Source organism: Parapedobacter sp. 2B3 (assembly GCF_041925275.1).
In the GTDB taxonomy this organism is placed as follows: domain Bacteria; phylum Bacteroidota; class Bacteroidia; order Sphingobacteriales; family Sphingobacteriaceae; genus Parapedobacter; species Parapedobacter pyrenivorans_A.
Map to the genome: position 1 here is coordinate 57,672 of NZ_JBHEUZ010000002.1, position 57,671 is coordinate 115,342.

Sequence of the window (57,671 nt, forward strand, 5' to 3'; positions counted from 1 at the left end):
GCGGCAAGGTAACCCTATGGTATAAAGGGGAAGAGGTGCTGCGGGTTACGGCAAGGAAAGACACTTATGGCGAAGCCGAAGAATTTATCTGCAATACCTGCCGGTTTGACAAGAAGGCCACTTCAGATTGGGTGATCGATGGGCCTCGCGGAGTGAAACGGACATCCGTCATTTCCGCAAACCACTACGAGCAGTTAAACCCGCCGCCGGTGGTCAAAAAGAATCTGGCCTTGCAGGAGGCCAATAAGGAGCAGTTTGACCGCGTGGAACGATTGCTACCGTAGGTTGAGTTGATGTGAGCGGTTTGAAAATTGGAAGTACGATATATGGAATTGGCGTTTGTCATTGAGAAAGTAATATTAGTGAGCCTCATTTTTGTGATCACGTTGGTGATTGCGATGTATTCGACGTTGGCCGAACGTAAGGTGGCTGGTTTCATGCAAGACCGCTTCGGGCCGGATCGCGCGGGGCCTTTCGGTATCCTGCAACCGCTGTGTGATGGCGGCAAATTCTTCTTCAAGGAGGAAATCATCCCGGCCGGTGCACATAAATCGTTGTTTATCCTTGGGCCCACCATTGCCATCATTACCGCCTGCATTGGCAGTGCGGTCATTCCATGGGGGCAGGCGCTAACCATTGGCGAGCGGGTAATCGAACTGCAGGTAACCGACATCAACATCGGTGTGCTGTATATGTTTGGCGTCGTTGCACTTAGCGTGTACGGTATCATGCTGGGCGGCTGGGCCTCCAACAATAAGTTTTCATTGATGGGCGCGGTGCGCGCTGCGTCACAAAGCATCAGCTACGAGCTGGCCATGGGCCTTTCGCTGATTGCGCTGCTTATGGTTACCCAATCGCTTTCGCTGAAGGAGATTGTCGAGCAGCAATCGGGCTTTGTTAACTGGTACATTTGGGTGCAGCCATTGGGGTTCCTGATTTTCCTGATCTGTGCGTTTGCGGAGTGCAACCGTGTGCCGTTTGATCTGCCCGAATGCGAAACCGAGCTGATCGGTGGTTACAATGTGGAATATTCGTCGATGAAACTCGGGCTTTATATGTTTGCCGAGTATATCCACATGTTTGTCTCGTCGGCACTGATGGCTACGCTTTATTTCGGTGGGTACAATTTCCCCTTCATGTACGAGCTGGGCCTCTCCCAAAATTGGATTACGATTATTGGCGTAGTCGTGTTTTTTGCCAAGATATTCGCATTCATCTTTTTCTTTATGTGGATCCGGTGGACACTTCCCCGCTTCCGCTATGATCAGTTGATGAACTTGGGCTGGAAGGTGTTGATACCATTGGCCATAGCCAATATCGTGTTGACCGGGGTGATTACCATTATCAAAGACACATTTTTTTAACGAGATTTGGTTGGGGGAAACGATATGCAATCTTTAAGCAATAGAAAGAAAGTACTGGAGCAGAAGCCGATGAGTTTCTGGGAGCGTATTTACCTTCCGGCAATCTTCAAGGGCCTCGCCATTACGATCAAACATTTTTTCAAGCCGATTCCTACCGTACGGTATCCCGAGGAAGAACGGCCCTATTCGAAAAATTTCCGTGGGCAGCATTCGCTGAAGCGTGATGAGGAGGGCCGCGAGCGGTGTACCGCCTGTGGGCTGTGTGCGCTATCGTGCCCGGCCGAGGCCATCTCCATGATTTCCGCGGAGCGGCAAAAAGGGGAAGAACACCTCTATCGGGAAGAAAAGTATGCTGCCGTGTATGAGATCAATATGCTCCGTTGCATCTTCTGCGGCCTCTGCGAGGAAGCGTGTCCGAAGGAAGCCATTTACCTAGATGGTCCACACGTAGCGGCCGACTATCTCCGCAAGGATTTTATTTATGGCAAAGACAAATTGGTAGAGCCCCGGTTTGACTATAAAGAAAAACATGAACCCACAGCCTAGTTCGCTGATAACCTTTACGAAAGTAGCATGAGCGTTTTTTATTTTGTAGCCTTTTTGTCTATCTTTTTTGCGCTGATGACCATCTTCACCAAGAATCCGGTGCACAGCGTACTCTATCTTGTTATCACGTTTTTCACCTTTACAGTGCATTATATCCTCCTGAACGCACAGTTTCTCGCCGTAGTCAATTTCATTGTCTATATGGGCGCAATCATGGTCCTGTTCCTTTTCGTACTGATGCTGCTTAACCTCAATAAGGATACCGAGCCGCTTAAGTCCAACCTGGTGAAATTCATGGGTGTTATTGCGGGCATGTGTTTGTTGGTAACCTTGGCGGGAACATTCCGGTTATTGGAAGTGTCAGACCCGGTGGAGTTGAAAAACCCCGATATCGGATTGGTATCCAATTTGGGAAAAGTATTGTTCAGCGATTTCTTGCTGCCCTTTGAGATATCCTCGATTTTATTGTTGACCGCCATGGTGGGTGCGGTATTGTTGGCCAAGAACGATCCAAAAAAAGTGTAAATGGAAACCATCGTACAAAACATACAGGGTGTACCGCTCAATCATTATATCCTGTTTTGTAGTATTATTTTCGCTATCGGCGTTATGGGAGTGCTCATACGGCGCAACGTCATCATCATCATGATGTCTATCGAATTGATGCTTAATTCCGTAAACCTGCTGTTGGCGGCTTTTTCGGTGCACAGCGGTGATCCGGCGGGACAGGTATTCGTCTTTTTCATCATGGCATTGGCGGCGGCCGAAGTGGCGGTAGGTTTGGCCATCATCGTGATGGTATATCGAAATACACGCTCGGTAGATATCAATGCGCTGAATCGCCTTCGGGGTTGATTTGCCATCTGGTGATTTGAAGATTGAAGATTTGAACGATTAACAAACATGATAGATTTAATTTGGTTGATTCCACTGTTGCCACTGGTTGGCTTTCTGCTTAACGGAATTGGCAGGAATGTGTTGCCAAAACCGTTGGTTGGGCTACTGGGTAGCGGCGTGGTGCTGGCTTCGTTTCTGTTGAGTTGCGGCGTGTTCGCAGAAGTATACTCGGCCCGGCAAGCCGGTGAATCCGCAACGTTTGTCCAATCCGTTTTTGAATGGATTAACGCCGGTAGCCTAAACGTTTCACTGTCCTTCCTGGTAGACCCGCTAAGCGCTATCATGCTGCTCATCGTCACCGGCATTGGTTTTCTCATCCACGTCTATTCCATCGGTTACATGAAACACGATGCAGGGTTTGCCAAGTTTTTCGCATTCCTCAACCTATTTGTCTTCTTCATGTTGCTGTTGGTATTGGGGTCAAACTACGTGGTCATGTTCATCGGCTGGGAAGGCGTTGGCTTGTGTTCGTACCTGCTGATCGGCTTCTGGTTTAAGAACAAGGAATTTGCCAGTGCCGGCAAGAAGGCATTCGTGATGAACCGTATCGGCGACCTGAGTTTCCTCATTGCCGTATTCATGATATTCAACACTTTCGGTACGCTGGAGTTTGCAGGTGTATTTCCCCAAGCGGCCGGAATGGCCATGGGCGATACGACGTTGCTGTTGATTACGTTGCTGCTGTTTATAGCGGCTACCGGTAAATCCGCCCAGATACCGCTGTTTACCTGGTTGCCCGATGCGATGGCCGGTCCCACGCCCGTGTCGGCCTTGATCCATGCCGCCACGATGGTTACCGCCGGTATTTACATGATTGCACGGTCAAACATCCTGTTTACGCTCTCGCCGATCACCTTGCAGGTGGTCGCGGCTATCGGCATCTGCACGGCGTTGCTGGCAGCAGCCATCGCCATTACGCAGAATGACATCAAGAAAGTGTTGGCCTATTCCACCGTATCCCAATTGGGCTATATGTTTTTGGGGTTGGGCGTCGGTGCTTTCACGGGGGCCTTTTTCCACGTCATCACCCACGCTTTTTTCAAAGCGTTGTTGTTTTTGGGAGCTGGGTCTGTGATCCACGCCATGAGTGATGAACAGGACATGCGCAGCATGGGTGGTTTGAAAAAGCACTTACCCGTTACGTACGTGACCATGCTCGTTGCCACGATCGCCATCGCGGGTATACCGCCACTATCCGGCTTCTTCTCCAAAGACGAAATTCTTGCCCATGCATTTGCCGAAAATAAAGTGCTGTGGGTACTTGGGTTCATTGGGGCGTTGTTTACGGCATTTTACATGTTCCGGATGCTGTCCCTTACATTTTTCGGTAAATTCAGGGGTACGGCCGAGCAGGCCAGCCATTTGCACGAATCGCCCGCCACGATGACGGTACCGTTGATTATCCTGGCCGTGTTGTCGGCCATTGGTGGTTTGCTTAATGTGCCGTCGGCATTGGGTGGCGGGCATGCATTGGCCGACTTCCTTTCTCCGGTATTTGCAGATTCCACGGCTGTTACCGGAGCGTTCCATCTAGACCACAGTACCGAGTACGTCCTCATGGCCGTGTCGGCGGTGGCAGCAATCGTCATGGCGGTATTGGCCTACCGGCAATACGCGGTGAAGGGTGTCGTGCCCGGCGCGGACGATGCACCACGCGGATTGTTGGCCAGACTCTCCTACCATAAGTTTTATGTGGATGAGCTTTACGACGCCATCATTGTACGCCCTTTCAATGCGCTGTCGGTATTCTTCTACCGTATTGTTGACCGGGCAGGAATTGATGGGCTGGTGAATGGCTTGGGCAAGCGTGTTGGTGAGTCGAGTGGTGGAATCCGGCTTCTGCAGACCGGCAACGTGGGTTCGTATATCTTTATGATGGTCATCGCCGTCGTGGTGCTCTTGGCCTATGGTTTTTTTAACGGTTAATCGAGACGAAGTTATATCGCGTACATGGACAATCTATTTATACTACTGTTAATTCCGGTCCTTGGTGCTTTGGTGCTTGCGTTCGTACGGCAGGCGCGCACGGCCAAGCAATTGGCGCTGTTGGTATCGCTGCTTTCCTTGGCGCTCACAATCCCGTTCCTGGTCAATTTCGTGCCGGATGCCAGTATGCAATTCGAGCAGCGGTTTGCCTGGATACCCGCATTGGGCATCCATTTCTATATCGGTATCGATGGGATTAGCTTACCGCTTGTGCTGCTCACCAACGGACTCATTCCCTTGATTATCCTTTCGGCATTCAGCCACGACTACAAAGGCGGTTTCTACGCATTGGTGTTGTTTATGCAGGCTGGGCTCTTGCTGGTATTCACCGCCCTAGACGCCTTCGCATTTTACGTCGGATGGGAGGTTGCGCTGATTCCGATTTACTTTATCTGCGCCCTATGGGGCGGAGAGAACCGCATCCGTGTAAACCTCAAATTCTTTATCTATACGTTTTTCGGAAGCCTACTGATGCTCATCGCGATCATCTACCTGCACGTGCAGGTACCGTCGGGCGATTACGAACTCAGCTCGTTTTACCAGCTGGCACTCGATAGCGGTACGCAACGGTGGATTTTCTGGGCATTCTTCATTGCCTTCGCGATCAAGATGCCGATTTTCCCCTTCCACACCTGGCAGCCCGATACCTATACCGAGGCACCCACGGCGGGCACGATGTTGTTGGCGGCAATCATGCTCAAAATGGGTGTGTATGGCCTTATCCGGTGGCTCATCCCGATTGCACCGTTGGGTGTGGCAGCTTACGGGCAGCTGGCTTTGGTACTGTGTATCATCGGTGTCGTGTATGCATCCATCATCGCGTTTAAGCAAGGCGATGCGAAGCGGCTGATTGCTTACTCGTCCATTGCCCACGTAGGGCTCATCGGCGCGGGAGTTTTTGTTTGGAACGTACAGGGATTGCAGGGTGCCATCATCCAGATGATTAACCACGGTATCAGTGTATTGGGCTTGTTCTTTGTTGTAGATATCCTTGTACGCCGGCTAGGTACACGTGATTTGGCCGCCATGGGCGGTATTGCCAAATCGGCACCCGTACTGGCGATAATGTTCTTGACCATCGTGATGGGGGCAATCGGCCTACCGCTCACCAACGGGTTTATCGGCGAATTCCTGTTGTTGATGGGCATTTATCAGTATGGTGTCTGGTATGCCGTATTCGGTGGGCTCACCATCATCCTTGCTGCCGTATACTTGCTACGGATGTACCAAAAGGTGATGTTGGGTGAGGTGAATGCCCAAACAAGTAATTTTGCCGACTTAAAAGGCACCGAGTGGGTGGTGTTGGCTGTCGTGGTGGTGTTGGTGGTCGGTATCGGCGTGTATCCGAAGCCGTTACTGGATATCTCGGAGGCCGCCGTTACGGAGTTGATCGATAAGGTCAGTTTGGTTAAGTAAAACGAAGGAATGCATATCCCGGAAGTGAAGGGATTAAGATAATAAACGAAACATGAGTGCAATCATTACGCTGTCTTTGTTAGCCATATTGGTGCTGTATTTGGGATTGTTCAAAGCCCGGCAAGCATTGTTGCCGGTATCCCTGCTGGGCCTTGTTGCGGCCGTGGTGCTGTATGGCGTGCAATGGGGTACAACTGCTGAGCCGCTGTATAGCGGTATGGTATTGTTCGATCATTTTGCGGTAGCATTTTCAGTAATATGCGTGGTGCTGACCGCATTGGTATTGCTGCTATCCAACGATTATTTTGACAAATCGAGCCCGCATGTGGCCGAGTATTATGCGCTTATCCTGTTCTCGCTCACTGGTGCGGTTTTGGTGGCTTCCTTCCATAACCTGGCCATGCTGTTTATCGGCATCGAAATCATGTCGGTCGCGCTGTACATCCTTGCGGGTATCCGCAAGAAAGATTTCGCTTCCAACGAGGCCGCATTGAAATACTTCCTGATGGGGGCGTTCTCTACGGGGTTTCTACTCTTTGGCATTGCGCTGCTTTACGGTGCCAGCGGCTCGTTCGATTTGGCAGCCATTAAGGATTACGTGGTATCCAACCCCCAAGGGATATCGCCATTGTTTTATGCCGGCATCTTGTTGCTGATTGTGGGTTTGGCATTCAAGGTAGGTGCTGCGCCATTCCATTTCTGGACACCGGACGTGTATGATGGTGCACCGATACTGGTTACCATATTCATGGCAACGGTGGTCAAGACTGCTGCCTTTGCCGGGTTCTTGCGCTTGTTTTATTTCTGCTTTGTGCCGTTGCAGGATTTCTGGATGCCGGTATTGTTGGTGATGACTATTATTACGCTGTTTGTGGGCAATATTACGGCCATCGAGCAGCAGAGCGTAAAGCGGATGCTGGCTTATTCCAGTATTTCGCACGCCGGTTACCTCCTTTTCGCCATTGTGGCCATCGGCGCTACATCGGCCGACTCGGTGCTGTTTTATGCCACGGCCTATTCGCTATCGACCATCATTGCCTTCGGGGCACTCATCCTGGTTAAAAAGGCAACTGGAAGTGAGCATTTCGAAGCATTCAATGGCTTGGCCAAAAGGAACCCTTATTTGTCGCTGGTCATCGCCATCGCCATGCTGTCGTTGGCGGGGATACCACTTACCGCAGGCTTCGTGGGTAAGTTCATGATGTTCTCGGGCGTATTGGCTGATTACCAGGTACTGTTGGTCGTACTCGCGGTTATCAATGCGGCCATGGGGATTTTCTATTATTTCCGGGTTATCGTAGCCATGTATTTCAAACCGATAGACCGCGACGCGGTAACGGTCAGCGGGCCGTACCGGGCCGTATTTTTCCTGGCGGCGCTCATTACCCTATTGCTGGGTGTTTACCCGGCATGGCTCACCGGCCTGATATAACGTGTTCACGCAAAGTTCACGAAGGCGCTTCGCTTTAGCGCAAAAAGCGCAAAGATGCAACTTTGGCACGCTTTGCGTAAACTGACTTTGCGTTCTTTGCGTGAAAAAGGAAAAGTTGCCGTACACCCGCGAGCAAAACCACCGATGACGATTTCTATTACTTTGATTTATCTGGGAATCCGGGTATCGGTGGTACGCCTGTAGCGCCGCCTTCAGCCAACTTCTCCAGCAATACACTGATGCCGCGTGACAGCTGCGTATCGTTGCCTTGATACTCTTGGTAGGGGTCATTGACCACCTCGATATCTGGGTGTACACCCTCCCCTTCGATAATGAACGACGAGCCGTCGGCTGCGAAATGTGCAAACTCGGGTTTACGCATATCGCCGCCATCGATAAACGGTAGAGAGCCACTGATGCCCACTACGCCACCCCAGGTGCGTTGGCCAATGAGCGGCCCGATGCCATAGTGCTTGAACTGCCAGGGGAACAGGTCGCCATCGGATGCCGAATATTGGTCGATAAGGCATACCTTCGGGCCCACATGCGCATCGGGCTTGATGGAAGCCGTTTTGCTGTTGCGGCGCATGGTGCCCAGGCCCGGCTTGCGGAGCAGCCGCTCGATGATCATGGGCGATACGTTGCCACCGCCATTGCCCCGGTCGTCGATGATGAGTGCTTCCTTATCCAATTGCGGGTAGAAGTAGCGGGCAAACTGGTTGAGGCCCTCTGGCCCCATATCGGGGATATGGACGTACCCGATACGGCCATCGCTCGCCGCGGTGACTTTCGCAATATTCTGCTGCACCCATTCGTGGTAGTACAGTGCGGATTCATCGCTGATGGGCTTCACCAATACCTTACGCGCCCCATTGTCAGATGCGGTCCCATTGATCTCGACCTCCACCAGCCGGCCTGCCTTGGCGACGAGCGTTTGGTAGATGTTATCCACGTCTTTCATCGACGTGCCGTCGATCGCGATGATGTACTCACCCGCTTTGGCATTTACGCCCGACGCGCGCAGCGGCGAGACCAGCTCCTTGTTCCAGCTTTGGCCCGATAGGATGCTGTCGATGCGGTAGTAACCACTTTCATCGCGGCTTAAGGCGGCACCCAATAACCCCATTGGGATTCGGTCCACATCGGGCCGGTCGCCGCTATTCACGTAGGCGTGGCCGATATTCAGTTCGGCGATCAGCTCGCCGACGAGGTAAGTGAGGTCATCGCGGTGGTTTACGTAGGGTAGCAACGGCGCATATTTGTCGTGCATCGCCTTCCAGTCTACACCGTGCATATTGGGGTCGTAGAAGTAATCCCGCATTTGGCGCCAGCTTTCGTCATAGATTTGCTTCCATTCCGCTTTCAGGTCTACCGTCACTTTCAGTCCGCCCAGATCCACCTTGTTGGAAGGCGTTATTTTCGATTTGCCCAGGTTTTCGATGAAAAACCCATCGCCATTGCGGATCAGGATTTTTTTCCGGTCGGTGGTTACGCTGTAATTTCCGAAACTGCCGATATCGGTTTCCTTTTTTTCTTCGAGATTGAAAAACTTGAATCCACTGCTGCCGCTGGCCCGACTGGAATAGTACAGCCCGTCTTCGGTGGCAACGAGTCCGAAATAGGAGCCCGGTGCTACCGGAAGGCTTTCGATGCGGTCGGCCAGTCCCTCTTCATCCACCGTTACGGTAACATCATCGGATGCTGCCTTATCTTTCTTGTTGTCACCTTCCTTATCGCCATTCTCGCCATCGCCTTTTACCGTCACTTCGTCACTTTGTTCAGCAAACGGTGATTTGGCGGTGGCATTCAACCGCACGAAATACGGCCTGCTCATGTCGTTGTATACGTGGTTCCATTCGGTACTGCCATATGTAGGACTGAAATCGCGCTGCGATACGAAGTACAGCAATTTCCCATCGGGGCTAAACTCAGGTTGGCCGCTGTTATACCACGTGTCTGTTACCGGTATGGTCTTTTTGCTGTCGAGGTTGAAGAGGTTGATGACCGTAAATTCACGGGCCCTTCCCGGAAGCGTGTAAGCAATCCATTTGCTATCGGGCGCGAACGTATAGGAACCTACGGTGCCTTCGTCGGCCTGCGTAATCAAGGTGCTATTGCCCGACTGGACATCTACCGCGTACAAGTGCTGGCTGCGATCGCCGTACAGCAGGTACTTGCTATCCGGGCTCCATACAGGGTTGAATTTATACGCCCCGCCGCCCTTGGTGAGTTGCTTGGCGGGCGCGGTTCCGTCCTGTTGCTGGATGTATAATTCGTCCTCCCCTGTGCGGTCGGAGACGAAACTGACCCACCGCCCATCGGGGCTCCACCCCACGTTGCGGTCGTGCGCCCCGCTGCTTTGTGTCAGGTTGCGGGTTACCCCGGTTTTGGCTGGCACAGTGAAGACATCACCCCGCGCACCGAATACCACCCGCTTGCCGTCGGGCGAAAGGTCGGCACTGTACACAAATTTGGACGCATCGACCTGCTTGGAGCGGCCCGATGCAAAATCCTCTGCAATGGTGATGTGCAGCTGTTCCGTTTGACCCGTCAACAGGTTGTGGAGGTAGATGTAACCCCCATTTTCGAAGACGATGGCGTCGCCGCCCAATGCCGGGAATTTCACATCGTACTCGGTAAAGCTCGTCACCTTTTCGGTCTGTTTGGTTTGGGTGTCGTAGACAAATAGGTTGGCAATACGGTCGCGGTCGCTCACGAAATAGATTTTGTCGTTATAGTACATGGGGAAGACATCCTGCGCCGGGTTATTGGTCAGGTTTTCCGTGGCGCCGGTGGAGGGGTCGGTCAGCCAGATGTCATCGGCCATTCCTCCACGGTAATATTTCCACGTCCGAAATTCGCGGAATACGCGGTTCATTGCCAGCTTGGTGCCGTCCGCATTGTAGGACGCCCAAGAAGCAACCGAAAAGGGGAGCTCCCGGCTCAGGTCACCGCTCAGGGGGGCAAGATAGAGTTTGCCCTTGAATGCATTGAACGAGGTGCCGCGGCCCCGATAGATCACATGTTGGTCGTCGGGAGTCCATCCCATAACGATGTTGTTTGGCCCCATCCGGTCGGCCACGTCGTCCCGGCCGAGTGTGGCGGTGTAGGTGATGCGTTTGGGCTCGCCACCCGTTGCGGGGATAACAAAGACCTCCGTATTGCCGTCGTATTGACCGGTAAAGGCGATGTGTTTTCCGTCATGGCTGAAACGGGCGAATAACTCATATCCCGGGTGGCTGGTGATGCGACGGGCCATACCCCCCTCGGTTGGGGCCACGTAAAGGTCGCCGGCATACGTAAACACCACCCGGTTGCCATGTACGGCCGGAAAGCGCAGCAAGCGTGCTTTTTCTTGCGCGGTGGTGACCAAAATACTACACAGTACAGCGATGAGTGAACAGATTTTCTTCATGAGATGCAATTAACGTTTTAAATGACTAAAAGGTACAGGCACCTAAGTTAAGGAAATCATTTCCAAATCAGGGCGTGGAGCATGGGCTGGGCATAAAAAAACCGTCCCGACAAAGTCGGGACGGCCGCCCCAATGGGGTTAGGGGCTATCAACCTAAACCTATCCGAGTAATAGCGAAAACGGTGCCAAAAATTCTTGGAGTCCGTAATCTTTTGCGTTTTTCTGAAATTTCTTGCCGATTATTGCAATATCCTGCTCCACCTTGCTATGGACTATAGTTGGTTACGGGTGATCTTGCCCTTAATAATATACAGTTGGGTAATAGAGGCCCTATCGATAACGGTATCTCCGCTATAAGCCGGATTACTTGCACGGAGGACAATCTTGCCTGCATCTTTATGTTGATAAAGCAGCTTTACGGTAATCATATTGTTGGCCAGTTCGTCGGTTACCACAAGATAAGCCTCGCCCCATAAGATGATGTCGCGGTTGGTAATCGCTTTGACAGCGATGATTTCGCCGTTGACAAAGCGGGGGTACATACTGTCGCCATAGACAGGCAGATAAGCCGTACAATCATTGAATGGTTGGTAGTCTACATAATATTCGGGGGTACTTTCACTGAAAATATCAGGTAGCCCCGCTTGCAACTGGGTAAGTTTGACATCAAAAAAGGGCACGCGCTCCTCATCTTCTACAGGTCGCGGTTGGAAAGTCGCTTTATGATATGGCCGCACCTTCAGGACTTTTTCACCCTTGCCGGTACGGAGAAACGCCGGATTGATGTTGTAGTATTCGATAATGTCTTTTGCTAGCCGTTTGCCTAAGTTGCGTTTGTTGTTTTCGATGGAAGACCCGTTGTTGAAAGCTTTCATCAATGGGGTGTAAAACTCCTCTACCGTCATTCCCAATGCGTTTCGGATCTCCTTGAGACGGGGGCCAATTTTTTCCGACTGTAAATCAATGGATTCTATGGTATTTTTCATTTAATTTCAATTTGATAATTAAAAATTATCTAAAGATAGTATCTTTGTGATGTAAGCACACCAAGCTACAAACTTAAGGAACTTGATAAGGTATGCAAATTAAAAAATGAAGGGGGCTGCCCCTTCGGCAATCAAATGACAATGATGGAAACAGACGAACCATTTGAAACCTCAACGCCCACTTACGCGGGTAAAGAAATCGATTACCATGGATATTGACCTCAATGACCTCACTGTTGCGCAGCAGGATACGCTGCGCCAATTGGCCAAGGAACTCACCGCTCGCTTGGCCACCAAGTTTATTTTTTGTTTTGCGCTACAGCAATACGATGCCCAGCGCACACACTGTTTCGCCTCGAAAGCCAGGAAGCAATGGTTTAGTGCCAATATCTTACTGGTTTATAACGACAGCGAGCAACGGTGTCTACACCATATTCAACACCTGGCGAATAGTGTAGCGATGGATGGTCAATATGCGGCGGCAGTCATGGCTTACAGTGACGCGATGGAGCGCCTAGCCAATAGGGATGCGTTTGTCTGTAAGGTGTTTCAGCATGGTGCGCTGCTCCATAGCCAAGCGAATATGCTACCACAGCGCAACGTGTTCATATGCCACGAAACCCTGCTACTGCAGACCAGGGAGGGGTGGCGGCGTTGGTTCAACAATAGTTGCCAGTTTATGGACTGTGCTAGTTATTGTCTGATGGAGCACAACTTCAATATGGGGGTATTCATGCTACACCAAACCGTGGAGCAAGCGTGTAAGGCGATGCTCAAGGTGATGTTATACATGCGGCCCAACACTCACAACCTGGCGTGGATGCTCAAGCTGTGCAGTACGTTGGCGCCCGAAATAGCCACGGTATTTCCGCGGGATAATCCCGAAAATAAGACTCTTTTCAATTTGCTCAAAAGCAGCTACATGGATAGCCGGTATGCTATGGGGTTTGCCATAAAGGAGGAAGAGGCATGGACTCTTTATTACCGCGTTTCCACTTTGTTGCGGATTGCCGGCGAGTTGTGCAATAAGCGGATAGCGGAACTGGAGGGGTTAGTGAGATAGAAGAAGCGGGTTACTATCCTGACGCACTTGCGTTAATTGAGCACACAGAACTTAGCCATTTCGAAATCCGATGTTACGTTGATCGGATCAGAAGATCGCCATATATAGGGAATACAATGACGTGGCGATAATCAGAATACCGACTGCCAAGAAAAGCGCTTTTTTTGTTACCTTTTTTGTGATGAGGGCACCCAAGGGCGCTGCCAATGCACCCCCCAAGATAAGGCCGAGAATAATCTGCCAGCTATGGATACCGGTAAAGTAAATCAACACACCGGCGGTGAAATACGTAACAAAAAACTCTGCGGTATTTACGGTGCCAATGATTGTACTTGGAGTGTTGCCCTTCCGGATAAGGTTGGAAGTAACAATGGGCCCCCACCCGCCACCGCCAATAGCATCCAGAAACCCCCCAAAAGCGGCCAGCAAAGACGCCCCTTTCGTGTTTTCTGTCGTCTTGAAATTTTTCTTGAATGCCTTAAGCAGGATGAGAACTCCCAAAATGAGCAGGTAGGCATTGATATAAGGCTTGATGCTATCGCCATCGATGACCGACCCGAGCAGGAATGCTCCCAACGACGCAAAAATGACTCCCGGTATGACCAGCTTGAAAAACAAGGACTTATTGAAGTTGCCAAACCGGATATGTGAGAGTCCGGAAACACCGGTGGTAAATATTTCGGCCGTGTGCACGGCCGCAGATGCCAGCCGTGGCGACAATCCGTAGCTAAGCAGTACGGCGCTTGAAGTGGCGCCATAGGCCATACCTAACGCACCGTCTACCATCTGGGCTACAAACCCCGCCAGCATAAACCAAAAAAACGTTTCATCGAAAAGAAGGTCCCGCGTACTTGCATAGGGAAGATACTTAATTACGACGATGGCTACCAATGCCAATTTCATCAACACGATCCCAATGGAGATATGCCGGGTTGTGATTCGCTTCATTCGCTGAATCGAGTAGGCCTGAACCCTGGCTAATGGACTCATATACTTGTGTTTATAGATATATTCATACGATGCTTTAATGACTATCCATGTAGCTTCCTGCCCACGGGCCATCCCAATACCCCGGCAAATATAAAAATACAGCACAAATTCTACCTAATAAGTAGATTATTATTTTTGAAAATTTTATCGTGGAATAGCTCCCCGCAATCCAAAATACATACGCTCCGGCCACTACATAGAATGCATCGGAGTTTCGAAACGCTGCGTTTGGGAATATGCCATTAAATTCCTTTCCTTTGTGCGGAACGTGACGGGTGGTGGCACGTTAGCAATAAATCCGAAATTAAAATAGAATCCTACATATAGATTCTGAAACCGCCATGGTTTTCGAAAACCATACATGGAAATGATCAAACCATGATAGCTTCATCGCCATTGAAGAAAAATTTAAACAGATGAAAAAACGCTTCTCGGTACATTTACAATTTTATTTGCTAGTCTAGTAATGAGCGTAACCTTGGCGGAAGAGGGTGATGACAAAATGGTGATTAAGCCAGCGCACACCAAGGTTTGGATTGCATTTCCGCTCAATGAGGTCAGGCTTTTGCCTGGAAGCCCTTTTTACCAGGCCGTGCAGATCCCTGAGGTTTTCCCGGTTATCGCTTCTACTGAAGAATGAATTACGGGTTAAAATTCGTTTCTTTGCCACTTATACCATGTAATTATCCGTCTTAAATCATAAACCATGGAAATAATTAAAACAGCATTTTTATACGTCCTCATTTTGCTCACCGTTGCGGGCTGTACCGGTAACAATACCACAAACGAGCAGGTCGAAACGATTGCCATCGTTAACCCAGTATTGCCGGGCGACCATCCGGATCCGACAGTTATCAAGATTGGCGATACCTATTGGGCATCGGCCACTTCCAATGAATGGGCACCATTGTTTCCCATCTACAAATCGACAGACCTCGTCAACTGGAAGCAGGTGTCATATGCATTTGCCGACCTACCCCAATGGGCACGCAACAATTTCTGGGCGCCTGAATTGGCCTATGACGAGGAGCAAAACAAGGTATACTTGTATTATACGGCCCGCGATAAGTCGACTGGGCGTCTCGCCGTCGCCGTCGCCAGTGCGCCATCGCCCGAAGGTCCCTACACCGACCACGGTCCGCTGGTGAGCCAGGAGCTGGGCTCTATTGACGCATATGAGGTGAGAGATGGCGACAAGATATACTTGCTTTGGAAAGAGGATGGCAACAGCAAAGGCCAGCCTACCCCTATGTGGGCACAGGAAATCAATCCTGAGCGTACTGCAATGGTGGGCGAGATGCACGAGCTCTTTACGAACGATGCTGAATGGGAAGGCCGTTTGGTGGAAGGCATCAGCGTATTCAAGCACAACGACTATTACTACGCCACGTACTCGGCGGGCGCTTGCTGCGAGGTAACCTGCAACTACAAAACGGGAGTAGCCCGGGCCAAGCAGTTGCTGGGGCCGTGGGAAAAATACGACCAAAACCCCGTGCTGGTAGACAATGATGATTGGAAGTGTGCCGGCCATGGCACGGTGGTGCAGCACGGCAGTGATTTCTACTACCTATACCATGCTTATAACCAAGCGGGCAGCGTATATGTAGGACGCGAAGGGGTGCTGGAAAAAATCAACTGGACGGCCGACGGTTGGCCTTCCTTCGCTAACGATGCGGCCTATGACCGCGATGCGAGCGCTTCTGACTATAGTGACGATTTTGCGTCTGTGGCACCCGTGTGGCGGTGGCGTGTGAACCAACCCGTTGGTTATACCGTGGGCGAGAAGGGACTGTTGCTCACCACATCCCAAGCCAACGACGGCATCGGGTCACTGCTGGTACAGCCCATCACGTCTATCAACTATGAGGTGACTGCCCGCGTAACTATGGGTTCTACCAATAGCCAGTCGGGTGCCTCCATTACCATGGTGGGTGGCGCCAACAACCATTTTGGTGCGCCCATTGCCGCTATCGGCATCGGGGTTTTCGGAAACCAGGTGAAGGTTTGGCGGATTGCGAAAGATGATGTGCAGGAACTTCAAATACTTGATGTTCCAGCGATTCAAGATGAAGTAACCTTGAAAATGGCCGTGTCTGATGGCCACATCGTCGACTTTTCATGGCAAGATGGTGGTGCATGGAAAACCGTACTGGAAGGATATGACGCCGCATCGTTAGTGCCATGGGGTATGGGCTTCCGCGTAGGACTAGCCGGTCGAGGTGAGGGTGCTCAGGTCCGGATCAGCCAACTCGATATCAAAAACAATTAAGGTAGCCTGTCTTTTCAAAAGTTAGCACGGACAGTGCGAAACGACCCTGCAGAGATGTACCAACCTGCGACAGCCCGTTGGGGAGCCTAGGCATGTGTCGATACGGCACAAAGTATGGTCTAAGCTGCAAAGTGGCAGTTCGGAACGGGCTAGAAACGCAATAAACAGTGTTATTATGCGGTTTTGTAAAAAAAACATGCATAAACATGCGTTATTTTAAAATCTATTCCATATTATTGTAAGCAAATTCATAGCATCCGTGTAAAAACGTGCGATGAAAACCAATTGAACCCCCAATTTAATTGAGACGGAACTTAATTATTATTGTGTAACTTAACTTACGTTATTGTGAAAAAGCAACGACTAATGTGTACACTGGAAGGTTTTTTGATGTGTTTGTGTTGCGTTTCAACGCTCTTTGCACAGACCCGGACAATTACCGGCACAGTGTATGACCAAGCGAACGAGCGCCTGTCTGGCGTGACGGTGCGGGTGGCTGAGACAACTGCCCAAACCTCTACCGACGGCAACGGCAACTTTACCATCAGCGCACCGGAAGCGGGTTCTCTCGTTTTTACGGCCGTGGGATTTGAAGCGCAAACGGTGCCGATAGGCACACGGACTACGGTGACCATCACCATGGTAAGCAGTGTACGCAATCTGGGGGAAGTAGAGGTAACCGCCGAATTTGGTATGAAGCGTACGGGCCGGGCCATCGGCTCTTCGGTGCAGCACATCGATGGCAGCACGATCAGCGAATCGGGGCGCGATGCCTTTATCACCGCCCTGGCGGGCCGCGTGCCGGGATTGAATGTAACTTCTACAAGTGGGGCACCGGGCGCTTCCACCACCGTGGTACTGCGCAACATCACCTCCATCTCAGGCAACAACCAGCCTCTTTATGTGGTAGACGGTGTGCCGATGAACAACAGTACGTTTGACCCAATCAATATGGCGGGTGCAGGCGGCGATTCGTATTCAGTACGTAACCTCGATTTCTCGTCACGCGGCAATGACTTCAACCCCGAAGACATCGAGTCGATCACGGTGCTGAAAGGCGCAGCGGCCGCAGCGCTGTACGGTTCAGACGCATCTAACGGAGCTATCATTATCACTACAAAAAAGGGTACGGCGGGTAAAGGAAGGATAACTTACAGCAATTCCTTCAAATTCGACAAGGCCTACGGCTATCCGGAGATGCAGGATAAATATGCCAACGGCTACTATGGCACCACCAATTATTACTACCAAGGTAAGTATGGTGGGCTTTATCCCGAAGGCGTGCCCATCTACGACAACATCGCCGCTGTGCTACAAACGGGCTATACCAATAAACACAACGTGTCTGTGGATGCGGGCAACGACCGGGCAACCATGCGGGCCGGCTTCTCCTACCTGGGGCAGGAGGGGGTGATTAAGACTACAGATTATGATCGGACCAACCTGAGCTTGGCCGGACAGGCCGCCATAACCGACTGGCTGAAATTCGAAGGCAGTATGCAGTATACGCGTACAGGCAACAAAAAAGTGCTACGCGGCACGGATGGCCCTCTGCACCGAGCCATGCTGTGGCCTATGGTGGATAACATGCTCAACTACCTCGATGCCGACGGCAGCCATATGCGCGTAGCCGATTATTACCTTGATACCGACCTGCTGAATCCGCTCTTTATGCTGAATAAGAACAAGTACTTCGACAAGTCGGATCGCTTCCTCACCAACGTGGCGCTCAATTTGACACCCGTGAAGAACACCTTTGTTAGAGGGCAGATTGGCTGGGACGTAGGAATGCAGACATTCGAAACCTCGGCACATCCCTACTACGCTGCCAACAACGATGGTGTAGGCCAGTATAATTTGATACAAGCCAACTTCTCTGACCCCACTATCAATATCTTGGCCGGCTATAACAACAACTTTTTCGAAGACAAGTTCTCCTTTTCCGGCCAGGTAGGCTACCACCAGTTGGAAAATGCCGTAACCCGGCAAGCGACCTACGGTACCCGTTTCGTCGTGCCCGACTTCCAATCGATCAACAATACGGACCCGGCCACGCAGACTTCCACCCAGCGCAATACAAAACGGCGTATACAGGCGTTTTCGGGACAGTTTGAATTCGGCTACAACAACCTGGCATTCATTACGCTGCGGGCTCGGAACGACTGGTCGTCTACGTTGCCGAAGGACAACAACCGATATTTCTACCCCTCCATCGAGGGATCGCTCATCGTGTCCGACTTACCCTTCATGAAATCCATCCAGGCCATTAATTACTTGAAACTACGGGGCTCGCTGGCGCAGGTGGGTAAGGATGCCGGTCCGCTGGAAATCGACCCCCAGTTGGAGGCTACCGAATTGACGGGCGGGGGGTTCAAATATGGTTTTACCGGACCAAACCCCAACCTGCGGCCCGAGATGACCACGGCACATGAAGCCGGTATCGACCTGCAACTATTCAACAGCCGGCTGAATGCTAGCTTCACCTATTTCGGCACCCGAAACGAAGACCAGATCGTGAAGGGCTTCCGCCTCAGCTATGCCACGGGCTTTGTGCTGAACACGATGAACGTCGGGTCGTTCAAGACCTGGGGCTGGGAGGCCCATATCGACGGCGACCTCGTACGCAACCCCAATGGGTTGACTTGGAACGTAGGCTTCAATGCCTCGCATGGCGATTCGGAGGTGCTATACCTGCCGGAAAACGTAACGGAATACTATAACCCCTACACTTGGAACTCGGGCAATATCCGGAATGGCATCATGGTGGGCCAACCGATCACCACACTTACGGGCCGCGCTTATGAACGGAACGATGCTGGCGACATCCTGATCAGCCCATCCACCGGTTTGCCGCTGGTGAGCCCCGTATGGTCAGTGGTGGGTGACCGGGAACCGGACCTCCGCTTCGGCATCACTACCAGCTTACGATACAAAGATCTCCGCCTATCGGCCCTGTTTGCCGGCCGCGTGGGGGCAACCGTAGTAAACGGCACCAAGCGCGCCATGATGAATAGCGGCACCAGTTGGGAGTCGGTAACACTGCGTGAGAGTGGGCCGCACATCTTTGAAGGGGTACTGCGCGACGGTAACGAAAACTCAGCAAACCCCACGCGAAATAATATCGTAACCGACTACCGCGTATATGGTACCACCGTGTATATAGGAAACGATGAAGACTGGCTCGAATCGGGCGTGAACTACCTGCGGCTGCAGGAGTTGCGCCTCTCCTACCGCATACCGGCATCGCTGTTGAGCCGTGCTCGCATTGTAAATGGGCTAGACGTTTTTGTAGTAGGGAACGACCTGCTAACCTGGACCAACTACTCGGGCATCGACGCGGTGGGCAACACGGTGTCTGCCGCTGCGGGCGGCACGGGCGGCGAAGGGTACGACGTGTGGTCGATGCCCAACCCGCGCGGGATTACATTTGGGGTCAGTTTGGTGTTGAATTAAAAAAATGATGACAATGAAAAAGCTATTCATATATGTGTTTCCGCTATTTCTCCTGTTGGGCAGTTGCGAGAAATACCTGGACGTGAACCATAATGTTGATGCCCCCGCAGAAGTGGATGGATTCCTTTACTTGGCCAACATCACCCAGCAGTACCAAGGCATCTATTGGGATATCCGAGCCTTGGGCCCGATGACCCAGATGATGGGGACAACTAGCTATACCTCTTTCGCCAACCATTATTACAGCCTGGGCAGCGACGCCGGCGGTGAGATCTGGCGGGTGGTGTACTGGAACCAGGGGATGAACCTCGAAAACCTCATCAACCAATCGATGGAAGAGGAGCATTGGACCCTGGCTGGCGTCGGCCTGGCCATGAAAGCGTTTAGCTGGGACATGCTCACCAAAGTGCATGGCGAAGTGCCGATGACCGACGCGTTCGTACCGGGGCTGCTCTCGCACGATTACGACTACCAGGATGCGGTTTACGAGCAAGTGCGGGCATGGGCCTACGAGGCCATCGAACTGTTGGAGCGCCAAGACGATAACAACTACGGCTCCAACATTAGCGACAACGACTTCATCTATCAGGGAGACAAATCGAAATGGATTAAATTCGCTTATGCGGTGATCGTGCGTAACCTGGCGTCGCTCACCAACAAAACAAATTTTACGTCGGACTATGCGCAGGAGCTAATCGATGCGGCCGGCAAATCTTTCCAAAATGCGGCCGATGATGCCACCGTTTCCATCGTGGGCGGCTCGCAATCGGCCCCATACAGCGGATATAACAACTTCTGGGGCACCTCGCGCAACAACTTTAACTGGGACTATTTCCAGCATGAGTATGCCGTGCAAGTGATGACCGGTACGGTGCCGGAATATGACCAGGCCACGGGCGACAAAATCCGCCTGCCGGACAACGACTACCATCCCTACCGGTTGGCCGACAAACAGATCATCACTGATACGCTGATGGACCAACCGGGGCATTTCGACCCAAGGGTAACGGTGAAGTTATCAACGACAAGCAATCCAACATACCTCAACCTGGATGATGCTGATAGTATAAAAGCATACGAATACTACGGTGGTAGCTTTACCGGACGCTCGGGGCCCATCGGTACCGCACCAAACTTCTACGGACGGGAAGCCACCTCGACATGGCAGGGCAACGAACACGATGGAATCGGCCGCTGGCTGTACCGCGATGACGCTCCGTACATCCTCACCACCTATGCCGAAATCCAGTTCTGCCTGGCGGAAGCTTACTGGAAACTGGGGCAGCAGGCACAAGCCTTCGAAGCCTTCAAAAATGGGGTGCGTGGCGATATGGAAACGGCCGCTCGCTATATCGACACCGGCCGGGAAGGCAGCCCCACAGGCGGCGACAAAATCGAGAAAGGCATCTTTACCGCTCTGGGCGAAGAATACCTCAACGGCCCCTATGTTGGTGGTTTGAATATGGCCGACTTCTCCCTTTCGCATATCATGATGCAGAAATGGGTGGCCCTGTACCCTTGGGGGGCGCCCGAAGCGTGGGTGGATATGCGCAAATACCATTACGATGTCGAATATACGGGCGACTACCCGAGCAATGGCAATGGCTGGATACAGGCGTTGCTGGAACAGAAATGGGATAGCGACCCCACGAAGGTATACAAGGGCTTGTTTATGGCGCCGGCACAGGTGCAGGGTCGTAAAAGTGCCTACGCCATCCAGAACGAGGGCTCGCCAAGCTACCGACTCCGACCACGCTACAACTCGGAGTATATGTGGAACCTCGAATCACTCGAATCATTGAAGCCGATATCGGGCACCGCTGATAACTACCAGACCTCGATACCGTGGTTTGCGTATCCGGGCGACATACCCACGAACTAAGTTTTGAAATAGTAACTAGTAAAGCTATGAACCGATTGAATAAAATAATAGTAGCCATCGTTGCCACGATCTTGTTCGCGGGTTGCGATAAAAACGTAGTGGAATACGACACCACCCCGATCGACGATGCGACCACGGCACAGTTCCAGTTGCACTATATGGTGCCTACCACAACCGGAACGGCAAACGATATCAACAAAGTCGAATTGAATGGACAGTTGCTGACCAATGAAACCACCCCCCTTTCAACGTACAACGCCGTACCTAGCGGCGCGGTGGGCCGGTTTTTCGCCGCCGAGGCGGGAACGGTGAACCTGAAACTGTACCGCGGCGCAGTGAATGACCTGACACTCGTGTACGACCGCGACTTTGAGCTGCCCGGTGGTAAGCACAACGTGATTGTGCATGACTTTGATGAGCCGCCTATCATCATCGACAACGATGCTCCTTACCCCACCATTACCACCGAGCATTCGGGTACCACAGCATGGGTGAAGTTCTATAATCTGCTGTACGAAAAGCCTGGAGAGCCCACCCCGCTGAGATTACAGTACCAGTTCCAATATGTTACCGACAATAACACGGGCACAAAGAGCGAATGGCAGAACTTGGGGAGCCCGGTTGCCTTTGGCGAAGCTACAGGTTGGGAACCGATTGTAGTAAACAAAACGGTAGAGATTTCGTCGGGCTACGCCAGAGTAGATTACCGCATCCGCCTCATCGGGGCCGATGGCAGCGATGAGGGTAGCCTGCAATTGTTCAATACGGCAAGCGGCGAGATGCGCGACTTCTCGGATTGGTGGACAGGCTATGTAGGTCGTGTGTACCACCACTTCCTCGCAGGAAACCGCACCGAAGCACCCGTGGCTAGCATCAGGCAGTTTACGGCAAAATAAACTCGTTCAACTCCGTTCGCATAGCGGGAAGCCGCACGGTATAAACCGGTACACCAAAAAATAAGTGTACCGGTTTTTGTATGGCAAAATTTCATAAGTTTGCAATAAACCATTTGATAGTCCGGTGATGAAGCACTATTCGTTGTTGATTGTATTGCTTGCCATGACAGCTTGCCGCCCTCCGAAAGGAGAAGAAACCAATCCATTACCCAATATCGTCATTATCTATATGGACGATCTGGGCTATGGCGACGTCGGTGCGTACGGCGCTACGGCGCTGAAAACACCCAATATGGATAGGCTGGCCGCCTCGGGGTTGCGTTTCACAAACGGCTATGCCTCGTCGGCCACCTGCACACCCAGCCGTTTTGCCTTGCTCACAGGGATGTATCCCTGGCGTAATAAGTCGGCGAAAATTCTCCCCGGAACGGCTCCACTAGTGATCGATACGGAGCAGCAGACCATACCCAAGATGCTTAAGCAGGCGGGCTACCATACGGGTGCAGTTGGCAAATGGCACTTGGGGCTGGGAACGGGCGTGATAGACTGGAACCAGCACATCGCCCCTGGGCCCAATGAGGTAGGCTTCGATTATGCCTTCATCATGGCGGCTACGCAAGACCGCGTGCCCACGGTATTCATCGAGAATGGCCTCGTGGTGGGTGCGGACCCCGTCGACCCCATTGAAGTGGACTATGCCCACAACTTTGCGGGAGAACCCACCGGACTGGACAACCCCGAGCTACTGCGGATGCGGTGGCACCATGGCCACAACAACAGCATTGTAAACGGCATCCCGCGCATCGGGTTTATGAAGGGTGGTGAGAAAGCCAAATGGATAGACGAAAACATGGCCGACACCTTCCTTACGCAGGCCCAGCGGTACATCCGTGAGCATAGGGACGAGCCTTTCTTCCTTTACTATGCGATGCACCAACCGCACGTGCCGCGAACACCGCATCCGCGCTTCGTGGGTGCTTCTGGTTTGGGGCCGCGAGGCGATGTGATCGTGGAAGCAGACTGGTGCATTGGGGAGTTGATGAATACCTTGCAAGAACAGGAACTGCTGGAAAATACGCTGGTGATTTTCACGAGCGACAACGGCCCGGTAGTAAACGACGGCTACTACGATGAGGCGGTGGAACTACTGGGTGGTCACAAGCCAGGGGGACCGCTGCGGGGTGGCAAGTACAGCCTCTTCGAGGCGGGGCCGAGGGTACCCTTTATCGTACAGTGGAAAGGACACGTGGAGCCGGGTGTGTCAGACGCGCTGGTGTGCCAGCTAGACCTATTGGCTTCGCTGGCTAACTTAACCAAGCAAGAAATAGATAGCAGCGATAGCCAAGAGCTGCTCGCTACCCTGCTGGGCGACGATACTGCTGGGCGTGACGAATTGATCATCGAGGCCAGCTCGCGTACGGCTTTGCGCACGGGCGATTGGGTAATGATACCACCTTACAGCGGCCCGAAACGCAATGAGCAGGTGAACATCGAACTGGGCAACGACACCACCTACCAGCTGTACAACCTGAAAGATGATATTGGCCAGCAGCAGAACCTTGCCTCGACCGAGCCGGAGAAATTACAAGAAATGATAAACCGGTACCACGAACTGCAGGGCGAAATCGCCGAGCCTGAACCGTTGGAACTGAAGTAGCGTTACGGGAGGAGTTACTGTTCAAACAATACAAGCCCTTCACTGGAGGGTTGGTTGCTGAGCGTGAAGTTCACTTGGCGGTGGATGAGGCTTTCGACCTTGGGGGCCAGCTGTTCGAGGTAAGCGGCATTGAGCCGTGGTCCTACGATGGTGACCTCAATGGTGCCCGTATCACGCCCCTCGGCGTAGTCGCCCGTAAGAATTACCTGGTCCACTTCGCCCATACGCTGTAACACCGTCTCCACAATGCGGTCTAACCCCAAGTACTTATGCACGATATCTTGCAAAGAACCAAACAACGGGTGCTGGGTGTTCGCCCGGTACGATACGCGGTTGCGCTGGGCCTCCTTTTGGAGGTATCCGGCATCTGACAGGTTATTGAGTTCCCGCCGGATGGCGTTGGTAGATTCGTTGAACTCATCGGCCAGTCCACGCATGTGACCCCGATTGGCGGCATTGATGAAGAACTTCACCAGTAGTCGCAGGCGGGTTTTTGAAGTAATGAGCGAATCGAGCATGCTGTTTTTTACCGAGCAACAAAAGTACTCTTTTTTTTGTAAAGTTGCTTTGCAGGCTTTTCAGTAGCAACAAGGCAGGTTGTTATATTTGTCTGGATTGGATGGCGTTTTACAATCTGGACAGAATCCATCTCAACCGATCAACAGATGGAGTTTATGCTTTTGCCCCGAATAACAGCATTGGTAGAATCGGCCTGGACCAGTCCAGAACAGAAAAACTACCAAAACTTTCAGCAACGGCTAAAACGACGGCCTGAAAGTGAACTTTTTGCGGGAAGACCGTGATGGTGGAATGTCGAAGAAAAAGATCGCTTCTTTCCTTGCCAACCGGTTCTTGTTGAACGACAGCAACCCCGATGCAATGGGGTGCACCATACCGGCCAGGTGTACATTGAACGTCCCCGTTCGTTCTCATTTTTCAAGATGATTTGGCGGAGTATCCGGGAAGGTGCCAAGGAATGTATCGGATTGGGCAGTGGGTAGACACCTTAGCAACGAAAAGATAAGATCAAAAGTGTAAATTTGCAAACATGATTCGTACTTATGTTTTACTGTTTGCCGTGTTGGCGGTCCAAGCAGCCGTTGCACAGCAAGCTCCGGCAGTTTCGAAAACCGCATTTACGGCTGAAGCCCTACAACAACCGCTATTTGCACTGGACGGCAAACAAACTACTGCCGGCGACGTGTTGGAAGCCTACAAAGGCAAGACCGTGCTGCTCTATATCTGGGCAATGTGGTGCCCCGACTGTCTCAAAGGGTTTCCAGAATTGAAGGCCTTTCAGGCAGCTAATCCTGATGTGCCCGTGGTTTACTTCTCGTTGGATCGGGAAGAGCAGCGGTGGAAAGACGGCATCGAAAAATTCGGCCTGAAAGGTGCGCACTACTGGTTTAAAACCGAGTGGAAGAATGATTTTACGAATGCGATAGATCTCAATTGGATACCGCGATACCTCATCATCAATCCAGCGGGTGGTATAGCTCACTATTATGCAGTGAAGGCCGACGACCCGGCACTGCAGCAAGCAGTAGATAAGCTGGCGCAGTAATTTATTTTAGTTTCTCAACGGCAGCGAAGAGATCCGATAAATTCGCATTTTTCTGCGAATTTATCTAAGTTTGCAACCGTAAAACATTAAACGCCGTTTGCAGCGGTATCAATGATATGAGAAAATACCAGACGTTGCTGTACTATTGTTACAGCCACATTGACCATGCGGAACAATTTGCCGCGGATCACCTCCAGTTTTGCAAATCACTGGGCCTCGTAGGCCGCATCATCGTAGCCGACGAAGGGCTCAACGGCACCGTGTCGGGTACACCCGAAGCGTGCCAAGCGTACATGGATGCCGTGCATGCCGACCCCCGCTTTGCGAAGACGGATTTCAAGATCGATGAAGTAAACGAGCTTTCCTTCATCAAGATGCACTGCCGCTATAAGCCCGAGATTGTACACTCCGGCCTGCGCGACCCCAAAATCATTGACCCGACGAAGGAAACGGGCAAGCACCTCGAGCCGCGCGAGTTTATGGAAATGAAAGACCGAGACGACGTCGTAGTGCTGGATGTACGTTCCAACTATGAACATAATGTCGGCCGTTTTAAAAATGCGCTCACGCTGGATATCGAGAACTTCCGGGAGTTTCCGGAGAAGATTAACGAACTATCGGCCTATAAAGACAAGAAAATACTCACGTACTGTACGGGCGGTATCAAATGCGAAAAGGCATCGGCCCTGCTGCTGAAAAACGGATTTAAAGACGTATACCAATTGCATGGAGGTATCATCAAATATGGCAAGGAAGCAGGAGGAAAAGATTTTGAAGGAAAATGCTACGTATTCGATAACCGGGTGACTGTAGATGTGAACCATGTGAATCCTACCGAAGTATCAGCCTGCCGCACGTGTGGCACCAATAGTAGTCGGATGATCAACTGTGCCAACCCCGAGTGCAACGAGCATTTCGCCCAATGCGAAGCATGTGGTTGGAAGATGGAAGGCTGCTGCTCGGATACTTGCATGGCCCATCCACGCAAGCGTCCGTACGATGGCACGGGCTACTACGTGAAGGTACCGCAACCGGTGAACCTTGAAAAGATAAGCCGCCGTGAGGTGAAACGACTCACTGCCAACCCCACCTTACATAATTGATATTTTTGGATACTTCGAGGTATTTTCGCTCATAGTAGGTTTTGATACTGAGCACGTCATCCACCAGATCAGAATGATATAGGTCCGCCGTACGGGCGTGGATAGGCAGTTCCTGCCCAGCCAATTGCTCCAGCGTATAGGCATATAGCCCGTCGTTGTCCGTTTTAAGGTGCATATGCCCCGTGGGCGCCATAATTTTTCGGTACATCGCTAGAAACGCCGGGTGGGTAAGCCGTTTCTTCTCGCGGCTTTTCTGCGGTTGGGGATCAGGGAAAGTGATCCAGATTTCGGCCGCTTCACCAGTGCCGAAATACTCGAGGATGTGTTCGATCTGGGTACGGAGGAAAGCAACATTCGCGATGCCTTCTTCCAATGCCGTTTTGGCGCCGCGCCAAATACGATTTCCTTTATAGTCAATACCAATGAAGTTACGATCGGGAAACAGTTTGGCTAGGTTGACCGTGTATTCGCCCTTACCGCAGGCCAGCTCGAGCACGATAGGTCGATTGTTGCCGAAATAATCAATCGCCCATCTACCTTTCATCGGCTTGCCAGCATCCAGTTGCAATACGTTGGCGAACGTGTCGATTTCCCTAAATTTTCGCAGCTTGTCCTTTCCCATAAAGCCAAATTAATAGCCCGCAAACTTAAGTAAGTTAAAGAAATAAGCCAATGTTTTTTTGCGCTTGCGTGCGAGTCGTTCTGGCCTCTACGGCGGCTGGCTATGTTACTTGGCACCCTATGTGTCAAGTGCGGCAGCCAAAGAGCGGAAAATAGTCTTACCTTTGTATCACACCCATTCGGAACATGGAAAAAAATGCTAAGATATATATTGCCGGGCATCGCGGCATGGTGGGGTCAGCTATTCATCGGAAGTTACGCGCGTTAGGGTTCGATAACTTACTGCTTCGAACTTCAGACAAATTAGACCTTCGGAACCAACAGGCGGTGGCTGATTTTTTTGCTGCGGAGCAGCCCGAGTACGTTTTCCTTGCGGCAGCAAAAGTGGGAGGTATATTGGCGAACAACGCGCTGCGCGCCGATTTCCTCTATGACAACTTGGCGATACAGAACAATGTGGTCCACCAAGCGTATGTGCACGGCGTGAAAAAGCTACTTTTCCTAGGGTCGAGCTGCATCTATCCGAAACTGGCGCCCCAGCCCATCAAGGAAGAGTACCTGCTCACCGGTTTACTGGAGCCGACAAATGAACCTTACGCCATTGCCAAGATAGCTGGCATCAAACTATGTGAGGCGTATCACGACCAGTACGGCTGTAATTTCATATCGGTGATGCCGACGAACCTGTATGGCTACCACGATAATTACCATCCAGAGCACTCGCATGTACTACCTGCACTGCTGCTGCGGCTCCACGAGGCCAAGGCGGCCAACCAGCCTACGGTGACCGTGTGGGGTAGCGGGAAGCCGATGCGCGAATTTCTGTTTGCAGATGATCTGGCCGACGCGTGCGTATTCTTGATGGGCAGTTATGACGACCCGCAATTGGTCAATGTCGGCACTGGAGAAGACCTTTCGATAAAGGAGCTGGCTTATCTGATTAAGTCGATTGTGGGTTATGAAGGTGAACTGGTGTTTGACCCATCGAAACCCGATGGCACCCCGCGGAAACTGATGGATGTGAGTAAGCTTCAGGCACTAGGATGGCACCACACCACATCGCTCGAAATGGGTGTCCGATTGGTTTATGAAGATTTTTTAGCAAGTTGCTCGGGTCAGTAGGTTTCGCTGTCAGGAGGGATACCATAGTCTTTGTGGCGTGAGGACCGCCTACGACGCTTGGCTGGTGGGCGGATGAACTCAGCCACTTTACTGATGAGGCCGGCTACGGTATCTTTATTAAGCGCACTAGCGGCCTGTTGGGACAGGAGCGTGACCAATGCACGCTTGATAAAACCCGCCTTGCGCAAGAAAAACCGGTTGAGGACGACCGGTAGCCCGATGCGCAATACCCTGCTTAACCAATCTTCTTCGTTGCTGCCTTTTTCAAACAATCCTTTCGTGAAATTCACACCCGGTACCCATGTGGCGAGCGACTTGACGAAGCGCATCGGCGCAGCTACCTTCTCGCTTAGTAGCTGATACTGATCACCGAGATAGTTTTCCTGTGCCTTGGCGAGTGCATCAAGCCGGGCTATCTCAAGGCGCAGGTCACTCAGGTTTTTAATCTTGCTTTCCTTCCTCATCATCTTCGTCTATTTCGTCGTTCCACTTTTGCAAAAACCGCTTGATGGAAAGGTTCATGAAAAAACGCTCCAGCGGATTCTCAAATGCTGAAACAGCGATAATTAGCAGTACGAATATTCCACCGGTAGCCAGGAATCCCAATGCGGAGCTTCCCAATAGTTCGCTTAAGTAAAATCCCAGTGCCAAGCTCAAATAGAAGATAACAAATACGGCAAGTACCCCTTTCAGGCCGTCGGTGATTAGGCTTGCAATTAATCGGGACGATCGCTCGACAAGCTTTAACTTGAATAGCCTCAAACGGGTATCGATATACTCTTTGCTCTTTTGGTATACCCCGTTTATCGAAAATCTTTTTTCCTCCATTTGGTCTTGGCCAAGGGTTTATATTTAATCGATAATGGATACGGGTTTAGCGGCGACCGACTATCGCGGCGCGGCCTGCCTTGGAAGGCATCTCCCGGTGCAGCGCCATGCTATGGCTTAGGGTAGAACCCCTTTCTATATTCAGGCGTGTTCTTCCAACGCTTCTTCTATCGCCCCTTCATGTTTGTTTACCTTGGTTTTGACAGCGGCAATGACTTTCTCTTTGAAATCGTTAAGGTGGTCTAACTGCTCGGCGGTGCGTTCCTTTAGCGCGTCGCCGAGATCTTTGAGGGAATCGTTCAATTTCTCGCGCGTTTCGGAACCTTTATCTGGTGCAAACAAAATACCCAATGCAGCCCCTGCGGCTAAACCCGTCAACAATGCTGCTACCACTTTTGCGTTATCATTCATAATCAATTTATATTTATTTGTTGAACAATCTTAGGATGAACTACGAAATCCAGTCCTGTTAAATATACAAACAAATCCGCAAATCGTTTGCCAAAAACCAAAAAAGCGAGGAAAAAGTGTAGGCTGTACTCTACTCGGTCTACCTAAGATGGGGTATTTTGAATGGAATTGCGCCTTCGTTTATGAATGTGGCATAAATATTGCACCGCTCCTACGCGACGTTGCATGATAACTTTTTCCAATTATTTCGCTTATCTTTGCCGCGTTGCGTTTGAACGAACACGCTAATCTATATGGTGGAGATCTACTTGTTATTTTTTTCATTTTTGTTCTCATGCATCATAACCCTGTATGCCGTACCTTCGTTAATTAAGCTGGCCTACAAAAAGCGATTGTTTGACGATCCCGCACTCGAAGAGCGAAAAATCCACAAATACAGAACGCCAAACCTGGGTGGCATTGCGGTGCTTATTTCTTTTGCCTTTACGGCCTGCCTATGTATATCGGGCAATATCCTGCCATACGCCAACTATATCTTCGCCTCTGGATTGCTGATTTTTTCGGTAGGCCTCAAAGACGACCTTGCGGCATTGAATCCTTACAAGAAATTTCTCGGCCAAACGGTGACTGCGTTGATTGTGGTTTATTTTGCTGACATCCGCCTTACTAGTTTTTACGGCGTGTTCGGCATCCATGATATTCACCCCGTGGTGAGTTATCCGTTTACGAGCCTTCTCATCGTATTTATCATCAATGCGTTTAACCTCATTGACGGCATTAATGGGTTGTTGGGTAGTGTGAGCATGATTGTAAGTCTTACTTTTGGTTACATATTCTTCCAGATGGAAGAATATGGGCTGGCGATACTGGCCGTTAGTATGGCCGGATCGGTATTGGGCTTCCTTCGTTATAACCTGGGCAAGGCCCGTATCTTTATGGGCGATGCGGGGGCGTATACTATTGGGTTCATTGTTTCCGTACTGGCTATTCAGTTTATCGAACTTAACAAACCGGGTGAAGTAACCGCAATGGTAAATTCGTTCGGCCGTGCGGTTCCTGCTGTGGCCATAGCGATTTTGATTATTCCGATTTTTGATACACTGCGTGTAATCGTCATCCGTTTGGTTCAAGGAAAATCACCTTTCATGGCAGACCGGAACCATTTACATCACAGGTTGCTTGATACGGGAATGACCCATACGCAGGCGACCTTGGTACTTTCGACATTCAATATTGTGATGATTGGAACTGCCCTCTCCTTCCAGTTTATCGGCACTGTGGAGCTACTGATACTAATCGGTCTTTTGGCATTGTTGATGAACACTATGTTATGGCTCTATGATGTGCGCCAAGTAATCCGGTCACAATCGCTCGTGTTGGATAACGATGAGAAGATATACCCGTTGCGTGACCATGCCCGAGAAGTTGCAGAGGAGGCGTTGCAGCAATACGAGGAGAAGCAACACCAAAACTAATCGCCAAAGTTTGCTTTTCGCGCAAACTTTTTCTAAGTTAGCGGAAATTACTTCCACCTATGCTCATAAAAACCTATGGAAGTGCTGTTTACGGCATTGAAGCTACAACGATTACCATCGAAGTAAACATTACAGGCGGTACCCGTTACTACATCGTCGGTTTACCAGACAATGCGGTAAAGGAAAGCCTGCAACGTATTGAAAGTGCCTTGTCTGCGGCCGGGATGCGGATGCCGCGGCAGAAGATTGTGGTAAATTTGGCTCCAGCAGATATCCGGAAAGAGGGTTCCGCTTATGACTTGGCCATAGCCATAGGTATCTTAGCTGCATCCAAGCAACTGGTAGCACCGGCACTTGACGACTTCATCATATTGGGCGAACTTTCGCTGGACGGCGGTGTGCAACCTGTTAAGGGAGTCCTTCCCGTCGCTATGCAAGCTGTGCACGATGGCTTTAAGGGCATTATCCTTCCACGGGCTAATGCGCGGGAGGCGGCGGCCGTAGCCGGCCTGCAGGTCTATGGCATCGATCATATTAGCGAAGCCATCGCCTTCACGAGCGGGAAACAGCGACTAAATAATGTGACGGTAGACGTCGACCAAACTTTTCTGGATCAAGTAGATAACTACGATACCGATTTTGCGGATGTACAGGGGCAGGAAAACATCAAACGGGCGTTGGAAATAGCCGCTGCCGGGGGGCATAATGTGTTGCTGATTGGCCCGCCTGGCTCGGGTAAGACCATGTTAGCCAAGCGCCTGCCCACTATCCTGCCGCCGCTGAGTCTAGGCGAATCCCTCGAGACCACTAAAATCCATTCGGTGGCAGGCACGCTCGGAGCTGCTAAGTCCCTGATGACAACCCGGCCATTCCGTGCACCGCACCATACCATCAGTGACGTTGCCTTGGTGGGGGGCGGGGCAAACCCTAAGCCGGGCGAGATTTCCCTTGCCCATAATGGGGTGCTATTTCTTGACGAGCTACCGGAGTTTAGACGTGCCGTATTGGAAGTGATGCGTCAGCCGCTCGAATCGCGCCGCATAACCATATCACGTGCTCGATTTTCGGTAGATTACCCAGCGAGTTTCATTATGGTGGCAGCTATGAATCCTTGTCCTTGCGGCTTCCATAACCATCCGCAGAAAACCTGTGTATGCCACGCGGGAATGGTGCAGAGATATCTTCACAAGATATCTGGTCCCTTGTTAGACCGCATTGACCTGCATGTGGAGGTAACACCTGTTGACTTCCAAGCGCTGGCATCACCGTATCCTGCCGAGACAAGCGCGGTTGTACGGCGCCGCGTAATCGCAGCACGCAAACGGCAGGCCCAACGGTTTGAAGGTCATGCCACCATCCACTGCAATGCGCAAATGAGCGCGCGTCACGCACGTGATCGCTGCCATATCAATGAGCATAGCCAAGCATTACTCAAAACAGCTATGGAACGGCTCGGTCTCTCGGCCCGGGCGTACGATCGCATCCTCCGGGTATCGCGCACCATTGCCGATATGGACGGAAGTGATGATATCCAATCCGAGCATGTGGCCGAAGCCATCCAGTTCCGTAGTTTAGACCGCGACAGTTGGGCAGGGTAGGGTATATGGTACAATTAGTTATTAAGCCGCTCCTCGAACAATTTAAGTATGCGTTTGTATTCATCCGTCCAACTACTGGGTTCTACAAACCCATGGTCTTCAACTGGATAAACAGCTAATTCCCAATTGTTTTTACCCAGCTCAATCAACCGCTGGCTGAGCCGCACGATATCTTGGAAATGTACGTTTACATCAACCATGCCGTGGCACAAGAGCAAGTGGCCGCTGAGGCCCTCGGCAAAATAAATAGGCGACGAGCGGCGGTACGCAATCGGATCCTCAACCGGTTCGTTGAGGATGTTTGAGGTATAACCATGGTTGTAATGCGCCCAGTCGGTCACTGAGCGTAGCGCAGCGCCCGCGGCAAATACCTCAGGCTCATTAAACATTGCCATAAGCGTGATGAATCCACCATAGGAGCCACCATATATGCCGATGTTCTTGGCATTGACGTTATATTTTTCCACTAGTAAGCGTGCACCATCTACCTGGTCGCTGAGGTCTTTCCCCCCCATGTGGCGGTAGATGCCTGTCCGGTGGTCGCGGCCATAGCCGGAACTACCCGTATAATCGATATCGAGGACAGTGTAGCCGAGGTCGGCCAGTAGGTTGTGGAACAGGTATTCCCTGAAATACTGGCTCCACCAATAGTGTACATTCTGGAGATAACCGGCACCGTGTACGAAGATGACCGCCGGACGGTGGGGCTTTGGGTTGATAGGTTGGTAGAGGCGTGCGTATATTTCGTCGCCGTGTCGATTGTTGAACGTAATAACTTCGGGTTCCCGCCAGGCGTACGCCTTGAACTCATTGGTAACCGATTCCGTAACCTGTATCGCTTTGGTACCGGCCTTATTCTCCTGCAGATATAGTTCCCACGGCTTATTACTATACGAATATCGGATGGCTAGCCATTTCTCATCGGGAGATAAGACAACCTCGTTACCACCGTCCATACCGGTAATACGGATGGGCGTGCCGCCGGAGGCGGGTAATCGATAGAAGTGGGTAATGCCCGGATGAACTATATTGGCCGTAAAATAGAATTGCTTGTGGTCGGCCGATAACTGCAGGTCGCTCACTTCCCACCTGCCATTGGTAAGTTGTTGTCGCTCACCGGTACGGGCATTGGCGCGGTACAAGTGGGAGTAGCCAGATGCTTCGCTTTGGAAATAGATAGTTTCGTTATCTATCCAGCCGAGGCTGCCACCACCCCACGCCCCCCCGATGCCGGGACCTCCAATCCATGCTTCGTCGCGCTGTCGGTCGATCAGATGGAGGGCACCCGTTGCGGCATCCAGCCGCATGATCCAACGATCTTTATGATCGGCTGCGGCAACGGCGACAACCGCATCGGTACCGGCTTCGTTCCATATAATGCGCCCCATGGAGACCTGCCTATCTTGTGGGTCGGCCAGCAGTTTTGATTTGGTATCGGGATAGTCGTCCCAAAAGGCGGGCAGGTCGCGGATACCGGGAATGATGGTCGTATTGATGCGGTACGTGGTATCGAGGTGCCTATCGTAGAGATATGCTTCTAATGTGGATGAGGCGTTGCCGACTTTGGTGCGTGCGGGGATATCTTCGGTATAACCCGACTCCGTAACGTAGCTGGGCACGATGGTGTTGGTGTTGTTTTCAGCACGTTTGATAAGTACATAACTAACATAGCGGCCATCGGGACTCGCTTGCTGCATGGATAGCATCGCATTGCCGATATGGATAGACCTAGGCTGTCCTTCGGGCCCGTGGTCAGGCAACCGAACGTTTCGCAGGGAATCCTGGCGATGGCGGGCTTGCAGTACGTCGAAGAGTTGGAGTTGATCGTGCTCCAACCACTTGTTCTGCTCGGTTTGCGGTTTGTCTGAATCACGGCGTATGCTGCGCTCTTCGCGCACAAAGTTGCTGAGCTGGGTCCACTCGCCACCGGAGACCGACATGGAAAACAGGTTATCTCCCTGTTGGAAGAAGACCTGGGTGCCGTCGCCGTTGAAATAGGGGTTGGTCTCGTGCTGTATCGTATTGGTCAACCTCAACTCATCACCCGACTTCAGGTCACGAAGATAGAGGTCACCCCCGCGCTCGAAGACGGCCCGCTTGCGGGAAGGAGCGTAGGCGTATTGGCGGACAAGGGCTTGCTTTGCCACCTCATTGACCCGTTGGGGTGTAGGTGTTCCGGGCGCGACTCGATATAGGGAAGTCTCTTCTTCCGCTTGGGGGTTCCAATCGAAATATAACGCACCGTCGGCACCCCAGAAGGCGCCGACGGGAGACGTGCCGATCCATTTCGGGTCGCGCATGATGTACTCGACCGTTAGCGCAGACTGCTGTGCATAACACAGCTGAAAGCCGATGAAGGCAACAAAAAGTAATCTCTTGTACATGGGGGCTATGATTAGCGTATTAACAATCAACAGCTAATGTACTTACTTTTCGCCGTATAGCGACGTAACGATTTGGAATCCCTATGCTGTCAGTCTTTAAGCAGCCACATCAGTTCATTGACATTGTCGTTTCCGTTGTATTGCAGCTCAATCGCTTCGGGGGCATTTTCGCCGTTGTATTTGATATCATCGCCGGGATACATCCATCGCACAGGTAATTGATTGACAGGGACATTCCCTCATCGCCTATGCTATCACGCAAGCGATGAAGGCGACTTTCATTATCTGAATCTATACGTTTTACCAGAATATGGTATAAATCGCTACCAACAAACCAATGATAATCACAGTGCCGGCTAGGAAGCCTGGGTGTACCTTGAACATGCTACGGTCCACTTCCAGTCCTTTGGGTACCACACCACGGTTGTTTTCGATGATGCTGATGAGCAACATGCCCAAGATACAGAATACGAATACGATTCCCATCCGGTCTATGAATGGTATCTCGTAGATGCCCGCCGCATTGGGAACGGCGAAACCGATTGAATAGAGCGATGACAAGTCTGTCCATTCGGGCAGGAACTTCAGAATAACCGACAAGGCAAAGCCACCAATGGTAGCGAACAGCGCCGCATTGGAAGTGGCCTTTTTCCAGAAAAATCCGAGGATAAACATGGCGAAGATCCCAGGCGAAACGAATCCGGTGTATTCTTGGATGTACTGGAATCCGCCCTTTTCGATGCCCAAATGCGGGGCGATGATGACGGCCAGGATCATGGTGACAACAATGGTGATTTTGCCGATGTTGACCAGTTTCCGTTCGCTTGCCTCTTTATCGAATATTTTTTTGTAGATATCTAATGAGAAAATAGTAGCGATACTGTTGGACTTACCGGCGAGCGAAGCCACCACAGCTGCAGTAAGTGCGGCGAATGCCAAACCTTTCAATCCTACAGGCAGAAGGTTGAGCAAAACCGGATAAGCTTTGTCAGGACGGACGGCACCTGCTTCGAGCATTTCTTGCTGGAAGAACCCTTCTTTATAAAGGACATAAGCGGCGATACCCGGCAACACCACGATAACGGGCATTAGCATTTTAAGGAAAGCGGCAAAGAGAATACCGTTGCGCGCCGTTTTGAGGTCGGCCCCGAGTGCGCGCTGGGTGATGTATTGGTTGCAACCCCAGTAATTGAGATTCACAATCCACATACCACCGATAAGGATAGACAGGCCGGGCAGACTGATATAGTGTTCTTGCGTTTTGTCGAAAATCATATCGAAATGCGATGGTGCATTTTGATGCAACAGCCCCAAGCCACTAAGCACACCGTCGCCGCCGAAATGGTCGGCAACCATATTCAATGCCAGGTAGGTTGTGGCTAGTCCGCCGAGGATAAGTACCAATACCTGGATAACATCGGTATAACCGATCACTTTCATGCCGCCCAGCGTAATGAAAATGGCAAAGATGGCGATGCCATACATGCAGACGGTGAAATTAATATCCGATATGGCCGATACAGCCAAAGCACCCAGGAAAAGGATGGAAGTGAGGTTAACCACGATATAGAGCAACAACCAAAATACGGCCATGATAGTACTTACCGTACCATTGTATCGCTGGTTAAGGAATTGCGGCATGGTATAAATCTTATTCTTGAGGTATACCGGTATAAAAAATACGGCTACAATAATGAGCGTCGCCGCTGCAAGCCATTCGTAGGCCGCAATGGCCAGCCCCAGCTTGAAGCCGTCGCCACTCATGCCGATAAATTGCTCCGCCGAAATATTGGAAGCGATGAGTGAAGCACCGATGGCCCACCAGGTCAGCGACCCCTCGGCAAGAAAGTAGTCTTTGGTGTTGAGCTCTTTGGACCGCTTGCGGTAGTAAATCCAAAGGCCATAGCCTGCAATAATGACGAAATAACAGAGAAAGACAATATAGTCTGATGTTGCCAAGGTTTTCATTCGGAAATTATTATTGATTCATTAATTTTTTTTGCAGCGTCAATGAAGACGCTGCGCTAAGTTAGTTCTTTAATGGCCTCATGGAACCTGCACGTTCATCATCTTTTTGTTGTTAGCACCGACGTGGCAGGTTTCATTACAATTCCTATACAATTAAGTTTATAAACGCCGCTAATGTAAATATTAATCGCAAAAAATCAATATAGCCTGCCTATATTTGAAGATTTATTTTATTAATCCCATTACAATATATTGGTTTTAAGTATATTAAATTGGTGTTAGGAAAACACTAAGCGTGCTTAAGAAAATTGCCCGATAAAATAAGATATAATGCTCGGATATAGCACGATGGTAAATGCCAATCCGAAAACTGCGCCATAAAAATGTGCGTCGTGGTTGATGCCATCACGTGCGTTGCGCGATGCCCAAACGCAATAGCCGAGATAAAGAAAGGCAAACAACCAGGCAGGCATGGGGATGATGAAGAAGATACCGAGCATGGTCATGGGCTGGAACAGGATGAAACTGAACAATACGGCACTGATGGCGCCTGAAGCACCGAGGCTATAATAGTTGGGATTGTTACGCTCCTTGAATACCGTGCGTACATCGCTCACCACCAAGCCAAGGATATAAAGCAACGCGAAGTGGAGATGACCCCAAGCGCTCAGGCTCACGAATATGGACTCAAGGGCAAAGCCAAAGAAATAAAATGTAAGCATGTTGAATAGCAGGTGCCCCCAATCGCGGTGGATAAGGCCACTAGTGATGAGGGTGTACGTATGGCGCCCTCGGCTTACGCTGTGCGGGTGGAGCATAAACCGACCGAAAAGTTGGTGGTTTGAAAATGTGTAGATACTGGTAACGATGGTAAAGGCAAAAATGATGCTGGCTACCGGTGTCTGGATCAGATATTCTTTCATCCTCTAAGGTTCAACTGCCGAAAGTAAGAAAAAAAAACGGCCTTCAAAATAAATCCAGCTGCTTTCCACCCTTGGGTGTAAACAGATCCAGCCGTAGCTCGGGCAGCGTGCGGTGGTTCATGTATTGCTTCACGCTCAGTTTGAACAATTGCCTGATGCTTTCGGCCTCATGCCCTTCACCCCGCATGCGGGTGCCCCACCGACTATCGTTGAGTCTGCCGCCGTGGCAGGCGGAAATGCCGTGGAGTACTTTTTCGGCCCGGTCGGGGTACGCCTTGTGTACCCAATCGGTAAACAGTTCTCCGATAGCCCCATTGAGCCTTACAATGGTATACCCCGCACCGCGCGCACCATGGTGTGCCGCTGCTTCAATGACCCGTGGCACTTCGTTGCTATTGAGACCGGGGATGATGGGTGCGCACATCACCATCACGGGGATGCCCGCGTCGCTTAGCCGCTGGATGACATGGAGTCGACCCTTGGCCGTAACCGTACGCGGCTCCATCTTCTGCCGCAGCGATTCATCCAATGAATTGATTGAAATGGCCACGTGGACAAGACCCAGGCCGGCCAATTGCGAGAGGATATCCAGGTCGCGCAGGATGAGGTTGTTCTTGCTGATGATGGAGACGGGATGCCGATAGCTTACCAGTACCTGCAGGATAGCTCGGGTGATACCTAGTTTACGCTCTATAGGTTGGTAGCAGTCGGTATTGCCCGAGAGCATGATGGGTTGCGGCTTGTAGCCGCGCGCATTGAACTGGCGTTCAAGCACAGCGGCGGCATTGCGTTTGACAATGATTTTGCGCTCGAAATCGAGCCCCGCACTGTAGCCCCAATATTCGTGGGCATTGCGCGCGTAACAGTAGATACAACCGTGCTCACAGCCTTGGTAGGGGTTGAGGGAGTATCCCATGCGGAGATCGGGACTATCGTTGACACTGATGATTTTCTTGGGGTTTTCTTCAATGAGTTGAGTGCCCGAGTTTTCGAGAAACTCTTCATCCAGCCCTTCGATGTGCTCGGCGACATACCGCTGTGCGGCAAACTTATTGTGCGTATTTACCTGCGCTCCCCGGCCTTTGAAATATTCGGGATTTTGAATGGTATCCATCAAACAAATATACTAATTTATTTAGTATTATTGTTTATTGTTTAACAATGCAAATACACCTTCGTTTTCCAATATCCACAGGCCGATTCGGTCATCGGTAATGCCCTTCCGAAGGCGATAATCGAATACAGGCTTTCCGTCGACCATATCGATAGGTAGGTAATAGAAGCTGATGTGCTGGTTCGCGGCCAACGCTTGGGCAGCTTCTACGATATGCGTGGAAATGATAAAAAAGCCCTTGTTGATAGCAGCAAATGCCTGTACGATACGGAGTGAGCCTTCGTAGGCATCTTTTACATTGGTACCACGGAACAACTCATCGAAGATGACCAGTAGACGATCGGTTTGTTGGATACGTTCGGCAACCAGCTTCACCCGTTTCACTTCCGTGTAGAAATGGCTATAGCCTGCGCCGATATTGTCGGCGAGGTTGATGGTGGTGATGAGCCCATTGAGTAGGCAGGTTTGCATTCGTACTGCCGGCACCGGGAAACCGAGGTGGGCAAGGTAAACCGCAATACCCACCGCCTTCATAAGCGTTGATTTACCCGCCATATTTGCTCCCGTGATGAAGTTGAGCCGCCGATCGGATGTCAAGGAGACATTGTTGGGTGTCGGGTTATCGAGCAACGGGTGGAAAACGCCTTCGAGTTGCAGGGCCTCCTCATCGTGAAACTCAGGGAAGGTGAATCCGTACCTGCGGGTCGCGATGGCTATGGCTTGATAGGCATCGAGCAGATAGACCTGGTCGAGCAAATTCAGCGTTTCCTGATGGAACTTATTGCGGAGCAGGTAGTCGATGTATTCCACATGGTACCGCCCCATGCGCTTTTCTGGTGCTGTTATGTAGGCAGCAAGCAGCGGGTGCTCGCTTAACCGAGCAAGGGTGTTACGGAGATCAGCCAGAAGGGGGGTATCATTGCCCGGTGGGTAGGCGTTACAGTGTACGGTGACGAATGCCAGGATATCCAAGACCTCAGCTATGCCACGGCGCTTGGTATAATACGTTTGGTTGGGCGAGAAAAAGTGGGCCATGGCATTACGGATACCACCATATACCGAAAATGACGCCGGCCGGTCGGGCCGCTTGAGGTAGTAGTCCATAAAGTCGACCGCTGTCTTATCGAAAGTGAGCTCTACAGCTTTTTCCACAAAGAACCGGATATTGGACCTACGGATCGCTAGTTCGTTGTGGTTGGCAAGTGGTTTGCCGAACAGTTCGCGTAATGCATCTTCACCACCGTGTGTCTCAGTGTGGTTAAAACAGCCAAATACGCTGTCGCTGAGCTCATCTAGCAATTGCAGGTCTATCCGGGTTTGTTGATCTAAAAACATTTACTCTATTCCAGTTCCTGGTGCTGGGTTCGCTTTTCCCAATAACAGGCGCCCCTGCGAGCCCCACCCCCCAATGAATGCGTCGGCGATGCCATCACCGTTCAGATCGCCTACGGTGATGTTCCAGTTGCGGCCCACCACCGATGGAGGGAGGACATCGTCGGTTACGTCCGTGAAATGGCCTGTTCCATCGTTGCGGAAGGCGCGTAATCGTTCTTCAGAGAAGCCCGGAATAGCGATGGCGCTCAATAACAAGTCAATGTGGCCGTCGTGGTCGAAATCGATTTCGCGTGCCGAATAGGTGGAATATTTATAAGCGGGCATGCGTTGTGTGGTTTCGTCGGTAAACCGCGCTTGACCATCGTTTATGAGTATGCGGGCAACCGGGTTCTTGTCCCACTTGCCTCCATTGCTGGTGATGTTGGCAAAAACGATGTCCAAATCGCCGTCGCCATCGACATCGAACACCAATGCTTCACGTGTTTCCAACGGCTCGGGCAAATCGAGTTGGTCGGCATGCTCGGTAAATCGACCCGTGCCGTCGTTGAGGAGCAAGCGGTTTGGCGGTACCTCATTGCCTATCACCATATCGAGGTGGCCATCGTCGTTAAAATCGGCCAGTTTGATGCTTTGCGTGGCGTCATTGACCTGTGGCAGGTTTTCGGCTGTGCGGTCTATGAAATACCCGGGGCGCCCCGGATCGTTTAACCAAAGGAAGTTTTGACCATCCTTCCCAGAATTGCCTACCACGATGTCGGGGCGGCCATCGCCATCCAGGTCGCCTACATCGAGACCGTTACCCTCACTCTTACCCAGCAGGCGGTTGCTCACATTGCGGAAAGTGCCATCGCCATTGCCAAGGTAATACTCATGGGTTTGGTCATCTTCGGCTACAAACACCACATCGATATGGCCATCGCCATCGAAATCGACTGCGCGCACGTGTTCGGTATCGTGCTTGGCGGCCTTGAACACGCTACGCTGCCAGCTGAGCACACCTTTGCCATCGTTGATATACAGCCGGTTCTCGTCCGCTTCGAGGGCGGCGATGACATCCAAGTCGCCATCGCCATCCACATCGGCGAAGGCTACTTCGAGGATATGTGCTTCGGGATCTTCCGGCACGTGGGTGGCGGTGACATCGATGAAATGGCGGGTTTCCATTCCCTGTTCGGCAGGTAAGGATGAGCCGCATGACCAAGCCATTCCGCCAGCGGCCAACAAGACCCCTATTTTTGTCGTTTTCGGATTTGTCGCATTCATTGGTTGGTTTTGTTAAGTGAACAATGGGGTTATTTCAATTCATCGATCCTACCGGGCTCCCGCAGGTTTTTTCCAGCTACGCCGGTGAGCGCATCACCCATATCGGCACGGGCCCTTTCAGCCAGCCGTAGCATCGCTTCGACTATCCGGGGGTGTTCGGCAGCCACATTCGTAGCTTCGCTGATGTCTTTGCCAAGGTGGTATAGCTCGGGTGTTTCCATTTTGGTCATCTCGTACTTGATGGGGATGCCGTCATCGCGGCGCGGTTGATCAGACTTGAGGGTGCGGTAGGCGTGCGGCAGGTAGAGTTTCCATTCGCCCATGATGACCGCCTGGAGCTCATTGCGGTTGTAATAGATATAGTAGGCCTCATGGGGCGTTTTTGCCCCATCTGCCACTTGCATGAGTTGCCCGATGTCGAGCCCATCGATGTGACGGCGGGGAAGTTCCGCCCCGGCTATCCACGCGATGGTAGGTAACACGTCGATAGTCATGGCAGGCTCGGCCTGTATTTTGCCGGCCGGTAGATTGCCGGGCCAACGCATGATGCAGGGCACGCGGATACCGCCTTCCCACGAAGTGCCTTTGCCCTCGCGCAATGGGAGAGCCTCGCCGCTGTGCCCGCTATAGGAAAGCCAGGGCCCATTATCGGAGGCAAAGATCACTAAGGTGCGGTCGTCCAAGCCGTATCGGTTTAGCGTTTGCAACACCTGCCCCACGGACCAGTCGATTTCCATAATCACGTCGCCGTATAATCCCCTTTCAGATTGGCCCTTAAACTTGTCGGACACGGCCAATGGCACGTGGGGCATGCTGTGGGCGAGGTAGAGAAAAAAGGGTTCATCTTTATTCCGTGCGATAAAATCAATAGCCCGCTCGGTATACTGCGTGGTAAGCAGGTCTTGATTGTTGACCGTATCGATAACGCGTTCGTTTTCGTACAGAGGCAAGGGTGGGTAGTAGTTTTTATTCTCTGGATGGTGCGGCCACATGTCGTTGGAGTACGGAAGACCGAAGAACTCGTCGAACCCTTGCCGTGTGGGAAGGAAGGGCGTGTGGTGGCCGAGGTGCCATTTGCCGATAGCGGCGGTGTGGTAACCCAGCGGTTTAAGCATTTCGGCGATGGTCATCTCGTCGGGATGGAGGCCGTGTTTGGCGGTGTGGTCGAGCGCGCCATGGATACCGAGCCTATTGGGATAACATCCCGTAAGCAAGGCAGCTCGGGATGCGGAGCAGACAGCCTGTGCCGCGTGGAAGTTTGTGAATTGCACCCCTTCTGCGGCCATTCGGTCGAGATTGGGCGTCTGGATATCGGGCGAACCGAATACACCGACATCCTGGTACCCTTGGTCGTCGGTAAAGATGATGACGACGTTCGGTTTCTGCCTTGCAGGCGCTACTTGCGCATCGGCGACGGCGGATACCAAGCACATGGCGGATAACAGCAGGGGGCCTGTCGACGGTATGGTCATAATCGTTGTCTTTATAAGGAATCCTATGATGATTCAACAGCTAATGTACGGAAATATTTTCCGATGGAGCGGTTCAAGGGAAGTTTGGTTGGCGAAGATTCACGATCATTGTGCGGTAGCATTATCCTTGCCATGGCAGCGGAGTGCCTATTATATTGCATATCATACGGATTTTAGCTAAGTTTGGGGAAAAGGAGGCTGCTTATGCTGAGATACCCGCTCTTACGTCCGTGTGCTTTTCACCATTTGCGTCTACGCCGGGGTGCAAAAGGCAGTCTATGTGTTTTGCTCTTTTTCTCGGGGTTTAGTTTGGCTGCGCAGGAGCGCCAATCAGCAAAAAAAGTCGTGGTTGACAGCCTTCCGGTGCCAAACGAACCGAACCAGCTATTCTACTTGCAGCGTGATCCGGATGCCAACACGGTCATCTACCAACTCAACATGGAAGAGGGGGTTGTTGACCCCGATGAGCCGGTAAATGTCTATTGGATCCGCTATGCGGAGGGCGGTCTACGTAAAGGGTTGAATTATCTGCAACGTACCCTGGCATACGGCATTAGTCATAGATCGCTTGGCAATGGGGAGTTTGAATTAGTACTCGCCGCCTATAAGGACCACCCGTTGCGGTTGGCATATTGCGAAAAGAGTAAATCCTACAAGGTGTATACCACTATCAAAAATCGGGAAGCGGTCTTAGAACGTATTTTTGTACGTATCGATGGAGGTAGTGTGCTCAGTCCGAATATCCTATACTTTGAATTGACGGGTCGAGACACTACGACCCATGCACGCGTAAGCGAACAGATAAAGCCGGTTCAATAAATGATGGTAAACTTGAAATCCAACGGGTTGAAGTGATGGATGAGCTCGTCGATGAGGCGGTCGCCATAACGCACATACAACGGACCCATATTTTCCGACCGTTCCTGCAACACCCCACCTGGAAAAAGCTTTTCCTTGATACGGTCAATCTGGATCAGCGCATCTTCATGGTTACGCTTATCGGCTTTAAGCAACTTCTTCTCCAAATTGTGGATGGCTTTTTTCAGCCGTGCTTTCACCGCATCTGTACTAGGGCCCAAGCTCGGATCGATTTTATGGGCGCGCAGACGCAGCTTGCTGAAGATGGCGTTTAGTTCCATCCACTCGTCGTTGAGTGTAAGCCGGTGTTTGGTGTGGCGGCGGACATATTCTTTCTTGAGTTCTTCCGTGTCTTTGAAAATACTTCGGAAGGTCAAGTTGAGCCGAAGCACCTTCACCGACATGTTGTCGTCGGTGATCATCGCCGAGTTGCGGGGTACGAGGATCGGGAAATCCAAGCCGTAGTGCTCAAAACATGATTTCAGTTGTAACCAATAGGCAACCTCAGCGCCTCCGCCGATGTAGGCAAGGTTTGGCAATATCACTTCTTGGTACAGGGGGCGCATCACCACATTCGGACTGAAACGCTCGGGGTGTTGTTGTATTTCCACTTTGAGTTCGTCTTCCGAAAAATAAATCCCTTGGTTAAGCACCTCAAACCGGGCGTCTTCACGCTTTACAATACGCTCGCGGAATCCATCGGTGAGGTAGAAGAAATTGATTTCGCGGGCATGCACTTGTGCGGTAAATCCGGCCGCATGCAATGCTTCCGACGTTTTTTCAATAGCCGAGTGGCTGTATAATCCAAGGATATCCCGCTCGATGAAGGGTGCGAAGCGTTGTTTGAGCGTTGCCTCGTCTGCATCGATGATTACAAGACCGTGGGCACCGAACAGTCCGTTGACCAAATGCCTCGTGGCATCCGCCAGGTTATCGTGTTTCAGGTAGGCTGCCTCAACCAAGGCGGCCAATTTGGATGAGTTGTCCGAAAGGCCAAGTGTACGTTGGTATTCACGTACGGTATCCGTCAACCCGGCCGTCTTCATACGCCCCGTCGCTCCCACGGCGGGGATGTCCCATACGATCTTCTTGCCGTGAAGCCTCGTATGATTGATTTCGGCAAAATCGTGGTCTTCGGTCGCCATCCAATAAACAGGTACAAAGTTGTACTCGGGGAAGGCTATTTTGAGATCGCGGGCAAGCCGTATGGTGGTGGCTATTTTAAAAATGAAATACAGCGGCCCTGTGAAGATGTTGAGTTGGTGGCCGGTGGTAACGGTAAAAGTACGTTCGTCTGCCAGGGCATCAATGTTGGTTGCAACAGTGGGGTGCTGCTGCAGGGCAGCACCGTATTGGTGGCGCAATACCTGCACCAAAGTGGCCCGGTCGGTTTTGCCGGCCTTGGTTTCCAATTGGCGGGCAAACCCTTCAATCGTTGGCTTATTCCCCGCGAAATTAGCCAGCGATGGGTCGTTACTTAAATATGCCAGCAATGTTTTTGAAAAGCTGTTGGTGTCTTTGTAATCTATGTAGGTGGCCTTCATCAATAAACAAAGATAGGCGTTGCGAGCGAAAACCGGGACGGATAACGATTATTTGACAATCGTTCCATACAGGTCGAAATCTTCGGCCCTGTCTATACGCACATGGGCGAAGCGCCCCAATGTAAGGTAGTTTTGCGCGGTAGGGATGAGTACTTCGTTGTCTACCTCGGGCGAATCGTATTCGGTACGGCCGATGAAATAGTCACCCTCTACTTTATCCACCAGCACCTTGTAGGTATTCCCCACTTTCTGCTGGTTGATATCGAAGGAGATGCCTTGTTGGATGTCCATGATCTGTTCCACGCGGTTGGCTTTTATTTCTTCGGGCACATCGTCTACCAAGGTGTGGGCATGGGTCTTTTCTTCGTGTGAGTAGGTAAAACAGCCGAGGCGGTCGAAACGCGTGTCGGCCACCCATTGCCGGAGCTCTTCAAAATCCCGTTCGGTTTCGCCGGGGTACCCGCAGATAAGTGTGGTGCGCAGGGCAATGTCCGGCACGCGGTCGCGTATGGCATTAACCAGGTCGATTGTCTTCTGCTTGGTGATGCCCCGCCGCATGGAGGTAAGCATGCGGTCGCTGACGTGCTGCAGGGGCATGTCGAGGTAATTGCAGATATTGGTACGCTCGTTCATCGCATCGAGGATGTCCATCGGAAAGCCCGACGGATAGGCATATTGCAGCCGTATCCATTCGATACCTTCCACGTCTGATAGCCGGCGCAGTAAGTCAGCAAGGTTGCGCTTGCCGTATAGGTCGAGCCCATAGTAGGTTAGGTCCTGAGCGATGAGGATAAGTTCTTTGGTGCCATTTTTGGCCAACAACTGGGCCTCTTTCACAAGTGATTCCATCGGTGTGGATGCATGTTTCCCCCGCATCAGCGGGATGGCGCAGAAGGAACAGGGCCGGTTGCAGCCTTCCGCAATTTTGAAATACGCAAAATGTGACGGCGTGGTCAGCAAGCGCTCGCCAATCAGCTCGTGCTTGTAATCCGCCCCGACAGCACCAAGGAGGTCTTGCAAATCATGCGTGCCGAAGTAGGCGTCTACGTTGGGTATTTCGCTTTGCAGTTCCGGTTTGTAACGTTCCGATAAGCACCCAGTAACGATGACCTTACCAACCTTGCCCGCATCTTTGAGCGCGCTGTATTGCAGGATGGTATCGATCGATTCCTGCTTTGCGTTGTCTATGAACCCACAGGTATTGATGACCACGATATCGTCGGTCTGTATATCAGCCGACTCATGCACTACCGGCATATCGTTGCCCCGCAGTTGGCCCATCAGCACCTCACTGTCGTGTATATTTTTGGAGCAGCCCAATGTAACCACGTTTACGCGCGGTTTCTGGGGTACGTCTGCCGGTTTTACTTGTTTCGTCTTCATGAATGGTTATGGTCATTTGAACAGGGAGTCGACAAACTCCTTCTTGTTGAACAGTTGGAGGTCGTCCATTTTCTCGCCCACGCCGATGTATTTCACGGGTATCTTGAACTGGTCGGATATGCCAATCACCACGCCTCCCTTGGCGGTACCGTCGAGTTTGGTGAGCGCCAGTGCATTCACATCGGTAGCTTGGGTAAACTGCTTGCACTGTTCAATGGCATTTTGACCGGTAGAGGCGTCGAGTACCAACAGGATTTCGTGGGGTGCACCCGGCACGATCTTCTGCATCACCTGCTTGATCTTCGTCAGCTCATTCATGAGAGCTACCTTGTTGTGGAGCCTGCCAGCAGTATCGATGATAGCCACATCGTCTCCATTGGCCACGGCAGATTTGACGGTGTCAAACGCCACGGAGGCAGGATCCGAACCCATGGCCTGTGCCACCACGCGCACGCCCACGCGTTCTCCCCATAGCCTGATCTGGTCTACGGCTGCCGCCCGGAACGTGTCGGCGGCACCCAGTACCACCTTGTTCCCGGCTTGTTTGAGTTGATGGGCCAACTTACCGATGGTAGTTGTTTTGCCCACGCCATTTACGCCCACCACCATGATCACATACGGCTTGTGTTCGCCGTATTCGAAGTGTTCGAAATCGGCGCTGTTGTTTTCCGCGAGCAGTGCTTGGATTTCATCGCGCAGGAGGGCGTTCAGCTCCGACGTGTTGATGTACTTGTCGCGCGCCACACGGGCTTCGATGCGTTCGATGATCTTGAGCGTGGTGGTTACGCCCACATCCGACGTAACGAGCACTTCTTCCAACTCATCAAGTACGTCGTCATCCACCGTTGATTTGCCAACCACCGCCTTGGTGATCTTGGATAAAAACCCTTCTTTGGTCTTCTCTAAACCCTTATCGAGCGCCTCCTGGGCTTCCGGTGTTTCCTGCTTTTTCTTGAAAAAATCAAATAGTCCCATCGCTTAGTTGTCGTTGGGCCCGTTTAAACGGGCCCACTAATTGCAAACATAACAAAAAAGCCCTTCCGGTAGTTTCCCGAAACGGCTTTTCGCAATATTGATAGGCTACAGCGGTTACTCTGCAGCCGATTCCTCAACGGCTACTTTTGCTGCCTCAACGGCATCTTTGATGTGGTCGTTGTGCGCAATCAGTTCCTTAAAGGTATATGCACCTGTTTTCGGGGATCTAACGGCGGTGATAACTTTGGTGTAATCCTTGCCTTTGCCCGTTTTGAGTGATGCTACTGCTTTCTTTGCCATCTCTTTTTTTCATTATGCAGGTTGCTACCTGAAAGCAACCGCGGATTTATTTAATCTCTTTGTGAACGGTAACGCGGCGCAACACCGGGTTGAATTTTTTCAGCTCAAGCCGCTCGGTGGTGTTTTTCTTGTTTTTGGTGGTGATGTAACGAGACATCCCCGGTTGACCGCTTTCTTTGTGCTCGGTGCATTCCAGAATGACCTGAACCCTATTTCCTTTTTTTGCCATTGCTTCGTTGTATTATAATCCGCCCAATCGACCCGGATAATTCTTTAGACGTATCCCTTCTTGATAAACTTGTTGATCACGGCGGTGATGCCGTTTTTGTTGATGGTTTTTATCGCCGAGGTGGATACTTTCAGGGTAATCCAACGGTTTTCTTCAGGAATGAAGAACCGCTTGGTCTGCAGGTTAGGGTAAAACTTACGCTTCGTCTTCGCATTTGAATTGGAAACGTTGTACCCATTCATCGCCCCTTTTCCTGTTAAATCACAAACTCTTGACATGATGGTATTGTTATATATTATTAAACGCCTTTTTGCAAAGGGTTTGCAAATATCAGCATTTGTTTTTTATTATACAATTATTTTTTCGAATTGGTAAAATGGGCCTCGCGGACAGTCTTGCCATAATAAACGGGCGACCCTAAAGTAAAGGGCCGCCCGTATCGGATTAATCAATAAAGAACTGTCAGCTTCCAGCCTGCGGGCCCAAAACGGTTCCTTCTTGAGGTACTTGGAGCGGTTCCACATTCCGTTCAGCGCCCGGATAGCCAATGTTTTGATTAATGACACCTTTTATATTCGTGTTGATCGCATTGGCAGGGACGGGCCATAAGATGTGATGCACACTGATCTTATATTCCGCCCATTTGTGTACCACCCCTTTGTTGTAGAAGTTGCTCCTAGTCACCACACGATCGTACCAAAAATTGACGCCTTCTTGTTTTACGTTTGAACCTGTTCCTCCTGGTCCGCTTAGATTTTGCAGACTATACGTACGGCCACCGAAAATCTCGCAGGGTTTGCCCGTTCTCGCATAGATATACGAAATCCGCACCAATTCGACATGTCGGTTCTCCTCATAATAAAGCTCGCGAGCACGCTCATCCAGTATTTCTCCGATATTGATGTCTCCTGCGTTGAGGGGCTGGGCACCCGCACGGATTCGTACCTCATTCAGAGCCTCAGCCGCGAGCGCCGGTTGGTCTTTCCAATAATAACATTCGGCAATCAACAGGTAAACCTCGGCCGACCGGTAAATGTACCAGGGAGTTTCACCACCGGCCCATTGGGTTTGTAGCGGATCTGGCACGAACACCTTGTAATGTGGCCACGGATACCACGTTCTAATGGTATCTTCCACGCTCATGTTGGCTGGCTTTACGAAGTGTTCGCCATACCACGGATTTCCACTGGATTTCAATCCGGGGGCATTGTATCTCAAATCTTCCATGCGGCGCCAACTATCGCGATTGTATATCCCCCGCATATCGTTAGCTTCCTTATCAGCTCGCCATATATAGCTTGTAAAGTAGGATGTGGAACGCAACCGGCCGATACCCCGGCCATAGGACTTATTTAAGTCCATTTCGGGATCGGTTTCGCCGGCTGCTGGCGCGATGCTTGTACCCCCTTGTCCATCGGGTGTTTTGATGTTTCCGCTATTCCAAAAGGGCACGGCATTACGCATCGTTTGGATGCGGTCTGAACCTTCTTCTTCGGGATACGATACCACATACATCAACCCTTCGGTATTGGTCATGTCCAATTTTGCTTCGATGCTGTGCAAATCAAACATCAGGTTGGTATTGGGCTTACCCTGGTTAGGCGTAAAGCGGTTTTTCATCAGCGGATGCTTGGCTACGATTTCTTGCCCTACCTGTATGGCGCGGTCAAAGTCGCCGAGTACCATGCAAACTTTCATAAGCAACACACCGCAGGCTGCCTTCGAAGTACGGCCACGATCCACAACTTCGGGGACCCATTGGTAAGCAAACTCCAAATCCTTCTTCATCCGTTCTAGGATACCCCACCGATCGTACGAATAGAAGTCATACTTGGGGGCTTCGATTTCCCAATCCAGGTATGGTACATCGCCGAATTGGTGGGTCAGTTTGTAGTATCGGTACGCCCGGTGGAAATAGGCTGACCCAAGCACCGCATTACGTTCTTCTTCACTTCCAAATTCGGCGTTGTCAATACGTGAAATCACTGTATTTGCGTATTTGACGCCTTTGTATCCTTCATACCAGTACCACCCAACCTTGGTGAAATCGGTATGATTCAATTGTGCATCTGGCAAAAGAGCGACATCCATATCCATTTGTGGACCTGCTTTGTCCGTGGTACCCTCAACCGCCACTTCTGACTGGATAATCTCCGTCAATATCGGCGCTGCGTCACCGAAGTACTCATGCCGCATATTACGCTCTAACGTAGTAAGTGCAGAATACATCCCTTCGGCATTGGATAGGGCTACACCGGGTTCGTAGAATGACAGCGGCTTGGGCTGGAGCCAATCTTCACTACAGCCCACTACCGTGAAGGCCATGGTTGCCAATGCCAAGGCTGCTTTGCTATATATCTTTTTATTATTCATCTTCTTGTATTTTGAAGTTAAAGCGAAAAATTGATACTCATGTTGTATGTCCGGGGTGTAGGCATACCCCCAAGGTCGGCGTTGTCATACGACTCAGGATCGCCAAATGTCCAATCAGGAGCCCAAAAAGCCACATTCCGTACAGTAGCCGATATCCTTAAATTTTGGATATTAAGCCGTTGGATGAACGATGCTGGTACGGCATAGGAGAGCGATACATTGTCTAGTCGGATGAACGAACGTGAGACATAGTTTGAGCCAATATTCTTTGAACCGATGCGACCGTAATCGTTGATCGGATTATCGGGTGTCCACCGAGGTTGTTCATAATCGGTGGCCCGGTCCGCAAAGTTAGCGTTGTTTGCTGCCCGGTTATAGGTGTCATAGTGCCCCCAGTTGGAATAGACAAAAAAGGAAAAGTCAAAATTGCCATAGCGGAAATCATTCCGGAGCGACCATCGGAACCGTGGCGTGGTCCATTGCTGGAAAATCCGGTCATCATCCGTCATTACGCCATCGCCATTCTGGTCTCTGTATTTAAAGTCTCCGGGTTGCAACCCATACGGCTTTGCCTCCTCTTCCTCGCCAAGCTGCCATACGCCGATTCGCTCATAAGACCATATCCTATCCGGATCTTGGCCGATGAACCACCGATTTTTAATGTCGTCAGCTTCTCTTTGCCCGATGACATTTCCATTGGCATCCAATACATCTACCATATCTCCATAAAGCCGCTTGATTTCCCGGCGATTGAGCATAAAGATTGCTGAAGCATTCCAATTGAACTTCTCGCGCTCAATGATTCTACTGTTTAATGCCACTTCAAACCCTTTATTTTCCAATTCACCGAGGTTGGCAGCTACGCTATTGAACCCGATGATTTCAGGAAGTGCCCGATCGACCAGCAAGTCTAGTGTTGTAGATGTATAGAAATCCAATGCCGCTCCCAACTTATTGTTGAATAACGAGAAATCCAATCCAACGTTGTAGGAAGACTTATTTTCCCACCGTAGCCCTAAATTGGCCATGCGGTTGACATACAACTGGGAGTAGAGGTAAATATTACCATTTTGATCGATATAGGGATGCAGGCCGGAGGTCATGTCTGACAAGGCTTCATATTGACCGATGTCCCGATTACCATTACGGCCCCATGACAACCGCAGTTTACCGTAATCGAGCCAGCTTGATGTATTTGCCATGAATTTTTCGTCAGAGAAGTTCCATGCAAAAGCCAATGCCGGGAATGTGGCACGGGGATTCTGTGCACCGAACGCCGAATATCCATCACGGCGTACGGAAGCAGTCAGCATATAACGGTCACGCAACGAATAAAACAACCGAGCCATCAGTGCATCGCCGGTACGGTAAGTATCGTTACTCTCATTTAATGGTACGGCCCCTGCTTGCAAGCGGTGCCACCCGAGGATATCGCTGGGGCTATAGTTGGATGCCGTCGCTTTGGTCCGCCAGTACTGGCCTTTTTCCGCATTCTGCAGCAACGTCACTTCAAAATTATGGATGTCGAACCGTTTGTTCCACCTCAAGACATTGTCAATTTGCCAATTATAGGTTTTCTCGAACGTGCGTTCCGAACTCCCACCCCGATTGGCCCATTCCGGATTTTGTGAGGAATCATGATTATAATACTCGCGCCACACATAAGAAGGTGTGAAGTTGGTTTGAAACTCGATCTCAAAAGGCAACTTCACCACGCTATATAAGGTCGCGTTTAAGGTATTGTACCGATCGATACGGTCCCGGTACAGATTATCAAAAAATGGATTCTGCGGGGTGGGATCACCCGTTGGCAACCGTTGATAAGGGCTTTCGGGATCGCCGATATTATTCGATCCATAAGGCGAGATAACGGCTGACTGGCCCCAATTTGCTTGCAAGAAACCCTCGTTTCGAGTGGCAAAATTGGCATTGGCGCCCACACGAAGGAATGAGGTAATCGTAGATTCGAGATTCAGTCTGGATCGTAGGTTTTTAAATCGATTCCCTACAATGATACCTTCACGGTCTACATGGTTTAATGACCAGTAATAGTTGACATTGTCCGTCCGATTCGATATACTGACCGAATAGTCTTGTTGAACCCCTTGTTGGAAAACGAGGTCTTGCCAATCGGTAAGTGTGTTGGTCATATAATTATCAATCTCTGGAGTCTTAAATTCAAGCCGCGATAGCCATAAGCGTACCGCCTGTTCTTCGGTAACGGAAGAAACGGGTGTATTCTGGTCATAATTATACCAATCCAACTGGCTAACACTCGACAGCTGGCGCGGATCCACGAACATTTCTGGATAATCCTGATGATAGGCATCCGTACGCCTACCCATCTCGTAATCATATCGGTAAGCGATAAACTCTTCGCCGGTCATTACGCGCGGCATACCGGCATTTTCCACAAATCCGAGATTACCGTTAAACGAAATCTTCGGCTTTCCCACTTGCCCCTTTTTCGTGGTAATCAATACAACGCCGTTGGCGGCCTTGGCCCCATAAACCGCCGATGCACTGGCGTCTTTTAAAATGTCGATGGACTGGATGTCATTCGGGTTGATATCGGATAACGCCCCGTCGAATATCACGCCATCCACCACATGCAGCGGGCTGCTGCCGGCTTTCAATGTCCCTTTTCCGCGGATAAGTAGCGAAGCATCTCCTTTGGCCGTATTGCCTTGGCCGATAATCATACCCGCTGCATTTGCCCGTAATAAATCCTGTACGGACCGAGGTGCTTGGGTCTCGAGTTTTTCCGCCTGAACAGAAGCAACAGCACCCGTCAAATCCTTACGTTTTGCCGTTCCGTAGCCGATAACAACAACCTCATCGAGGTCCTGAATGTCGGCCTTTAGTATAACGTCAAATGTCGTACGTTGGTCTGTTTGAATCTCTTGCGTACTGTACCCAGTCGACGAAAAGACGAGTATCGCACCATCTTCCGGCAATGAAAGGCTATAGTGGCCTTGTGCGTTGGTTTGGGTCCCGGTCCCGGTCCCTTTTACCGTCACTGTGACACCAGCCAAAGGAAAGCCGGCATCGCCGGTGACCGTCCCCGTGACGATGCGCTGAAATACACTGCTGTAGATAATGGCAGGTTTGGATTGAATGTATTGTACGCAACAAAGCGCCAATATCAATAAAGACAATTTTGGAAACTGTTTGCTCATTGGTTTACTTTTTGGTTAAACAAAAACAAATGATGGTAGATTCGGTTTTAACTCCCCTTGCTGTGCCTAAAATCGTTGATTCCGCTACGTGGGGCACCAATCCACCTCGCCAATGATAATCGGATTTAGTAACTCGTAAAGTTGTTTCATAAAAGCCCTCCTTTTGTGGAATAATTTTTAATTGGTTCCCTCGCCAACGTAAGGTTGTTATACATTTTGTTTGTAATGCAACCACGTGTATGCCCAAATATAGTTATAGTAAACGGTGGCTATGCATACGGTGGGTAGTTGAACTGATAAGACACCTACAAAACTGTGTTTTCAACCCTTTTCAATCGGTGGACTGATTTTGCTGTTTGTAACAGGGCTGTTGCTATCAACCACTGTGCTGCCGTCGTCAATTGAAACCTAGCTTCTGTAAATTCCAGCACTCCATTGACCAATTGCGGTATTCACCAATAGGGGCAAGCGCTTAGTTTTGATCCTCGAAGTGTAAAAATGATGGCTATGAGAACTCCCGTAAACATACAGTACTACCACGAACGACGCATCACCGGCCTCCTTTGTGCAATCCTACTTGGCCTATCTATCGCACCCCTACGTGCGCAGGACCTCGTTTTGGAAAGGCAGGTGGTGGGCAGCACCGGCTACAGCATGCAGGTGGGCAGTACCATTTTTCAGTACACCGTCGGTGAGGCCGTGGTGGCAACGCTCATGCAGTCGCCCCTACTCCTCACCCAGGGTTTCCAGCAACCGGAAGTAACGGTACTCCACGACATGCCCCAGCTACCTTACCTCACCGACTTCATCGTATTCCCGAATCCGGCATCCACCTACACCACCATCCGGTTCAACCTGTTTGCCCCCGGCAATGTGCGGCTCATGCTGGTCAACAACGCCGGCCAGATCGTGTACAGTGAAGACCGCGATGTCGCCGCCGGCCAGCTGGAATACCGCATACCGCTTGAACGCTACGCATCCGGCCTGTACTACCTCGTGCTGTCGGTAGACTCATCGAGGAAATATACCGAGAAATTAATCATTCAGTAATAGACCAACGCAATGAACACCAAAACAATCACCGGCGCTTTCCTGATCCTACTCGTCGGGCTGATCCCCGCAGTGACGCGGGTAGTGGCCCAAAACAATCGGACCGTCACTACCGGTGCATCCTTCCTCCTGCTGAGCCCCGATGCCCGCAATGCCGGCGTGGGTGAGGCCGGAACAGGCCTGGAGTCCGATGCCAATGCCCTCTATGCCAACGCGGCAAAAATAGTCTTCGCCGACCGGATGGGCATCAGCCTCTCTTATACTCCGTGGATGCGCCAGCTGGTAGACGATGAGCACCTGAGCTACCTCGCGGCTTACCGCCGCCTGAGCGACCGGGAGTCGCTGGGCATGTCGGTCAAATACCTCGACCTGGGTGATGCCTCCTTCCGGGACGAAGCGGGCAACCTGCTGCAGACGTACAGCCCCGCGGAGTTTGCGCTCGATATCAGTTATGCCCGCAAATTGGGCGAGCATTTCGCCATGGCCCTTACCGCTCGGTACATCCACAGTGCGCTGGGTGCCGGTGTGTACAACGGCCTGGAAATGGATCCGGCCAATGCCTTTGCGGTAGACATCAGCGTCTATTCCGAACGGGAGCTGTTCCAGTCCAGCCAATTCGGAAAGCGCTTTGCCTGGGGAATCAACCTGAGCAATGTGGGCACCAAGATCAGCTACACCAATTCCAAAGAGAGTTTCCTGCCGATGAATTTGCGTCTGGGAACGGGCTATGCCCTCTACAACGACCCGAATAACCGGCTCACCCTGCTGCTGGACGTCAACAAACTCATGGTCCCTACATCGCCGACATACAGATTGGATGAAAATGGACAGCCCACCACCGAAATAGCACGAGGCAAAGACCCCAACAGAAGTGTGCCCGATGCGCTGTTCACGTCGCTGTTTGACGCGCCGGGCGGATTCGGTGAGGAGCTTTCCGAATTTACGGTTTCCGGGGGGTTCGAGTTCAGCTACTACCGGCAGTTTTTCCTCCGTGCGGGTTATTTCCACGAAGCACCCGATAAGGGCAACAGGCAGCACCTCTCTACCGGGCTGGGCCTCCGCGTGAGCGACTTCCAGCTGGACATGAGCTACACCATGCCGATGGCACGGCGGTATACCGTGCGCAACGAATTTAAAGCAACACTGAGTTTCAATCTCAATAACTAATTAACATCACATTAAAAATAGCTGTATCATGATTATGAAAGCAAAATTACTGACCATTGCATTTGGACTGCTGTTCGTGTGGCTGGGTGCAACGGCACAATCAGGCCTCGATGGCATCAACTACCAGGCCGTAGCCCGTAATACCGATGGCACCGTACTGGCCGAAAAAAACATCCGCGTGCGGTTATCCGTCATCGGTGAGTCGGCTGCCGGCGAGGTGCAGTACCGCGAGGAGCATCAGCTCGCCACCAATAAACTGGGGCTGTTCACGCTGCAGATCGGCCGTGGACAGGCTGACCAGGGGACATTTGCCACCATCCCGTGGCAGGATGCCAACCAGTACCTCAAGGTGGAGGTGGCTGTCGATGGCGGAATGTTTGCCGACCTGGGCACCACCCAGCTGATGAGCGTACCGTTTGCGCTGTATGCGGCATCGGGCGGGGCACCCGGAGAAACCGGGCCGCAGGGGCCGGCAGGACCACAGGGCCCGGCAGGGCCGGCAGGTCCGCAGGGCGAAAAAGGGGAAAAAGGTGATCCCAATGGCCCCGCGGGGCCGCAGGGTGAGCAGGGCGAAAAAGGCGACCAGGGCGAACCCGGCGCAGCCGGACCGCAGGGTATTGCCGGGCCGCAGGGACCGGTAGGACCGCAGGGACCCGAAGGGCCCCAGGGCGAGAAGGGCGATACCGGTGCGCAGGGACCACAGGGCGAGAAGGGTGAAAAGGGCGATCCCAATGGGCCAGCGGGACCGCAGGGACCGCAAGGCGAAAAAGGCGATACGGGCGAACAGGGCATCCAGGGGATTGCCGGACCGCAGGGTGTTGCCGGACCGCAGGGGCCTGAAGGCCCGCAGGGCGAGCAGGGCGAAACCGGTGAGCAGGGACCGCAGGGCGAAGCCGGACCAGCAGGGCCACAGGGCCCCGAAGGACCCCAGGGTGAGCAGGGCGAGAAAGGCGACCAGGGCGAAACCGGGCCAGCCGGAGCCGATGGCGAACTCACCGGCCCCGCCGGGGGCGACCTATCGGGCACCTACCCCGATCCCGTGGTGGCCAAGCTGCAGACGGTACCCGTATCCGACGCGGCACCCGCCAATGACGACGTGCTCAAATTCGACGGTACACAGTGGGTGCCGGGCGCTTTGGCGGGCGTTGGGTTTGAGCTGCCCTTTGCCGCCACGGAAAAC

Annotated in this window: 48 protein-coding genes (2 of these 48 cut by a window edge); 24 read left to right on the forward strand and 24 right to left on the reverse strand. The window is 51.4% G+C overall.

All coding sequences use genetic code 11. The features are described from left to right. The 8 genes in view from ACEVG1_RS02710 to ACEVG1_RS02745 are tightly spaced (at most 52 nt apart) and all read left to right on the forward strand, a layout consistent with a single transcriptional unit that may run on beyond the window. A protein-coding gene (locus tag ACEVG1_RS02710) for a 2Fe-2S iron-sulfur cluster-binding protein (RefSeq protein WP_374742019.1) crosses the window boundary here: on the forward strand, positions 1-284 show its 3' end. The gene continues 733 nt to the left of window position 1, outside the view; 284 of the gene's 1,017 nt are visible here — the last part of the coding sequence; the start codon falls outside the window, past its left edge; the stop codon is at positions 282-284. A gap of 42 nt (positions 285-326) precedes the next feature. After that, positions 327-1,364, forward strand: a complete 1,038-nt coding sequence (gene nuoH, locus ACEVG1_RS02715) for an NADH-quinone oxidoreductase subunit NuoH (protein WP_374742020.1) — start codon at positions 327-329, stop codon at positions 1,362-1,364. Positions 1,365-1,388: 24 nt separating this feature from the next. After that, positions 1,389-1,910 (forward strand): NADH-quinone oxidoreductase subunit I, encoded by a 522-nt coding sequence (locus ACEVG1_RS02720; RefSeq protein ID WP_374742021.1) that lies wholly within the window; start codon positions 1,389-1,391, stop codon positions 1,908-1,910. A 27-nt stretch (positions 1,911-1,937) separates the two neighbouring features. After that, a complete protein-coding gene (locus tag ACEVG1_RS02725; protein WP_374742022.1) occupies positions 1,938-2,435 on the forward strand; it encodes an NADH-quinone oxidoreductase subunit J in 498 nt (165 codons plus the stop codon). Continuing rightward, positions 2,436-2,765, forward strand: coding sequence for an NADH-quinone oxidoreductase subunit NuoK (gene nuoK, locus ACEVG1_RS02730; protein WP_374742023.1), 330 nt, complete (start codon positions 2,436-2,438; stop codon positions 2,763-2,765). It begins immediately after the preceding gene. 48 nt (positions 2,766-2,813) lie between these two features. Next, positions 2,814-4,733: an NADH-quinone oxidoreductase subunit L gene (gene nuoL, locus ACEVG1_RS02735; protein WP_374742024.1), complete on the forward strand. Its 1,920-nt coding sequence runs from the start codon at positions 2,814-2,816 to the stop codon at positions 4,731-4,733. A gap of 24 nt (positions 4,734-4,757) precedes the next feature. Then, complete coding sequence (locus ACEVG1_RS02740; RefSeq protein WP_374742025.1) at positions 4,758-6,209, forward strand: NuoM family protein; 1,452 nt, start codon at positions 4,758-4,760, stop codon at positions 6,207-6,209. 52 nt (positions 6,210-6,261) lie between these two features. Next, positions 6,262-7,641 carry an NADH-quinone oxidoreductase subunit N gene (locus ACEVG1_RS02745; RefSeq protein ID WP_374742026.1) on the forward strand — a complete coding sequence of 460 codons (1,380 nt, stop codon included), beginning with the start codon at positions 6,262-6,264 and terminating at the stop codon, positions 7,639-7,641. Between the two features lie 157 nt (positions 7,642-7,798). Here the strand turns inward: ACEVG1_RS02745 and ACEVG1_RS02750 are convergent, their stop codons facing one another. Next, a complete protein-coding gene (locus ACEVG1_RS02750) occupies positions 7,799-11,056 on the reverse strand; it encodes a S41 family peptidase (protein WP_374742027.1) in 3,258 nt (1,085 codons plus the stop codon). Positions 11,057-11,328: 272 nt separating this feature from the next. Then, positions 11,329-12,042: an XRE family transcriptional regulator gene (locus ACEVG1_RS02755; protein ID WP_374742028.1), complete on the reverse strand. Its 714-nt coding sequence runs from the start codon at positions 12,040-12,042 to the stop codon at positions 11,329-11,331. 163 nt (positions 12,043-12,205) lie between these two features. On the opposite strand from ACEVG1_RS02755, the gene ACEVG1_RS02760 reads away from it, so the two are divergent. Beyond that, complete coding sequence (locus ACEVG1_RS02760; protein WP_374742029.1) at positions 12,206-13,105, forward strand: HEPN domain-containing protein; 900 nt, start codon at positions 12,206-12,208, stop codon at positions 13,103-13,105. 87 nt (positions 13,106-13,192) lie between these two features. On the opposite strand, the gene ACEVG1_RS02765 is transcribed toward ACEVG1_RS02760, so the two are convergent. After that, a complete protein-coding gene (locus tag ACEVG1_RS02765; RefSeq protein WP_374742030.1) occupies positions 13,193-14,053 on the reverse strand; it encodes a sulfite exporter TauE/SafE family protein in 861 nt (286 codons plus the stop codon). A 508-nt stretch (positions 14,054-14,561) separates the two neighbouring features. Between ACEVG1_RS02765 and ACEVG1_RS02770 the strand changes: the two genes are divergently transcribed. The 6 genes from ACEVG1_RS02770 to ACEVG1_RS02795 all read left to right on the forward strand — a co-directional run bounded on the left by ACEVG1_RS02770 (position 14,562) and on the right by ACEVG1_RS02795 (position 24,252). Further along, the gene (locus tag ACEVG1_RS02770) at positions 14,562-14,735 is read left to right on the forward strand and encodes a hypothetical protein (protein ID WP_374742031.1); all 174 of its coding nucleotides are present in this window, start codon (positions 14,562-14,564) and stop codon (positions 14,733-14,735) included. Positions 14,736-14,801: 66 nt separating this feature from the next. Next, on the forward strand, positions 14,802-16,364 hold the full coding sequence (locus ACEVG1_RS02775) for a glycoside hydrolase family 43 protein (RefSeq protein WP_374742032.1): 1,563 nt from the start codon (positions 14,802-14,804) through the stop codon (positions 16,362-16,364). 366 nt (positions 16,365-16,730) lie between these two features. Further along, positions 16,731-19,817 carry a SusC/RagA family TonB-linked outer membrane protein gene (locus ACEVG1_RS02780; protein WP_374742033.1) on the forward strand — a complete coding sequence of 1,029 codons (3,087 nt, stop codon included), beginning with the start codon at positions 16,731-16,733 and terminating at the stop codon, positions 19,815-19,817. Positions 19,818-19,830: 13 nt separating this feature from the next. Continuing rightward, positions 19,831-21,699: a SusD/RagB family nutrient-binding outer membrane lipoprotein gene (locus tag ACEVG1_RS02785; RefSeq protein WP_374742034.1), complete on the forward strand. Its 1,869-nt coding sequence runs from the start codon at positions 19,831-19,833 to the stop codon at positions 21,697-21,699. A 26-nt stretch (positions 21,700-21,725) separates the two neighbouring features. Further along, positions 21,726-22,595, forward strand: coding sequence for a hypothetical protein (locus ACEVG1_RS02790; RefSeq protein ID WP_374742035.1), 870 nt, complete (start codon positions 21,726-21,728; stop codon positions 22,593-22,595). Between the two features lie 127 nt (positions 22,596-22,722). After that, a complete protein-coding gene (locus ACEVG1_RS02795; protein WP_374742363.1) occupies positions 22,723-24,252 on the forward strand; it encodes an arylsulfatase in 1,530 nt (509 codons plus the stop codon). A 14-nt stretch (positions 24,253-24,266) separates the two neighbouring features. Here ACEVG1_RS02795 and ACEVG1_RS02800 read toward each other — a convergent pair whose 3' ends face one another. Next, a complete protein-coding gene (locus ACEVG1_RS02800; protein WP_374742036.1) occupies positions 24,267-24,770 on the reverse strand; it encodes an ArsR family transcriptional regulator in 504 nt (167 codons plus the stop codon). Positions 24,771-24,924: 154 nt separating this feature from the next. After that, a complete protein-coding gene (locus tag ACEVG1_RS02805; protein ID WP_374742037.1) occupies positions 24,925-25,185 on the reverse strand; it encodes a hypothetical protein in 261 nt (86 codons plus the stop codon). 115 nt (positions 25,186-25,300) lie between these two features. Here ACEVG1_RS02805 and ACEVG1_RS02810 point away from each other — a divergent pair, with 115 nt between their 5' ends. Then, positions 25,301-25,816: a TlpA family protein disulfide reductase gene (locus tag ACEVG1_RS02810; protein WP_374742038.1), complete on the forward strand. Its 516-nt coding sequence runs from the start codon at positions 25,301-25,303 to the stop codon at positions 25,814-25,816. 116 nt (positions 25,817-25,932) lie between these two features. Next, on the forward strand, positions 25,933-26,919 hold the full coding sequence (locus tag ACEVG1_RS02815; protein ID WP_374742039.1) for a rhodanese-related sulfurtransferase: 987 nt from the start codon (positions 25,933-25,935) through the stop codon (positions 26,917-26,919). Here the strand turns inward: ACEVG1_RS02815 and trmB are convergent. Next, positions 26,891-27,541, reverse strand: coding sequence for a tRNA (guanosine(46)-N7)-methyltransferase TrmB (gene trmB / locus ACEVG1_RS02820; RefSeq protein ID WP_374742040.1), 651 nt, complete (start codon positions 27,539-27,541; stop codon positions 26,891-26,893). The two genes, ACEVG1_RS02815 and trmB, sit on opposite strands and share 29 nt — an antisense overlap. Positions 27,542-27,726: 185 nt before the next feature. Between trmB and ACEVG1_RS02825 the strand changes: the two genes are divergently transcribed. Then, positions 27,727-28,662 carry a GDP-L-fucose synthase family protein gene (locus ACEVG1_RS02825; RefSeq protein ID WP_374742041.1) on the forward strand — a complete coding sequence of 312 codons (936 nt, stop codon included), beginning with the start codon at positions 27,727-27,729 and terminating at the stop codon, positions 28,660-28,662. Here ACEVG1_RS02825 and ACEVG1_RS02830 read toward each other — a convergent pair. The 3 genes from ACEVG1_RS02830 to ACEVG1_RS02840 all read right to left on the reverse strand — a co-directional run bounded on the left by ACEVG1_RS02830 (position 28,656) and on the right by ACEVG1_RS02840 (position 29,901). Next, on the reverse strand, positions 28,656-29,129 hold the full coding sequence (locus ACEVG1_RS02830; protein WP_374742042.1) for a hypothetical protein: 474 nt from the start codon (positions 29,127-29,129) through the stop codon (positions 28,656-28,658). The genes ACEVG1_RS02825 and ACEVG1_RS02830 overlap by 7 nt on opposite strands. Beyond that, complete coding sequence (locus ACEVG1_RS02835; RefSeq protein ID WP_374742043.1) at positions 29,104-29,490, reverse strand: phage holin family protein; 387 nt, start codon at positions 29,488-29,490, stop codon at positions 29,104-29,106. The genes ACEVG1_RS02830 and ACEVG1_RS02835 overlap by 26 nt, the downstream gene beginning before the upstream one ends. Before the next feature lie 141 nt (positions 29,491-29,631). After that, positions 29,632-29,901, reverse strand: coding sequence for a YtxH domain-containing protein (locus ACEVG1_RS02840; RefSeq protein ID WP_374742044.1), 270 nt, complete (start codon positions 29,899-29,901; stop codon positions 29,632-29,634). 293 nt (positions 29,902-30,194) lie between these two features. Between ACEVG1_RS02840 and ACEVG1_RS02845 the strand changes: the two genes are divergently transcribed. Beyond that, positions 30,195-31,376, forward strand: a complete 1,182-nt coding sequence (locus ACEVG1_RS02845) for a glycosyltransferase family 4 protein (protein ID WP_374742045.1) — start codon at positions 30,195-30,197, stop codon at positions 31,374-31,376. Positions 31,377-31,435: 59 nt separating this feature from the next. Further along, positions 31,436-32,974 carry a YifB family Mg chelatase-like AAA ATPase gene (locus tag ACEVG1_RS02850; protein WP_374742046.1) on the forward strand — a complete coding sequence of 513 codons (1,539 nt, stop codon included), beginning with the start codon at positions 31,436-31,438 and terminating at the stop codon, positions 32,972-32,974. Positions 32,975-32,988: 14 nt separating this feature from the next. On the opposite strand, the gene ACEVG1_RS02855 is transcribed toward ACEVG1_RS02850, so the two are convergent. The 7 genes from ACEVG1_RS02855 to ACEVG1_RS02885 form a co-directional block, all read right to left on the reverse strand. Beyond that, positions 32,989-35,358 (reverse strand): prolyl oligopeptidase family serine peptidase, encoded by a 2,370-nt coding sequence (locus ACEVG1_RS02855; RefSeq protein ID WP_374742047.1) that lies wholly within the window; start codon positions 35,356-35,358, stop codon positions 32,989-32,991. Between the two features lie 300 nt (positions 35,359-35,658). Then, positions 35,659-37,326 carry a sodium/sugar symporter gene (locus ACEVG1_RS02860; protein WP_374742048.1) on the reverse strand — a complete coding sequence of 556 codons (1,668 nt, stop codon included), beginning with the start codon at positions 37,324-37,326 and terminating at the stop codon, positions 35,659-35,661. A gap of 299 nt (positions 37,327-37,625) precedes the next feature. Then, entirely contained in the window at positions 37,626-38,249 is a 624-nt protein-coding gene (locus ACEVG1_RS02865; RefSeq protein WP_374742049.1) for a rhomboid family intramembrane serine protease, read from the reverse strand. A gap of 43 nt (positions 38,250-38,292) precedes the next feature. Further along, positions 38,293-39,363, reverse strand: coding sequence for a PA0069 family radical SAM protein (locus ACEVG1_RS02870; protein ID WP_374742050.1), 1,071 nt, complete (start codon positions 39,361-39,363; stop codon positions 38,293-38,295). A gap of 27 nt (positions 39,364-39,390) precedes the next feature. Then, positions 39,391-40,698 carry a DNA mismatch repair protein gene (locus ACEVG1_RS02875; protein ID WP_374742051.1) on the reverse strand — a complete coding sequence of 436 codons (1,308 nt, stop codon included), beginning with the start codon at positions 40,696-40,698 and terminating at the stop codon, positions 39,391-39,393. Beyond that, positions 40,699-41,961, reverse strand: a complete 1,263-nt coding sequence (locus ACEVG1_RS02880; protein ID WP_374742052.1) for an FG-GAP repeat domain-containing protein — start codon at positions 41,959-41,961, stop codon at positions 40,699-40,701. It abuts the gene before it with no gap. 29 nt (positions 41,962-41,990) lie between these two features. After that, a complete protein-coding gene (locus tag ACEVG1_RS02885; protein WP_374742053.1) occupies positions 41,991-43,433 on the reverse strand; it encodes a sulfatase in 1,443 nt (480 codons plus the stop codon). A gap of 345 nt (positions 43,434-43,778) precedes the next feature. Here ACEVG1_RS02885 and ACEVG1_RS02890 point away from each other — a divergent pair, with 345 nt between their 5' ends. Further along, the gene (locus ACEVG1_RS02890; protein WP_374742054.1) at positions 43,779-44,252 is read left to right on the forward strand and encodes a DUF4833 domain-containing protein; all 474 of its coding nucleotides are present in this window, start codon (positions 43,779-43,781) and stop codon (positions 44,250-44,252) included. Here ACEVG1_RS02890 and bshC read toward each other — a convergent pair. From bshC to ACEVG1_RS02930, 8 genes are all read right to left on the reverse strand, one after another. Next, a complete protein-coding gene (gene bshC / locus ACEVG1_RS02895; protein ID WP_374742055.1) occupies positions 44,246-45,835 on the reverse strand; it encodes a bacillithiol biosynthesis cysteine-adding enzyme BshC in 1,590 nt (529 codons plus the stop codon). The two genes, ACEVG1_RS02890 and bshC, sit on opposite strands and share 7 nt — an antisense overlap. 48 nt (positions 45,836-45,883) lie before the next feature. Further along, positions 45,884-47,218, reverse strand: coding sequence for a 30S ribosomal protein S12 methylthiotransferase RimO (gene rimO / locus ACEVG1_RS02900; protein WP_374742056.1), 1,335 nt, complete (start codon positions 47,216-47,218; stop codon positions 45,884-45,886). 12 nt (positions 47,219-47,230) lie between these two features. Then, positions 47,231-48,193 carry a signal recognition particle-docking protein FtsY gene (gene ftsY / locus ACEVG1_RS02905; protein ID WP_374742057.1) on the reverse strand — a complete coding sequence of 321 codons (963 nt, stop codon included), beginning with the start codon at positions 48,191-48,193 and terminating at the stop codon, positions 47,231-47,233. A 114-nt stretch (positions 48,194-48,307) separates the two neighbouring features. Next, positions 48,308-48,493: a DUF4295 domain-containing protein gene (locus ACEVG1_RS02910; protein ID WP_374742058.1), complete on the reverse strand. Its 186-nt coding sequence runs from the start codon at positions 48,491-48,493 to the stop codon at positions 48,308-48,310. Between the two features lie 46 nt (positions 48,494-48,539). Beyond that, positions 48,540-48,722 carry a 50S ribosomal protein L33 gene (gene rpmG / locus ACEVG1_RS02915; RefSeq protein ID WP_257658623.1) on the reverse strand — a complete coding sequence of 61 codons (183 nt, stop codon included), beginning with the start codon at positions 48,720-48,722 and terminating at the stop codon, positions 48,540-48,542. Between the two features lie 44 nt (positions 48,723-48,766). Continuing rightward, positions 48,767-49,000: a 50S ribosomal protein L28 gene (gene rpmB / locus ACEVG1_RS02920; protein ID WP_188507788.1), complete on the reverse strand. Its 234-nt coding sequence runs from the start codon at positions 48,998-49,000 to the stop codon at positions 48,767-48,769. A 184-nt stretch (positions 49,001-49,184) separates the two neighbouring features. Next, entirely contained in the window at positions 49,185-51,095 is a 1,911-nt protein-coding gene (locus tag ACEVG1_RS02925; RefSeq protein ID WP_374742059.1) for a RagB/SusD family nutrient uptake outer membrane protein, read from the reverse strand. A 17-nt stretch (positions 51,096-51,112) separates the two neighbouring features. Further along, positions 51,113-54,274, reverse strand: a complete 3,162-nt coding sequence (locus tag ACEVG1_RS02930) for a SusC/RagA family TonB-linked outer membrane protein (RefSeq protein WP_374742060.1) — start codon at positions 54,272-54,274, stop codon at positions 51,113-51,115. Between the two features lie 507 nt (positions 54,275-54,781). On the opposite strand from ACEVG1_RS02930, the gene ACEVG1_RS02935 reads away from it, so the two are divergent. The 3 genes in view from ACEVG1_RS02935 to ACEVG1_RS02945 are tightly spaced (at most 34 nt apart) and all read left to right on the forward strand, a layout consistent with a single transcriptional unit that may run on beyond the window. Continuing rightward, on the forward strand, positions 54,782-55,324 hold the full coding sequence (locus ACEVG1_RS02935) for a T9SS type A sorting domain-containing protein (protein WP_374742061.1): 543 nt from the start codon (positions 54,782-54,784) through the stop codon (positions 55,322-55,324). A gap of 12 nt (positions 55,325-55,336) precedes the next feature. After that, positions 55,337-56,491: a type IX secretion system outer membrane channel protein PorV gene (porV, locus tag ACEVG1_RS02940; RefSeq protein WP_374742062.1), complete on the forward strand. Its 1,155-nt coding sequence runs from the start codon at positions 55,337-55,339 to the stop codon at positions 56,489-56,491. A gap of 34 nt (positions 56,492-56,525) precedes the next feature. After that, positions 56,526-57,671, forward strand: partial view of a hypothetical protein gene (locus ACEVG1_RS02945; RefSeq protein ID WP_374742063.1) — the 5' portion only. It continues 1,842 nt past the right edge of the window; the window shows 1,146 of its 2,988 coding nt (coding positions 1-1,146); the start codon lies at positions 56,526-56,528; its stop codon lies off the right edge, out of view.

What these genes read in the sequence shown, in the direction of transcription:
- ACEVG1_RS02810 (WP_374742038.1), top strand. Translation starts at nt 25,301, where the DNA reads ATGATTCGTACTTATGTTTTACTGTTTGCCGTGTTGGCGGTCCAAGCA.
- ACEVG1_RS02845 (WP_374742045.1), top strand. Translation starts at nt 30,195, where the DNA reads ATGGTGGAGATCTACTTGTTATTTTTTTCATTTTTGTTCTCATGCATC.
- porV (WP_374742062.1), top strand. Translation starts at nt 55,337, where the DNA reads ATGAACACCAAAACAATCACCGGCGCTTTCCTGATCCTACTCGTCGGG.
- ACEVG1_RS02910 (WP_374742058.1), bottom strand. Translation starts at nt 48,493, where the DNA reads ATGGCAAAGAAAGCAGTAGCATCACTCAAAACGGGCAAAGGCAAGGAT.
- ACEVG1_RS02750 (WP_374742027.1), bottom strand. Translation starts at nt 11,056, where the DNA reads ATGAAGAAAATCTGTTCACTCATCGCTGTACTGTGTAGTATTTTGGTC.
- ACEVG1_RS02830 (WP_374742042.1), bottom strand. Translation starts at nt 29,129, where the DNA reads ATGATGAGGAAGGAAAGCAAGATTAAAAACCTGAGTGACCTGCGCCTT.
- rimO (WP_374742056.1), bottom strand. Translation starts at nt 47,218, where the DNA reads ATGAAGACGAAACAAGTAAAACCGGCAGACGTACCCCAGAAACCGCGC.
- ACEVG1_RS02755 (WP_374742028.1), bottom strand. Translation starts at nt 12,042, where the DNA reads ATGAAAAATACCATAGAATCCATTGATTTACAGTCGGAAAAAATTGGC.
- ACEVG1_RS02780 (WP_374742033.1), top strand. Translation starts at nt 16,731, where the DNA reads ATGTGTACACTGGAAGGTTTTTTGATGTGTTTGTGTTGCGTTTCAACG.
- ACEVG1_RS02885 (WP_374742053.1), bottom strand. Translation starts at nt 43,433, where the DNA reads ATGACCATACCGTCGACAGGCCCCCTGCTGTTATCCGCCATGTGCTTG.
- bshC (WP_374742055.1), bottom strand. Translation starts at nt 45,835, where the DNA reads ATGAAGGCCACCTACATAGATTACAAAGACACCAACAGCTTTTCAAAA.
- trmB (WP_374742040.1), bottom strand. Translation starts at nt 27,541, where the DNA reads ATGGGAAAGGACAAGCTGCGAAAATTTAGGGAAATCGACACGTTCGCC.
- ACEVG1_RS02740 (WP_374742025.1), top strand. Translation starts at nt 4,758, where the DNA reads ATGGACAATCTATTTATACTACTGTTAATTCCGGTCCTTGGTGCTTTG.
- ACEVG1_RS02745 (WP_374742026.1), top strand. Translation starts at nt 6,262, where the DNA reads ATGAGTGCAATCATTACGCTGTCTTTGTTAGCCATATTGGTGCTGTAT.
- ACEVG1_RS02725 (WP_374742022.1), top strand. Translation starts at nt 1,938, where the DNA reads ATGAGCGTTTTTTATTTTGTAGCCTTTTTGTCTATCTTTTTTGCGCTG.
- ACEVG1_RS02840 (WP_374742044.1), bottom strand. Translation starts at nt 29,901, where the DNA reads ATGAATGATAACGCAAAAGTGGTAGCAGCATTGTTGACGGGTTTAGCC.
- ACEVG1_RS02790 (WP_374742035.1), top strand. Translation starts at nt 21,726, where the DNA reads ATGAACCGATTGAATAAAATAATAGTAGCCATCGTTGCCACGATCTTG.
- ACEVG1_RS02935 (WP_374742061.1), top strand. Translation starts at nt 54,782, where the DNA reads ATGAGAACTCCCGTAAACATACAGTACTACCACGAACGACGCATCACC.
- ACEVG1_RS02785 (WP_374742034.1), top strand. Translation starts at nt 19,831, where the DNA reads ATGAAAAAGCTATTCATATATGTGTTTCCGCTATTTCTCCTGTTGGGC.
- ACEVG1_RS02855 (WP_374742047.1), bottom strand. Translation starts at nt 35,358, where the DNA reads ATGTACAAGAGATTACTTTTTGTTGCCTTCATCGGCTTTCAGCTGTGT.
- ACEVG1_RS02720 (WP_374742021.1), top strand. Translation starts at nt 1,389, where the DNA reads ATGCAATCTTTAAGCAATAGAAAGAAAGTACTGGAGCAGAAGCCGATG.
- rpmB (WP_188507788.1), bottom strand. Translation starts at nt 49,000, where the DNA reads ATGTCAAGAGTTTGTGATTTAACAGGAAAAGGGGCGATGAATGGGTAC.
- ACEVG1_RS02865 (WP_374742049.1), bottom strand. Translation starts at nt 38,249, where the DNA reads ATGAAAGAATATCTGATCCAGACACCGGTAGCCAGCATCATTTTTGCC.
- ACEVG1_RS02805 (WP_374742037.1), bottom strand. Translation starts at nt 25,185, where the DNA reads ATGAGAACGAACGGGGACGTTCAATGTACACCTGGCCGGTATGGTGCA.
- ACEVG1_RS02795 (WP_374742363.1), top strand. Translation starts at nt 22,723, where the DNA reads ATGAAGCACTATTCGTTGTTGATTGTATTGCTTGCCATGACAGCTTGC.
- nuoH (WP_374742020.1), top strand. Translation starts at nt 327, where the DNA reads ATGGAATTGGCGTTTGTCATTGAGAAAGTAATATTAGTGAGCCTCATT.
- ACEVG1_RS02850 (WP_374742046.1), top strand. Translation starts at nt 31,436, where the DNA reads ATGCTCATAAAAACCTATGGAAGTGCTGTTTACGGCATTGAAGCTACA.
- nuoK (WP_374742023.1), top strand. Translation starts at nt 2,436, where the DNA reads ATGGAAACCATCGTACAAAACATACAGGGTGTACCGCTCAATCATTAT.
- ACEVG1_RS02860 (WP_374742048.1), bottom strand. Translation starts at nt 37,326, where the DNA reads ATGAAAACCTTGGCAACATCAGACTATATTGTCTTTCTCTGTTATTTC.
- ACEVG1_RS02875 (WP_374742051.1), bottom strand. Translation starts at nt 40,698, where the DNA reads ATGTTTTTAGATCAACAAACCCGGATAGACCTGCAATTGCTAGATGAG.
- ACEVG1_RS02880 (WP_374742052.1), bottom strand. Translation starts at nt 41,961, where the DNA reads ATGAATGCGACAAATCCGAAAACGACAAAAATAGGGGTCTTGTTGGCC.
- rpmG (WP_257658623.1), bottom strand. Translation starts at nt 48,722, where the DNA reads ATGGCAAAAAAAGGAAATAGGGTTCAGGTCATTCTGGAATGCACCGAG.
- ACEVG1_RS02800 (WP_374742036.1), bottom strand. Translation starts at nt 24,770, where the DNA reads ATGCTCGATTCGCTCATTACTTCAAAAACCCGCCTGCGACTACTGGTG.
- ACEVG1_RS02825 (WP_374742041.1), top strand. Translation starts at nt 27,727, where the DNA reads ATGGAAAAAAATGCTAAGATATATATTGCCGGGCATCGCGGCATGGTG.
- ACEVG1_RS02775 (WP_374742032.1), top strand. Translation starts at nt 14,802, where the DNA reads ATGGAAATAATTAAAACAGCATTTTTATACGTCCTCATTTTGCTCACC.
- ACEVG1_RS02815 (WP_374742039.1), top strand. Translation starts at nt 25,933, where the DNA reads ATGAGAAAATACCAGACGTTGCTGTACTATTGTTACAGCCACATTGAC.
- ftsY (WP_374742057.1), bottom strand. Translation starts at nt 48,193, where the DNA reads ATGGGACTATTTGATTTTTTCAAGAAAAAGCAGGAAACACCGGAAGCC.
- ACEVG1_RS02930 (WP_374742060.1), bottom strand. Translation starts at nt 54,274, where the DNA reads ATGAGCAAACAGTTTCCAAAATTGTCTTTATTGATATTGGCGCTTTGT.
- ACEVG1_RS02870 (WP_374742050.1), bottom strand. Translation starts at nt 39,363, where the DNA reads ATGGATACCATTCAAAATCCCGAATATTTCAAAGGCCGGGGAGCGCAG.
- ACEVG1_RS02770 (WP_374742031.1), top strand. Translation starts at nt 14,562, where the DNA reads ATGAGCGTAACCTTGGCGGAAGAGGGTGATGACAAAATGGTGATTAAG.
- ACEVG1_RS02765 (WP_374742030.1), bottom strand. Translation starts at nt 14,053, where the DNA reads ATGAAGCGAATCACAACCCGGCATATCTCCATTGGGATCGTGTTGATG.
- ACEVG1_RS02835 (WP_374742043.1), bottom strand. Translation starts at nt 29,490, where the DNA reads ATGGAGGAAAAAAGATTTTCGATAAACGGGGTATACCAAAAGAGCAAA.
- nuoL (WP_374742024.1), top strand. Translation starts at nt 2,814, where the DNA reads ATGATAGATTTAATTTGGTTGATTCCACTGTTGCCACTGGTTGGCTTT.
- ACEVG1_RS02925 (WP_374742059.1), bottom strand. Translation starts at nt 51,095, where the DNA reads ATGAATAATAAAAAGATATATAGCAAAGCAGCCTTGGCATTGGCAACC.